The sequence below is a fragment of the Actinospica acidithermotolerans genome, from assembly GCF_018139625.1.
GTDB classification, from domain to species: Bacteria; Actinomycetota; Actinomycetes; order Streptomycetales; family Catenulisporaceae; genus Actinospica; species Actinospica acidithermotolerans.
In genome coordinates this window covers 1-43,285 of the sequence record NZ_JAGSOH010000061.1, presented here as the reverse complement: position 1 = coordinate 43,285, position 43,285 = coordinate 1, and the positions used below count along the sequence as shown (strand labels likewise).

At 69.9% G+C, this 43,285-nt stretch carries 44 protein-coding genes, 1 tRNA gene, 1 pseudogene and 1 riboswitch; of the genes and pseudogenes, 19 read left to right on the top strand and 27 right to left on the bottom strand.

The features are described 5' to 3' along the window. Positions 1-125, top strand: a 125-nt coding sequence (locus tag KDK95_RS20210) for an integrase core domain-containing protein (protein ID WP_212519783.1), incomplete at its 5' end; no start/stop codon positions are given. A 349-nt stretch (positions 126-474) separates the two neighbouring features. Here KDK95_RS20210 and KDK95_RS20205 read toward each other — a convergent pair. From KDK95_RS20205 to KDK95_RS20195, 3 genes are all read right to left on the bottom strand, one after another. Beyond that, entirely contained in the window at positions 475-645 is a 171-nt protein-coding gene (locus KDK95_RS20205; RefSeq protein WP_212519781.1) for a hypothetical protein, read from the bottom strand. A gap of 223 nt (positions 646-868) precedes the next feature. Further along, complete coding sequence (locus tag KDK95_RS20200; RefSeq protein WP_212519780.1) at positions 869-2,401, bottom strand: recombinase family protein; 1,533 nt, start codon at positions 2,399-2,401, stop codon at positions 869-871. Between the two features lie 239 nt (positions 2,402-2,640). Continuing rightward, on the bottom strand, positions 2,641-3,438 hold the full coding sequence (locus KDK95_RS20195) for a carbon-nitrogen family hydrolase (RefSeq protein ID WP_212519779.1): 798 nt from the start codon (positions 3,436-3,438) through the stop codon (positions 2,641-2,643). 17 nt (positions 3,439-3,455) lie between these two features. Here KDK95_RS20195 and KDK95_RS20190 point away from each other — a divergent pair, with 17 nt between their 5' ends. Beyond that, complete coding sequence (locus KDK95_RS20190; RefSeq protein WP_212519778.1) at positions 3,456-4,001, top strand: DinB family protein; 546 nt, start codon at positions 3,456-3,458, stop codon at positions 3,999-4,001. 57 nt (positions 4,002-4,058) lie between these two features. On the opposite strand, the gene KDK95_RS20185 is transcribed toward KDK95_RS20190, so the two are convergent. From KDK95_RS20185 to KDK95_RS20165, 5 genes are all read right to left on the bottom strand, one after another. Next, positions 4,059-5,456: a dihydrolipoamide acetyltransferase family protein gene (locus KDK95_RS20185; RefSeq protein WP_212519777.1), complete on the bottom strand. Its 1,398-nt coding sequence runs from the start codon at positions 5,454-5,456 to the stop codon at positions 4,059-4,061. 24 nt (positions 5,457-5,480) lie between these two features. Continuing rightward, entirely contained in the window at positions 5,481-6,458 is a 978-nt protein-coding gene (locus KDK95_RS20180; protein ID WP_212519776.1) for an alpha-ketoacid dehydrogenase subunit beta, read from the bottom strand. Continuing rightward, positions 6,458-7,636 carry a pyruvate dehydrogenase (acetyl-transferring) E1 component subunit alpha gene (pdhA, locus tag KDK95_RS20175; protein ID WP_212519775.1) on the bottom strand — a complete coding sequence of 393 codons (1,179 nt, stop codon included), beginning with the start codon at positions 7,634-7,636 and terminating at the stop codon, positions 6,458-6,460. The genes KDK95_RS20180 and pdhA overlap by 1 nt, the downstream gene beginning before the upstream one ends. 111 nt (positions 7,637-7,747) lie before the next feature. Next, entirely contained in the window at positions 7,748-8,851 is a 1,104-nt protein-coding gene (gene hisC, locus KDK95_RS20170) for a histidinol-phosphate transaminase (RefSeq protein WP_212519782.1), read from the bottom strand. Positions 8,852-8,931: 80 nt separating this feature from the next. Beyond that, entirely contained in the window at positions 8,932-9,708 is a 777-nt protein-coding gene (locus KDK95_RS20165) for a nuclease-related domain-containing protein (protein ID WP_212519774.1), read from the bottom strand. Between the two features lie 122 nt (positions 9,709-9,830). On the opposite strand from KDK95_RS20165, the gene KDK95_RS20160 reads away from it, so the two are divergent. Continuing rightward, on the top strand, positions 9,831-10,661 hold the full coding sequence (locus tag KDK95_RS20160; protein ID WP_212519773.1) for a metallophosphoesterase: 831 nt from the start codon (positions 9,831-9,833) through the stop codon (positions 10,659-10,661). 4 nt (positions 10,662-10,665) lie between these two features. Here KDK95_RS20160 and KDK95_RS20155 read toward each other — a convergent pair whose 3' ends face one another. Then, positions 10,666-12,549, bottom strand: a complete 1,884-nt coding sequence (locus KDK95_RS20155; protein WP_212519772.1) for a DUF262 domain-containing protein — start codon at positions 12,547-12,549, stop codon at positions 10,666-10,668. 170 nt (positions 12,550-12,719) lie between these two features. Further along, positions 12,720-15,311, bottom strand: coding sequence for an MGH1-like glycoside hydrolase domain-containing protein (locus tag KDK95_RS20150; RefSeq protein ID WP_212519771.1), 2,592 nt, complete (start codon positions 15,309-15,311; stop codon positions 12,720-12,722). A 482-nt stretch (positions 15,312-15,793) separates the two neighbouring features. On the opposite strand from KDK95_RS20150, the gene KDK95_RS20145 reads away from it, so the two are divergent. After that, on the top strand, positions 15,794-16,816 hold the full coding sequence (locus KDK95_RS20145; protein ID WP_212519770.1) for a helix-turn-helix transcriptional regulator: 1,023 nt from the start codon (positions 15,794-15,796) through the stop codon (positions 16,814-16,816). A 407-nt stretch (positions 16,817-17,223) separates the two neighbouring features. Here the strand turns inward: KDK95_RS20145 and thiC are convergent, their stop codons facing one another. The 3 genes from thiC to KDK95_RS20130 all read right to left on the bottom strand — a co-directional run bounded on the left by thiC (position 17,224) and on the right by KDK95_RS20130 (position 19,992). After that, on the bottom strand, positions 17,224-18,798 hold the full coding sequence (gene thiC / locus KDK95_RS20140) for a phosphomethylpyrimidine synthase ThiC (RefSeq protein ID WP_212519769.1): 1,575 nt from the start codon (positions 18,796-18,798) through the stop codon (positions 17,224-17,226). Next, positions 18,794-18,902: riboswitch (TPP riboswitch) on the bottom strand. Its footprint overlaps the gene before it by 5 nt. A gap of 59 nt (positions 18,903-18,961) precedes the next feature. Continuing rightward, positions 18,962-19,174: a hypothetical protein gene (locus tag KDK95_RS20135; protein ID WP_212519768.1), complete on the bottom strand. Its 213-nt coding sequence runs from the start codon at positions 19,172-19,174 to the stop codon at positions 18,962-18,964. Positions 19,175-19,428: 254 nt separating this feature from the next. Next, entirely contained in the window at positions 19,429-19,992 is a 564-nt protein-coding gene (locus KDK95_RS20130) for a MarR family winged helix-turn-helix transcriptional regulator (RefSeq protein WP_212519767.1), read from the bottom strand. A gap of 160 nt (positions 19,993-20,152) precedes the next feature. Between KDK95_RS20130 and KDK95_RS20125 the strand changes: the two genes are divergently transcribed. The 3 genes from KDK95_RS20125 to KDK95_RS20115 all read left to right on the top strand — a co-directional run bounded on the left by KDK95_RS20125 (position 20,153) and on the right by KDK95_RS20115 (position 22,941). Then, positions 20,153-20,542 (top strand): phage holin family protein, encoded by a 390-nt coding sequence (locus KDK95_RS20125; RefSeq protein ID WP_212519766.1) that lies wholly within the window; start codon positions 20,153-20,155, stop codon positions 20,540-20,542. Positions 20,543-20,775: 233 nt separating this feature from the next. After that, positions 20,776-21,624, top strand: coding sequence for a fructosamine kinase family protein (locus KDK95_RS20120; RefSeq protein ID WP_212519765.1), 849 nt, complete (start codon positions 20,776-20,778; stop codon positions 21,622-21,624). Positions 21,625-21,816: 192 nt separating this feature from the next. Next, positions 21,817-22,941 carry a peptidoglycan-binding domain-containing protein gene (locus KDK95_RS20115; protein ID WP_212519764.1) on the top strand — a complete coding sequence of 375 codons (1,125 nt, stop codon included), beginning with the start codon at positions 21,817-21,819 and terminating at the stop codon, positions 22,939-22,941. Between the two features lie 9 nt (positions 22,942-22,950). On the opposite strand, the gene KDK95_RS37775 is transcribed toward KDK95_RS20115, so the two are convergent. Then, positions 22,951-23,226: a TfoX/Sxy family DNA transformation protein gene (locus KDK95_RS37775; protein ID WP_212519763.1), complete on the bottom strand. Its 276-nt coding sequence runs from the start codon at positions 23,224-23,226 to the stop codon at positions 22,951-22,953. Positions 23,227-23,488: 262 nt separating this feature from the next. Between KDK95_RS37775 and KDK95_RS20105 the strand changes: the two genes are divergently transcribed. Beyond that, positions 23,489-24,316 (top strand): J domain-containing protein, encoded by an 828-nt coding sequence (locus KDK95_RS20105; protein ID WP_212519762.1) that lies wholly within the window; start codon positions 23,489-23,491, stop codon positions 24,314-24,316. 75 nt (positions 24,317-24,391) lie between these two features. Here KDK95_RS20105 and KDK95_RS20100 read toward each other — a convergent pair whose 3' ends face one another. From KDK95_RS20100 to KDK95_RS20090, 3 genes are all read right to left on the bottom strand, one after another. Further along, positions 24,392-25,180, bottom strand: coding sequence for a hypothetical protein (locus KDK95_RS20100; protein WP_212519761.1), 789 nt, complete (start codon positions 25,178-25,180; stop codon positions 24,392-24,394). Positions 25,181-25,361: 181 nt separating this feature from the next. Then, positions 25,362-26,297 carry a prephenate dehydratase gene (pheA, locus tag KDK95_RS20095; protein WP_212519760.1) on the bottom strand — a complete coding sequence of 312 codons (936 nt, stop codon included), beginning with the start codon at positions 26,295-26,297 and terminating at the stop codon, positions 25,362-25,364. 75 nt (positions 26,298-26,372) lie between these two features. Next, positions 26,373-27,041: an SCO family protein gene (locus tag KDK95_RS20090; RefSeq protein WP_212519759.1), complete on the bottom strand. Its 669-nt coding sequence runs from the start codon at positions 27,039-27,041 to the stop codon at positions 26,373-26,375. Positions 27,042-27,202: 161 nt separating this feature from the next. Between KDK95_RS20090 and KDK95_RS20085 the strand changes: the two genes are divergently transcribed. From KDK95_RS20085 to KDK95_RS20065, 5 genes are all read left to right on the top strand, one after another. Next, positions 27,203-27,682, top strand: coding sequence for an ATP-binding protein (locus KDK95_RS20085; RefSeq protein WP_212519758.1), 480 nt, complete (start codon positions 27,203-27,205; stop codon positions 27,680-27,682). Between the two features lie 98 nt (positions 27,683-27,780). Further along, positions 27,781-28,431, top strand: coding sequence for a molybdenum cofactor guanylyltransferase (gene mobA / locus KDK95_RS20080; protein ID WP_212519757.1), 651 nt, complete (start codon positions 27,781-27,783; stop codon positions 28,429-28,431). Then, positions 28,388-28,618 carry a DUF6457 domain-containing protein gene (locus tag KDK95_RS20075; protein ID WP_212519756.1) on the top strand — a complete coding sequence of 77 codons (231 nt, stop codon included), beginning with the start codon at positions 28,388-28,390 and terminating at the stop codon, positions 28,616-28,618. The genes mobA and KDK95_RS20075 overlap by 44 nt, the downstream gene beginning before the upstream one ends. 69 nt (positions 28,619-28,687) lie before the next feature. Next, positions 28,688-29,668 (top strand): NAD(P)H-quinone oxidoreductase, encoded by a 981-nt coding sequence (locus KDK95_RS20070; protein ID WP_212519755.1) that lies wholly within the window; start codon positions 28,688-28,690, stop codon positions 29,666-29,668. 25 nt (positions 29,669-29,693) lie between these two features. Further along, on the top strand, positions 29,694-30,263 hold the full coding sequence (locus tag KDK95_RS20065) for a bacterial proteasome activator family protein (protein WP_282971497.1): 570 nt from the start codon (positions 29,694-29,696) through the stop codon (positions 30,261-30,263). A gap of 85 nt (positions 30,264-30,348) precedes the next feature. Here KDK95_RS20065 and KDK95_RS20060 read toward each other — a convergent pair whose 3' ends face one another. Beyond that, positions 30,349-31,281: a phosphotransferase gene (locus KDK95_RS20060; RefSeq protein WP_212519754.1), complete on the bottom strand. Its 933-nt coding sequence runs from the start codon at positions 31,279-31,281 to the stop codon at positions 30,349-30,351. 204 nt (positions 31,282-31,485) lie between these two features. Next, positions 31,486-32,760 carry a serine--tRNA ligase gene (gene serS, locus KDK95_RS20055; protein ID WP_212519753.1) on the bottom strand — a complete coding sequence of 425 codons (1,275 nt, stop codon included), beginning with the start codon at positions 32,758-32,760 and terminating at the stop codon, positions 31,486-31,488. Positions 32,761-32,819: 59 nt separating this feature from the next. On the opposite strand from serS, the gene KDK95_RS20050 reads away from it, so the two are divergent. Further along, positions 32,820-33,158 carry a rhodanese-like domain-containing protein gene (locus tag KDK95_RS20050; RefSeq protein ID WP_212519752.1) on the top strand — a complete coding sequence of 113 codons (339 nt, stop codon included), beginning with the start codon at positions 32,820-32,822 and terminating at the stop codon, positions 33,156-33,158. Positions 33,159-33,183: 25 nt separating this feature from the next. On the opposite strand, the gene KDK95_RS20045 is transcribed toward KDK95_RS20050, so the two are convergent. Then, positions 33,184-33,933: a glycosyltransferase gene (locus KDK95_RS20045; protein WP_212519751.1), complete on the bottom strand. Its 750-nt coding sequence runs from the start codon at positions 33,931-33,933 to the stop codon at positions 33,184-33,186. Between the two features lie 194 nt (positions 33,934-34,127). Between KDK95_RS20045 and KDK95_RS20040 the strand changes: the two genes are divergently transcribed. Both KDK95_RS20040 and KDK95_RS20035 read left to right on the top strand, forming a co-directional pair. Continuing rightward, the gene (locus KDK95_RS20040; RefSeq protein WP_212519750.1) at positions 34,128-34,790 is read left to right on the top strand and encodes a hypothetical protein; all 663 of its coding nucleotides are present in this window, start codon (positions 34,128-34,130) and stop codon (positions 34,788-34,790) included. 63 nt (positions 34,791-34,853) lie between these two features. Continuing rightward, positions 34,854-35,486, top strand: a complete 633-nt coding sequence (locus tag KDK95_RS20035) for a TetR/AcrR family transcriptional regulator (RefSeq protein WP_212519749.1) — start codon at positions 34,854-34,856, stop codon at positions 35,484-35,486. Here the strand turns inward: KDK95_RS20035 and KDK95_RS20030 are convergent. The 3 genes from KDK95_RS20030 to KDK95_RS20020 all read right to left on the bottom strand — a co-directional run bounded on the left by KDK95_RS20030 (position 35,458) and on the right by KDK95_RS20020 (position 38,379). Next, the gene (locus KDK95_RS20030; RefSeq protein ID WP_212519748.1) at positions 35,458-36,414 is read right to left on the bottom strand and encodes a DUF5926 family protein; all 957 of its coding nucleotides are present in this window, start codon (positions 36,412-36,414) and stop codon (positions 35,458-35,460) included. The genes KDK95_RS20035 and KDK95_RS20030 overlap by 29 nt on opposite strands. Before the next feature lie 67 nt (positions 36,415-36,481). Then, entirely contained in the window at positions 36,482-37,105 is a 624-nt protein-coding gene (locus tag KDK95_RS20025; RefSeq protein WP_212519747.1) for an ATP-binding protein, read from the bottom strand. Positions 37,106-37,437: 332 nt separating this feature from the next. Beyond that, positions 37,438-38,379: a glycerophosphodiester phosphodiesterase family protein gene (locus KDK95_RS20020; RefSeq protein WP_212519746.1), complete on the bottom strand. Its 942-nt coding sequence runs from the start codon at positions 38,377-38,379 to the stop codon at positions 37,438-37,440. A gap of 105 nt (positions 38,380-38,484) precedes the next feature. Between KDK95_RS20020 and KDK95_RS20015 the strand changes: the two genes are divergently transcribed. Both KDK95_RS20015 and KDK95_RS20010 read left to right on the top strand, forming a co-directional pair. Then, positions 38,485-38,844 (top strand): YbjQ family protein, encoded by a 360-nt coding sequence (locus KDK95_RS20015; RefSeq protein ID WP_212519745.1) that lies wholly within the window; start codon positions 38,485-38,487, stop codon positions 38,842-38,844. A 254-nt stretch (positions 38,845-39,098) separates the two neighbouring features. Further along, positions 39,099-40,022, top strand: coding sequence for a hypothetical protein (locus KDK95_RS20010; protein WP_212519744.1), 924 nt, complete (start codon positions 39,099-39,101; stop codon positions 40,020-40,022). Between the two features lie 303 nt (positions 40,023-40,325). Here the strand turns inward: KDK95_RS20010 and KDK95_RS20005 are convergent. The 4 genes from KDK95_RS20005 to KDK95_RS19990 form a co-directional block, all read right to left on the bottom strand. Continuing rightward, a tRNA-Ser gene (locus tag KDK95_RS20005) sits at positions 40,326-40,413 on the bottom strand. A 154-nt stretch (positions 40,414-40,567) separates the two neighbouring features. Next, complete coding sequence (locus tag KDK95_RS20000) at positions 40,568-40,867, bottom strand: LppU/SCO3897 family protein (protein WP_212519743.1); 300 nt, start codon at positions 40,865-40,867, stop codon at positions 40,568-40,570. Between the two features lie 143 nt (positions 40,868-41,010). Continuing rightward, positions 41,011-42,090, bottom strand: a complete 1,080-nt coding sequence (locus KDK95_RS19995) for an inositol-3-phosphate synthase (RefSeq protein ID WP_212519742.1) — start codon at positions 42,088-42,090, stop codon at positions 41,011-41,013. A 118-nt stretch (positions 42,091-42,208) separates the two neighbouring features. Next, positions 42,209-42,784 carry a PadR family transcriptional regulator gene (locus KDK95_RS19990; protein WP_212519741.1) on the bottom strand — a complete coding sequence of 192 codons (576 nt, stop codon included), beginning with the start codon at positions 42,782-42,784 and terminating at the stop codon, positions 42,209-42,211. A gap of 292 nt (positions 42,785-43,076) precedes the next feature. Here KDK95_RS19990 and KDK95_RS19985 point away from each other — a divergent pair. Next, a pseudogene (locus tag KDK95_RS19985) lies at positions 43,077-43,285 on the top strand (hypothetical protein); the annotation flags it as partial.

Genomic DNA, 43,285 nt, shown 5'->3' with positions numbered 1-43,285 from the left:
AACAACAGCGCCGGGACGCACTGGCCGGATGGCTCCACACCTACAATCACCATCGCGCACACACCGCACTCGGAGGCAAACCACCCGCCAGCCGCGTCCCCAACCTCACGGGGCAGTACAGCTAGTCGGCGATCCGCGCTGTCTGCCTTGCTCGGTGTGCCCGCACTCGGCAAGCGCCGGAGCAGAATCGGGGATACCTGCCAGAGCCCGCGTATTCAAGGAGGTTTCCGCAGTTGGGAGCTTCGCAGGCTGGTCCGCGCTTGCTCTCCTCTATCGCTAACATGGCGTCAAGCAGCGTGCTTGATGCATTCAATATTGCGTCGGCGTCGGTAACTCCATGACGCGTCACCAGCTGTGCTCGCGCCTCACATATGTACGCCTCAAGGTTGGGTTTCAACATGACCCCTGTAATGAATGTAACGTAATAAGGCCATAAGTAAGCCGCCCAGCGCCAGCCGGACGGCTCACAGCGGCCTACGCAAGCGCAGCGTCACGCTCTACGTGGATGAGCAGCATTCCCATACGCTCAGTCTGTAGCTTGACATCGTTCAGATAGTTTGAATTGAACGCGCGAACGAGTCGCCCTCGATGGGAATCCTCATTCTTCCAAGATTGGATCTTGGCGAGCAGTTCATCAGCGGCCATGGTGTCTCTCCTCACCAGTTGGGGCCTACACCCTCTATCTAGCGAGCCGAACGCCGGGTAAGTGGTGCCTGATGGGGCGTCAGAGTCAACCTAACTGCATGTGAACAGGCCGGATGCCCTCGCCGGCCTCGCTCCCGCGCTGGTCAGCACTTGGTCCTTACGCGTGGGCATGAGAAATCCCCGTCCGCGCCGTGTGCGAACGGGGATTTCTCGCGCGTGAAGCCTACTCGTCGGCTGGCTCGGCCCACTCGATCGTGACGCGCTCATGCCCGTTGAACCGCTTGCCGCGCTGTCCCTTGCTGACGCTCACGCGGTCGATAGCGAGCCGCAGATACTCGCGCTTGCGGTCGAGGTCTGCGCCCTCCCAAGCCGGTACCAGCGTCTCAGAGTCGAGCAGCGGTCCCACGTTCACAGCAGGGGTCGGAAGTGCGCTGAGATCGGCCTCTAGTCCTGCCGTGCGGCGCATGATTCGGCTCACTGCCTTGTCATACCGCTCGCGTCCCCGCTGTCCTTGGAATTCGGGCCTCTCCCGATCCTCGATCAACCGATCCATTGCCGATTCCTGGGCGTCCAGTTCGGCCCTAATGGCGTCGCGCTTCGCGAACAGTTCGGGATCGGCCTTGCGGACCCACCTGTCAGCAACAGCGATAAGCAGCGGGTCGTCAGGCTCGCTCGCTGGCAGTCGAGTAAGGAACGCATCGGACACGTACGCGTCTATTGCGTCGGCCATGACGTTCGCCCCCGGGCACCGGTTACCGGCGCGTGTGGCCATACAGCGGTACGACCCGCCGACCCGATGCATTCGCCGCTCGCACACCCCGCAGTGAATCAGCGTGGTAAGCAGCGCACTCCCGTCATGCGTAGGCCGCTTGCGACCAAGGCTGTCCTCTCGGGTGCGCGACGCGATCAGCGTAAGGATCACCTCTCGCTCACCGTCGCTGATGATTCCCTCGCCGATCTCTACCGGCTCGTGCGTCGTGGGGTCGCTGTAGACGCGCACGCGATGCGAGTACTTGCGCGTTCCGTCCGGCGCTTCGCTGTAGTCGGTTTCTGGCATGAGGCCAGCGAACGCGGGTGCGCGGAGTAGCTGTGACAGCGTTCCGGCGTTCCACTCACCCCCGCGCGGAGCCTCGATTTCCTCGGCGTTCAGGAACCGAGCTATGCCGGTCAGCGATTCGCCCGACAGCGCCATATCGGCGATGAGCCGCGCGAACACGGCGGTATCGGGGTCCGGGGTGAGCCGCTTGGTTTCCGGGTCAACCATGAGCCCGTAGGGCGGTTGGCCGCCTATCCACTGGCCTCGGGTGCGCAGGTAGCGCTTTGCGTTCCCAACGCGGGTGCCAATGTTCTTGGACTCCTGACGCGCAAGCTCGGCGAGCAGGGCGATGGCGATTCGATCGCTCTCGTCCGACGTGTCCTTGCGGTCCATAACGCTGACGATGCGGGCGCCGACTCGGGAGAGGTCATCGAGGACCCTGCCGATCTCGCCGATTCCCTTGCGGCTGAGCCGGTCGAGCTTCCACACAATCAGGGTGCCGACCACACCCGCCGTCACAGCGGCAAGTGCGTCGTCAAATCCCTTGCGCGTCACGTACTTGTATCCGCTGCGGCCTCGGTCGATGTGGACCTTACGCACGGTCAGGCCGAGTCGGGCCGCTTCCGCTCGGCAGTCAGCCTCTTGACGCTCGATGCCCGTCTTACCCTCACGATCGAGAGAAAGCCGCAGGTAGAGGTCACATTCGTTGTGGTGATGCATCGCGCTGGATCGCCCTTCCGGAAGTTCGCTGCATGGTGCTATTCTTCCAGAAGTCGAGCAGGACGATCTTGCCGCTCAGATCAGGTGCGGCGTTCCCCGCGGTGTTGATCCAACCGCCCCGGCCGACGAGCTCGGGTGCGCGTACACGTGCATGAGGTGCCATGGATACATCTAACCTCACCCGGCCCGATGGTCATTCCCCGCGACGCCGAGGTCGAGCCGCCGGCGCCGGGTATCGGCTACAGGCGGCGGTCCCGCAGCACCGGGAAACGCTCCCGGGTCGTCGGCACGAACGCCGGGTCGATCTCCGCGTACAGCGTGGTCGCCTCGGCGCCCGCCTCCGCGATGACCTCGCCCCAGGGGTCGATCACCAGCGAGTGGCCGGTCATCTCGAGCCCGGCCTGCGTTCCGGCGCAGGCGCACGCGAGCATGTACACCTGGTTCTCGATCGCCCGCGCGCGGCACAGCGTGAGCCAGTGGCTCAGCCGCCGGGTCGGCCACGCGGCGACCTGCACGACGGTCTGCGCGCCGGCGTCGACGAGCTTGCGGTAGAGCTCGGGGAAGCGCACGTCGTAGCACGTGGCGAGGCCGATCTCGGTCAGTACGCTGTCATCGATGTCGCGCAGCGGGAAGGTCGTGATGTGCTCGCCGGGCGTCATCACGGCGGCCTCGCCCTGGTCGAAGCCGAAGGTGTGGATCTTGCGGTACCCCGCGAGCAGCTCGCCCTCGGCGTCGAAGACCAGCGAGGTGTTGTAGAGCTTGCCGTCCGGCGTCCGTTCGACGATGGATCCGCCGTGCAGCACGATGCCGCAGTCGATCGCGGCCTCGCGCAGGGCCTGCGCGGTCTCGCCGTGCAGGGGCTCCGCCGTCGCCGGCCACGGCACCGGGTCGAACGCGCCGTGCGCCCACAGTTCGGGCAGCACGACGAGCTCCGCTCCGTCCTCCGCGGCCTCGTGCACCTTGGCCACGGCGAGCTCCCGCGCCTTCGCCACGGGAAGGGTCAGATCCACGTCAAGCTGCACCAGTGCGACCTTCATGGGTCCATCCTAGTGAGATGACTAATCCCGTGACCCGAGACGTGCTGCGGACCTTCGAGGACGTGCGCTCGCGGCTGTTCGCGCGTCTCAACGGCCTCACCGACGCCGAATACCTCTGGGAACCCGTGCCGAACTGCCTGACGGTCCGTGCGGAGGGCGACGGCGTCTACCGCGCGGACCTGGGTCCGGAGCCCGATGTCCGGCCCGCGCCGTTCACCACGATCGCTTGGCGCATGTGGCACATCGGCGCTGACTGCCAGCGCGGATACGAGCGTTTCTTCACCGGCGAGGACCCGTCCGGCGACCGCCGCATCTGGCCGGGCAGCGCGAACGAGGGCATCGATCTGCTCGCCGCCGACTGGTCCCGGTTCCGGGCGCATGTCGAGTCGCTCGGCGACGAGCGCATGATGCAGCCGATGACCGAGTACGGCGGCTTCTACGCCAAGGAGACCTACCTGCTGCTGGCTCTGCACGCGCTCGACGAAGTCGCTCACCACGGCGGTGAGATCGGCACGCTGCGCGACCTCTACCAGCACGGATACCCGCCCCCGACGACGGCGTGAATGCACTCTGCCGGACCGACGACGTGCGTCGGCCCGGCAGAGTCGCGAATCGAGCGGTCAGAGCAGGACTGCCGCCGGGTCCTCAAGGGCACGGCCGACCTCGCGCAGGAACCGCGAGCCGAGTTCGCCGTCCACGAGGCGGTGGTCGAAGGACAGCGCGAGGGTGGTCACCCAGCGCGGCTTGACCTTGCCCTTGTGCACCCACGGCTGCTGCTTGATCGCGCCGAATGCGAGGATGGCGGCCTCGCCCGGGTTGAGGATCGGGGTGCCGGTGTCCACGCCGAACACGCCGACGTTGGTGATCGTGATAGTGCCGCCGGTCAGGTCCGCGAGGGGCGTCTTGCCCTCGCGCGCCGTCGCGGTCAGCTGGGCCAGGGCGTCGGCCAGCTGACGCAGGGTCAGCCGCTCGGCGCCCTTGATGTTCGGCACGACCAGCCCGCGCGGGGTGGCCGCGGCGATGCCGAGGTTCACCGAGCCGCGCAGCACGATCTCCTGCGCCGCCTCGTCCCAGGAGGCGTTGATCTCCGGGAACTTCCGGGTCGCGCTGATCAGGGCCTTGGCCGTGATCAGCAGCGGGGAGACCTTCACGTCCCGGTACTCGGGCTGCGCGCGCAGCCGCTCGACCAGCTTCACCGTGCGGCTCACGTCGAGCGTCAGGAACTCGGTGACGTGCGGCGCGGTGAAGGCCGAGGCCACCATCGCCGCCGCCGTGGCCTTGCGCACGCCCTTGATCGGCACGCGGCGGTCCTCGGCCAGCGCGGCGACCGCCGGAGCGGCGACCGGGCTCGCGGCGGGGGCCGCCGCGGCGCGCTCGACCTCCTCGCGGGTGATCACGCCGTCCTCGCGGGCCGGGGTGATCGTCGAGAGGTCCACGCCCAGGTCCTTGGCGAGCTTGCGCACCAGGGGCTTGGCCAGGACGTGCGTCGGGGCGACGGTCGGCGCCTGCGCCGCGGGGGCGGGCGCCGACGGGGCGACCGACGGAGCCGCGGCGACCGGAGCCGGGGGCGCCGATGCGGCCGAGGCGACCGCGGCCGGAGCCGGGGACGCGGCGGCCGGCGCGTTCTTCCGGGCGCGGCGGGTGGTGGCCGACTGGGCCACGCCGTATCCCACCAGCACCGGCTCCCGCTTCGGCGCCTCGGCCGCGGGCTTCGCGGCGGGTGCGGCGCCGGCCGCGGGCGCGGGCTTCGCGGCCGGCTTGGCGTCCGGCTCGGCCCCGGCGACCTCGATCTCGATGATCGGCGTGCCGACGTCGACGGTCTGGCCCGCCTCCACCAGCAGGGCGCCGACGGTGCCCGCGAAGGGCGAGGGGAGCTCGACGGCCGCCTTGGCCGTCTCGATCTCCACCAGGATCTGATTGACCTTCACCACGTCGCCGACCGCGACCGACCAGCCGAGGATCTCGGCCTCGGTCAGGCCCTCGCCGACGTCGGGGAGGCGGAACTGCTTCGTTGCCATGTCTCTTAACTCCCAGGTCGGCGGCTAGTAGGCGAACGCACGGTCCACGGCGTCGAGGACCCGGTCCAGGTCCGGCAGGTAGATCTCCTCCACCCGGGACGGCGGGTACGGGGCGTGGAAGCCGCCCACCCGCAGGACCGGCGCCTCGAGACGGTAGAAGCACCGCTCGGTCACCTTCGCCGCCAGCTCGGCACCCAGGCCGAAGAACACCGGGGCCTCGTGCACGACCACCAGACGCCCGGTCCGGTTCACCGACTCGGCAACCGTATCCACGTCAAGCGGAGAGATCGTGCGCAGGTCGATCACTTCGATGCTGCGGCCCTCGGACTCGGCCGCGGCGGCCGCGTCCAGGCAGGTGCGCACCATCGGGCCGTGCGCCGCGAGCGTCAGGTCGGTGCCCGGGCGCGCGATCGCCGCGCGGTCGAACGGACGCGGCGCCTCGGCGTCCACGTCCACCTCGGCCTTCTCCCAGTAGCGCCGCTTGGGCTCGAAGAAGATCACCGGGTCGTCGCTCTGGATCGCCTGCTGGATCATCCAGTAGCCGTCCACCGGGTTCGAGCAGGAGACCACGCGCAGGCCCGCGGTGTGCGCGAACAGCGCCTCCGGGGATTCGGAGTGGTGCTCGACCGCGCCGATGCCGCCGCCGGACGGGATGCGGATGACCATGGGCATCTTCACCGTGCCGAGCGAACGCGCGCGGAACTTCGCCACCTGCGTGGTGATCTGGTCGAAGGCCGGGAAGACGAAGCCGTCGAACTGGATCTCGCAGACCGGCCGGAAGCCGCGCAGCGCGAGGCCGAGCGCGGTGCCGATGATGCCGGATTCGGCCAGCGGGGTGTCGATGACGCGCGCCTCGCCGAAGTCCTTCTGCAGGCCGTCGGTCACCCGGAACACGCCGCCGAGCTTGCCGATGTCCTCGCCCATGAGCACGACCTTCGGGTCCTGCTCCATCGACCTTCGCAGGCCGGCGTTGATGGCCTTCGCCAGTGTGAGCTGAGTCATCAGTGCTCCTCCTCGGCGAAGCCGGCGAGATAGTCGGCCAGGAAGGCCCGCTCCTCCGCGACCTGCGCGTGCGGCGCGGCGTAGCTGTGCTCGAACATGCTCAGCGGGTCGGGGTCGGGCAGCGCCAGGCAGCCGGAGCGGATCTGCGCGGCGAGCTCGTCCGCCTCGTCGTCGACCGTCTTGTAGAAGGTCTCGTCGGCCAGGGCCTCGCGGTCCAGGTACGCCTTGAGCCGGACGATCGGGTCCTTGGCCCGCCAGGACTCGACCTCGTCGCTCGAGCGGTACCGCGTCGGGTCGTCCGAGGTGGTGTGCGCGCCCATCCGGTAGGTGAAGGCCTCGATCAGCATCGGGCCCTGCCCGGAGCGGGCGTGCTCCAGCGCCGCGCGGGTGACCGCGAGGCAGGCGAGCACGTCGTTGCCGTCCACCCGGACGCCGGGGAAGCCGAAGCCGGCCGCGCGCTGGTAGAGCGGCACCCGGAACTGACGGCTGGTCGGCTCCGAGATCGCCCACTGGTTGTTCTGGCAGAAGAACACCACCGGCGCGTTGTACGAGGCGCCGAAGACGAAGGACTCGAGCACGTCGCCCTGGGAGGAGGCGCCGTCGCCGAAGTAGGCGATCACCGCGCTGTCCCCGCCGTCGCGCTGCACGCCCATGGCGTAGCCGACGGCGTGCAGGGCCTGCGAGCCGATGACGATCGTGTAGAGGTTGAAGTTGTTCTCGTTCGGGTCCCAGCCGCCGTTGTTGACGCCGCGGAACATGCCGAGCAGGTTCACCGGCGGCACGCCCTTGCACCAGGCGACGCCGTGTTCGCGGTACGTCGGGAAGGCGAAGTCGTCCGGGCGCATGGCGCGGCCCGAGCCGATCTGGGCCGCCTCCTGGCCGAGCAGCGAGGCCCACAGGCCCAGCTCCCCCTGCCGCTGCAGCGCGGTACCCTCGGCGTCCACGCGGCGCACCAGGACCATGTCCCGGTACAGCGAGCGGGCCTCTTCGGGGCTCAGTTCGAGCGGGTAGTCCGGATGATCGATCCGCTCCCCGGTCGGCGTGAGCAGTTGGATGAACTCGGGCTCGTCCTTGAGCCCGGTGGTCCGGCGGGTACCGCGGCCCTGTGGGGCGCGCTTCGTACTCCCGGATGCGGGGTTGGGGGTGGTGGATTTTTCCACTGCCCTGCGCCCAGTCATGCGGTCTCCCTCATCGTTGGCGAGGACCACGGGGGTCATTCCGAGGTCACGTTACCCACCGGTCACCGCTCTATGAAGGGCGGGGACGGGCTCAGGAAGGCGCAAGGGGGCCTAGAAGCCGGATCTGAGCACGCCCAGCACCCGGTCATTGGCCTCTTGCTCGCCAATTGTCACACGGACACCGTCCGGCGGGTACGGTCGGACCGTGACACCGATCGCCTCGCAGGCTTGGGCGAACTCCACACTTCGCGCGCCCAGGCGCAGCCAGAAGAAGTTGGCCTGGCTGTCGTGCAACTCCACTCCGTAACGCCCCGCGAGGTCGATCTGACGCAGCGCGGCCATCACCCGTTCGCGCTCCGCGACCAGTTCGGAGACCCGTTCGGCGAGTGCGTCCTGCGAGCGCAGCGACTCGACGGCGGCGGCCTGGGCGACCAGGTTGATCCCGAAGGGCACCGCGCAGGCCCGCAGCGCCTGGGCGACCGGCTCCGCGGCGATCGCGTAGCCGATCCGCAGCCCGGCCAGGCCGTAGGCCTTGGAGAAGGTGCGCAGCACGCAGACGTTGCTCCGATCGAGCGAGATCGCCACGCCGTCGGGGTAGTCCTCAGCCCGGACGAACTCGACGTAGGCCTCGTCCAGCACGACCAGCACGTCCTTCGGGACGCGGTCGAGGAAGCGCTCGAGCTCGGCGCGGGGCACGATCGCGCCGGTCGGGTTGTTCGGGTTGCACACCAGGACCAGCCTGGTCCGCTCGGTGATCGCCTCGGCCATCGCGTCAAGGTCGTGCGTCTCGTCGCTGCGCAGCGAGACCGTGACGGCCGTCGCCCCGGCGATCTGCGTGATGATCGGGTAGGCCTCGAAGGAGCGCCAGGCGAACAGCACCTCGTCCCCCGGACCGGCCGTGGCCTGCACCAACTGCTGGAGCACGCCGACCGAGCCGGTGCCGACCGCGACCCGGTCGGCCGGCACGCCGGTGAACCGGGCGATCTCCTCGATCAGCGCGCCGGAGGCGAAGTCCGGGTACCGGTTGATCTCCTCGGCGGCGGCCACGGCGGCCTTGAGCACGCCGGGCAGCGGCGGGTACGGGTTCTCGTTCGAGGAGAGCTTGTAGGCCGTGCCCTCGAAGGGCACCGCGGGCGCCCCCGCCTTGTACGCCGGCAGCCCGGCGATCGCGGCGCGCAGCCTGACCCTCGGCTCCTCGGTCGATCCGGCGCTCAATTCGGCCACGTCCACTCCTTATGGTTCCGGCTGTACGAGCCACAGCGTACGTCGCGACACGCCCGAAGCAAACGCGGATCTCAGCGCGGCGGCAGCAGCGACTCGGCGGCGCCCGCGATGTGCGCCGTGGTCGCGGCGGACCAGCGCGGGTAGGCCGAGCGCAGCAGCTCGGGCAGCTGCTCCGGCCGCACCACGATCACCCCGTACACCACCCGCGGCGTGCCGGTGATGCCCTCCGCGTGCACGGCGAGCACGGAGGTCACGTCCACCACGCCGACCTCCTCGTTCCCGCCCGCGACCTGGGTCAGCGCCTCGCCGAGCTCGGTCGCGGCGGCCCGCATCGCGGCCATCGCCCCGTCCTGCTTCACGTGGTTGACGAACAGGTCGAGACCGAGCAGCCGCACGTCGAAGCCGTGCCACTCCTTCGAGTCGATCAGGAACACCCCGCGCGGGCTCACCACCAGGTGCTCGACCTCGAAGGAGGTGCCCGAGGTGGAGGCGTAGAAGCGGTCGTGCAGGTTGTGCGCGCCGCCGCGCAGCGCCAGCAGCCGCAGCTCCCTGGCCGTGCCCGCCTCGGCGTTCGCCCGGTCCCTGAGCCGGTCGAGCGACTGCGGGTGGCGGAATCCGACGTCGATCACGGCGGCCATCACCAGGGCGGTGATCAGCAGGCCGAACAGCGCGTACCTCGTGCCGATCCCGGCGAGCAGCCCGAACAGCACCGCGGCCGGGCCCCACCAGAGCGCTGAGAGCCACACGGAGCGGCGCTGCCTGGTCGCCCACTCCCGCCGGCCGTCCTCGTACTGCACCCGCAGGCTGGCGCCCGCCTGGTGCGGCTGCTCCGCCCCTCGCCTGGCCAACCGGGCCCGCCTCCGTCCATCCGTGTCCCGCGCCGCTCGGGGGCTCGGATTCACGGTATCGCGGTACCCGGATTCGGGGCGGGTATACCGTTGCACGGCCCCCTGCCGTTACCCTCGCATTCATGATTGACCAGTCGGCATACGCGGTGGGGGACGTCCACGGCTGTCTCGCCCCGCTGCGTGACGCGCTCGGGCGCGCGGGCTTCACCGACGGCGCGGGCCGCTGGATCGCCGGCGGGGCGAGACTGTGGTTCCTCGGGGACCTGACCGACCGCGGCCCGGACGGCGTGGGCGTGCTCGATCTCGTGATGGACCTGCAGCGGCAGGCCGCGGCGGCGGGCGGCGAGGTGGGCTGCCTGCTCGGCAACCACGAGCTGATGCTGCTGGCCGCGCACCTGCCGGAGGGCTCGACCCGGTACTCGCCGCAGGCCGAGGAGATGGCCCATCAGATGTTCAGGGAACGCTGGATGGGCAACGGCGGCAAGGAGGCCGACTCGGCGCGGCTGACCGCCGAGCACCTCGCCTGGGTCGCCGCGCTGCCCGCGATGGCGCTGCTCGGCGACCACCTGCTGATGCACGCGGACACGCTCGGCTACCGCAACTACGGCGGCAGCGTGCGGGAGATCAACGACACGATCCGCGGCATACTGTCCGATCCGGTCGACCTCGAGCAGCTCGACGAGCTCACCCACATGATGACCAAGCGCTTCGCCTTCGCCTCGGACGACGGCCAGGCAGCCTGCGCCTTCCTCGCCGAGTACGGGGCGCGGCAGATCGTGCACGGCCACTCCCCGGTCCCGCTGCTGCTCGGCAAGGACCCGCACGAGGTGACCGGGCCGCTGGTCTACGCGGGCGGGTACGCCGCCAACTTCGACACCGGCACCTTCCTCGGCGGTCCCTGCTTCGTCGCGCCGCTTCCGGAGACCCAGAAGGCGCTTCGCACTCAGCTCTAGCGTGCTACGGCACTGAGCCGACGGCGGGAACCGCCGGCGTCGGCTCGGTCTGAGTCGTGAAGCCCAGCCTCACGGGATCCCAGATCAGCTCGCACAGCGACCGGTAGAGCCGCTGCCGCTCGGTGATCGAGGTGATCCCGAAGGTGTGCGGGTACGGCCGGAACAGCTCGGTGAGCCCGTAGCGCAGCATGAACCTGCGGAAGGACGGGTTGCGCTCGTAGCAGAGCGGGTGCAGCGACTTGGCCAGCAGGTTCTGCGCCCGGTAGTGCTCCGCCTTGAGCGAGAACGGGTCGTCCCGGAAGGCCGCGTTGATCTCCTTGGGCAGCAGCAGCAGCGCGCCGAAGCGGTTGCGCACCGAGCGGAAGCGCTCCGGCGTGCCGACCTCCTCGGCGTAGGGGCCGAAGTGGTCGGCCCAGATGTGCTCGATCTCGTACGGCCGGCCGCTCGGTCCGAAGCCGAGGTAGTCGGCGATCAGGTCGGGCTGGCCGCAGCCGGTCTCCAGGAAGCCGGTCATCCGGGAGAGCAGGTAGCGCACCTGCTTGCGGTTGTCCGAGCGCAGCCCGAAGTTCTCCAGGCCGGCGAAGCCGTGCTCGATCTTGCCGATCTCCACGGACAGCAGGGTGCGCACGTCGTCCACCGTGGCCGCCTCGCGCAGCGGCATGATCAGCCCGTTGATGTAGAGGGCGAGGTCGTTCGCGGTGAGCGAAGCGTAGTTCGCCATCCGCCGGGCGAGCAGCAGGTCGCAGAACGCGGCGACCAGCCGGGACTTCTCCCGGAACGCGGCGTCCGTGTCGTTCGGGCCGATCGCCGCCATGATCAGCGTGAGCTGCTTGTCGAAGCCGTTGGCCGCGTTGTAGAACACCGGCTCGAAGCCGCGCACCGGCGCCGCACTGGCCTCCACCAGCGTCCGGTAGCGGTCGGCGAGCGGCCGGATGGTGTCCCGGATGAACACCCGGTAGTCGCGCGGCCTGGCCAGGCCCATCGCGTCCGGGTTCTGCCGCACCCACTCGTGGAAGGCCTTGTCGACCCGCTCCGCGGTGTCCTGGTCGGCGGGCGCGTAGCGGGCCCGCAGCACGGTCTTGACGAAGTCGCCGGGCGCCTGGTCGTCGGTGACCGCCAGGGCCGACATCGTCCGCCGCCATACGGCGTTGAGCGCGCTGTGGTCCTTGTCCGCGCGGGAGAGCACGAAGGACTTGAGCAGGTCCAGCGGCGTCAGCCGGGCCCCGCGGTCGTTCATCGACTCGAAGATCTCCCAGCCGTGGTCCCGGTCCCTGGCCGAGATCTCCACCAGGAAGACCCGCTCGAGCAGCCAGTCCACGAAGTACGGCAGCGCCGCGCCGCGCAGCCCGCTCGGCAGGTCCTCGACCAGGTCGCGGTAGCGCTGGCAGATGTTGCGCACGGCCAGCGGCGTCTGCTCGGTCACCGGGTACTCGCGGCCCGCGCGCAGCTGGCGCAGCGCCGGCTCGCGCTCGTCCACGTGCACGGTGAACGTCGGCACGCCGTACTGCACGGTGCAGATCATGTTGTCCAGCACCGCGGCGCCCGCGTGCTCGTCGGCCTCGGTCAGCAGGTGCCGCAGCCGGATCAGCAGCAGGAGCAGCGTGGTGAACCGCTGCTGGCCGTCCACCAGGAAGGACATTCCCGGCACCGGATAGGTCACGAAGGGACCGAGGAAATACGGTCGGTAGTCGGCGACGTCGGAGCGTTCGTGGTCTTCGTTCCACTGCTCCAGGAAGCGCCCGGCCAGGTCGTTCAGGAGGTCGGTGACGTGCGTGCGGGTCCAGTCGTATTCGCGCTGGTAGTGCTCGAGGCCGTAACGCCGGCCGGTGAACAGTTCGCGCACCGAGTGTCCGCGCCCGTCGATCCGCTCCTGAGTCTGCTTTGCCACCTCGAATCGCACCCCGAAAGGACGAATTGGAATTTCCGCGCGCACATTCGCGTCCGCGCGAGATCTTCACTCGCTCACAATGTCGCAGTGCGCCCCTTGTCCGCCCTGTCCAACCGGGAGATGCCCTGCTCATCTGACACGAAAACCCAACATCAAGCCACGATTTCGTGTCAACTGCGGATTAATTCGGCGACGAGCGCGGTCCATCCGGTCTGGTGGGCGGCGCCGAGCCCGCGCCCGGTGTCGCCGTGGAAGTACTCGTAGAACCACGGCCGCTCGCTCCAGCGCGGGTCGCCCTGGAACAGCGGCACCTCGCCGAGCACCGGCCGGATTCCCCTGTCGTCGGCCCGGAACAGCCCGATGAGCCCCTCGCGCAATTGCGTCGCGAGTTCGCGCCGGTCCACCTTCGTCGGCATGCCCTCCAGCGCGCCCAGGATCTTCTCGATGGTATGGACCATCAGAAAGTTCATCGGCATCCAGACCGGTCCGCGCCAGTTCGAGTTGCCGCCGAAGAGCCCGGAACGGGATTCTCCGGGTTCGTAGTCGACGGCGGCGTGCACGCCGTTATCGAGGTCTGCTTCGAAGGGCTTGTCGAGGTGCGCGCGGGAGAGCGAGCGCAGCCCGTACGGCGAGCGGAACTCGGCCGGATCGGCGATCCGCGTCATCACCCGCTCCGCCTGCTCCGGATTCACCAGCGAGAAGAGGATCCCGCCGCCGCTGTGCGGCCGGCAGATGGCGCGCACGTACTCGGGCCGGCGCGTGGTGAACTCCTCGAGGTGGCGCTTGAAGCGCGGCAGCCTCTCCAGGGTGGCCCGGTCGACCGGCAGCGAGGCGAGCAGCGGGATCACCCCGACCATCGAGCGCACCCGCAGCACGAGCGCCGAGCCGTCGCCGCGCCGCAGCCGGTCGTAGAAGAAGCCGTCCTGCTCGTCCCAGAGGCCGTGGTCGTTGATCGCCGCCGCGATGTACGCATAGTGCTCGGCGAACTTGCCGCACATCTCCTCGTAGATCGGGTCGTGCAGCGCGAGCTCGATCGAGATCTCCAGCATGGCCAGGCAGTAGAAGCCCATCCAGCCGGTCCCGTCGGACTGCTCGAGCACGCCGTCCACCGGCAGCTTGGAGCGGTCGAACGGCCCGATGTTGTCCAGGCCGAGGAATCCGCCCTCGAAGATGTTGTTCTCCTCAGCGTCCTTCCGGTTGACCCAGAAGGTGAAGTCGAGCAGCAGCTTGTGGAAGCAGGCCCGCAGGAACTCCAGGTCGTGCCCGTTCGCCCGGTAGACCAGCAGCGAAGCCCAGGCCAGCACCGGCGGGTTGACGTCGTCGAAGTCCCACTCGTACGCCGGGAACTTCCCGTTCGGGTGCTGATAGCGCTGGGAGAGGAACGTGAACAGCTGGTCCTTCGCGAAGCCCGGGTCGACGCCGGCCATCGCGACGCAGTGGAAGGCGAGGTCCCACGCGGCGAACCAGGGGTACTCCCAGGGGTCGGGCATGAGCAGGATGTCGCGCGCCCACAGATGCGACCACGAGTGGTTGCGGTCGTGCGCGCGGTGGGCGGGCGCAACCGGCTGCGCGGGGTCGCCCTCGGCCCACCGGTGCACGTCGTAGTGGTAGAACTGCTTGGCCCAGATCAGCCCCGAGTACGCCTGCCGCATGATCCGCGCGTCCTGCGCACTCGCGTCGGCCGGCGCCACCTCCGCGTAGAATGCGTCGGCCTCCTTCTTGCGCTCGACCAGCACCGCCTCGACCGCGTCCGCGTCCCCGTACGGCCCGTCCGCCTCCTCCGCCATGAGCGTCAGATGCAGCGTGCGCTCCTCGCCGGGCGCGAGCTCGAGCACGTAGTGCAGCGCGCCCTTGGTCCCCTCCATCGCCGGATTCACGCTCGCGGCCCCGTGCACGACGTGATCCCCGATGCCGTCCTTCGGGTAGTCCGACGCGTTCTCGCCGCCGAACAGCAGCGCGGCGTTCGTCTCGTTGTCGCAGAGCAGCGCCTCGGGGTTCAGGCCCGAGGCGTCGGCGAGGGTGACAGGCGAGAAGTGCGGATGCCGGGCGCTCAGCCGCCCCGGCGCCCCGCTGATGCCGACCAGCCCCGCGTCCACCGCGTCCTCGATGTCCGCGGCACGCCCCCAGGCCCACATGTTGCGCAGCCACAGGTGCGGCAGCACGTGCAACGTCGCCGCCTCCGGCCCCTGGTTGGCGACGGTCAGCCTGATGGCGTACGCCTGCGGCGAGGCCTTCGCGTAGTCGGCGGTGATGACGAAGTAGCGGTCCTCGTCGAACACCCCCGTGTCGACGAGCTCGAACTCCCCGAGCTCCTTGGAGCGCCCCGCGTTCTCGGCGCGCAGCCGCGCGTAGGGAAACTCCGCCTGCGGATAGTGGTAGCGCCAGGACAGCCAGGACCCGGTGGGAGTGGCGTCCTCGTACCACCAGTAGTCCTTGGCGTCCTCGCCGTGGTTGCCCTCGGCGTTCCCGAGCCCGAAGGCCCGCTCCTTCAGGATCGGATCGCGCCCGTTCCAGAACGCGAGCGCGAAGCACCAGTCCTGGTTCAGGTTCGAGAGCCCGGCGAGCCCGTCCTCGCTCCAGCGGTAGACGCGGGAGCGCGCGTGGTCGAACGGGAAGTACGACCACGCGTCGCCGTCCGCGCTGTAATCCTCGCGCACGGAGCCCCAGGCCCGCTCGGACAGGTAGGGCCCCCAGCCGCGCCAGGAACCCGCGCCCGCATCCGCTTGCGCCAACCGCCGCCGTTCAGGAGTCTGCTCAGCCACGGCTCCAGTCTGCCGTGTGCCGGGCGATTCCGCTCAGTCGGGGAACCCGATCAGACGTCGCCGACGCAGGTGTAGCACGCGATGCTGGCGTTGGACTCCGCCACAGCGGCCGTGACCGTGTGACCGGTCGACGAAGACGCGGTGAAGGTGAGAGTGGCACCAAGGGCGGCAATGAGGCCAACTGCTGCCAGACTGCCTACAACGGCTCGGAACTTGGACATTTCAACCTCGAATCAGCGCTATACGAAGGCTGCAGGCTAGTTGCGAGGACCAGCAACGTGTACCGTCCACCACGAGGTACACCCGCTAGTTTCCTGACAGCAGAATTCAGTGTGACGGACATCCGCGTACTCAGGCAGCCCTAACCCATGGCAGCTACTTGCCAGGGATAATAGTGCCAAGCCGCACAGAGCATCGAAGCGAGCCGACAAGCACAGCGGACAGAAGCGGGCGATCTCGATCATAAGGAGCCAAAGAGGCAGATGAGCGACGCATCGAGCACGATCGCCGAGCAGGTCCTGGGCGCGCTCGGCTTGGACAGCATCTGCGTGCAGGTCTACCTCATGATGCACTCGGCCCCGGAGGCGGACGCCGCCCAGATCGCCGAGGCGCTCGGCATCGACACGTCCGAGGCCGTCGACGCGGTCGACGAGCTCTCAGACCTCACCCTGCTGCGCCCCGGCCTGCAGCCGACGCAGAAGTTGCGTCCGGTCTCGATGGAACGGGCGATCCACACGCTCATCCGCCAGCAGTCCGAACTTCTCAAGATACAAAGCACCTCGCTTTCGATGCTTCAATCCGCGATGAACGAACTTCTCGAATCGCGACCGGCGCCTCAGGATGGCTTCGGTCACGCCGACGTGGAGACGCTGACGGGCCCGGAGCCGATCCAGTCGTGGATCGAGAGGCTCGTCTTCCGGGCGACGGAGAGCGTCTGGTCCACGATTCCGGGCAAGCCGATGCGGCCCGAGGTCCTGGATGCCGCACGGCCCTTCGACGAAGAGGTGGCGCAGCGCGGAGTGCCCGGCCGCAGCCTCTATCAGAACTCGGTCCTCGCCGACCGCCGCAACCTGGACTACGCCCGCTGGCTCAGCGGGCTGGGTGGAGAGATCCGCTCCGCGCCGGTCGTGCCGGTTCGGATGACCATCGTCGACCGTTCCGTGGCCGCGATCATCCATCGGCAGCCCCAGCTGCCCGTGGAGATGTTCGTCGTCCGCGAGCCCGCGTTGCTGATACCGCTGGTCGACCTGTTCGAGACCAGCTGGGCGGCGGCGACGCCGATAGACGAGCCGGCTCCGCATCCGGACGACGAACGGGAGCCCACGCAGCAGGAACTTGCGCTGCTCCGTTTTCTCGCGGCCGGCAACACGGACGACGTGGCGGCGCGGAAGTTGGGAGTATCCGTACGCACGGTGCGCCGCATCATGGCCGAGTTGATGGAGCATCTCGAGGCCTCGAGCCGCTTCGAGGCGGGACACAAGGCGACGCAGCGCGGGTGGCTCTGACGAGGATGGCCCGGTGGAGCACGGTGATTCGAGGGTGGATGCCGTGGTCTCCGTGGCTGCGGGTGGCTTCGGCGGCTCCGGGGAGAGTGGGAGCCTGCCGCCCTGGGCGGGGCCAGTGTGGGCCCGTGGCCCCGCCACAGGGGTTCAGGCAGCGGCTTCGCGAGGCCGCGGCCGAGGCCGGGAATCTGGTGGGGGATCCGGCTCGTGGAACTGAGTCTGCCGTATCCGGCATAGCTGACTGAAGGGTTCAGAAGTGGCACGAGCCTGCATGGCATGAAGCTGTCAGCCGAACGCCAACCCCTTCATGCACGTTGCAGGAAACGGGATCGGGGCCCCCGCGCTGACCAGCGCGAAGACCCCGATACTTCAAAAGTCGTTAACAAGCTTTACGAACTTGTTTCCGGAACTCAGGAGACCGCGGCCGAGCCGGCGGCCGCGGTGCCGTGCAGCGAGCGGATCTCGTGGGTGATCTTCATCGAGCAGAAGTGCGGGCCGCACATGGAGCAGAAGTGCGCCTGCTTGGCGGGGGCGGCGGGGAGCGTCTCGTCGTGGAAGGCGCGGGCGGTGGCGGGGTCCAGGGCGAGGTTGAACTGGTCCTCCCACCTGAACTCGAACCGTGCGTCGGACAGGGCGTCGTCCCACGCCTGCGCGCCCGGGTGGCCCTTGGCGAGGTCGGCGGCGTGGGCGGCGATCTTGTAGGCGATCATGCCCTGCTTGACGTCCTCGAGGTCGGGCAGGCCCAGGTGCTCCTTCGGAGTCACGTAGCAGAGCATCGCGGTGCCGTACCAGCCGATCATCGCGGCGCCGATGGCCGAGGTGATGTGGTCGTAGCCGGGCGCGATGTCCGTGGTGAGCGGGCCGAGCGTGTAGAAGGGGGCGTCGTCGCAGAGCCGCTTCTGCAGGTCCACGTTCTCCTTGATCTTGTTCATCGGGACGTGGCCGGGGCCTTCGATCATCACCTGGACGTCCATCTCGCGAGCCACCCGGCCGAGCTCGCCGAGCGTCTCGAGCTCGGCCAGCTGCGCCGCGTCGTTGGCGTCGTAGATGGATCCGGGGCGCAGGCCGTCGCCGAGCGAGTAGGTGACGTCGTACTCGCGCAGGATCTCGGTCAGCTCGGCGAAGCGCTCGTAGAGGAAGTTCTCCCGCTTGTGCGCGAGGCACCAGGCGGCCAGGATCGAGCCGCCGCGGGAGACGATGCCGGTCTTCCGGTTCGCGGTGAGCGGGACGTAGCCTGCGCGGACGCCGGCGTGCACGGTCATGTAGTCCACGCCCTGCTCGCACTGCTCGATCACAGTGTCCCGATACACCTCCCAGGACAGCTCCTCGGCCTTGCCGCCGACCTTCTCCAGCGCCTGGTAGATCGGCACGGTGCCGACCGGGACGGGGCTGTTGCGCAGGATCCACTCGCGGGTCTGGTGGATGTCCTTGCCGGTGGACAGGTCCATGATCGTGTCGGCGCCCCACCGGGTGGCCCACACCATCTTCTCCACCTCGTGCTCGATCGAGGAGGCGACGGCCGAGTTGCCGATGTTCGCGTTGACCTTCACCAGGAAGGCCTCGCCGATGACCATCGGCTCGATCTCCGGGTGCCGGACGTTCGCCGGGATCACGGCGCGGCCGGCGGCCACCTCGGCGCGCACCTTCTCCGGCTCCACACCCTCGCGCAGGGCGATGAACTCCATCTCGGCGGTGATCTCGCCGCGCCGCGCGTAGCCGAGCTGGGTCCTGGCGGCGGCGCGGGCTCCGTCGCCGGTCAGGGCCGCGGCGCGGGCCTCGATCCAGGGAGCCCGCAGCTTGGGAAGCCCGGCACGCACGTCCGTGCGCAGGTTCTCGTCCGTGTACGGGCCGGAGGTGTCGTACAGCAGAACGCTGTCACCGGTGGAGAGAATGACTTCGCGCATCGGCACCCGGAAGGTGCCGAGCGCATCGGTCAGATAGGTCTTGCGGAGCACATTGTCGTTTGACGGAGACAAAGCAGACATGGCTGCGTCACACTCCCTACGCCGGCATTATCCGGACAGGTTCATGCGGTCGGCGTGTTCGCCCTCTCAGCCCGGATCCGCCCCGAGCTCCCGCGGTTTATTGGTTTGTCTCCGCCACCCTAGCGCGCCTGTCGAGCCCCGTCAGCGGCCAGGGTGGATCCGATCAGTAATCGCGCTTCTTCTGCAGCTGCCGGCGACGGTAGGCCGGGATCGACATCATGAAGCGGTGGTAGCCGTAGTACAGCAGGCCGACCGCGGCCGCGCCGACGGCGATGAACAGCAACGAGTGCAGCGCCCAGCTGACGATCGATACCACGATCGCCCCGGCGACGAAGACTCCGGCGACCACGAGGAGCGCCTTCAACGCGAACGGCATTTCGCTTTCCCTACCCCTTCAGAGTCTGCTGACGGTTCCTACCGGGTCAACGAACGGGGCGAGCGCCGCGTTCCGGCCCACAACCACGATATATCGCGACTACCTCCCGCGCTACCAGGACGGACCCCGAATTCCCCCTAGGGGTCCCACCTGGGATGATGCCGGCTGCGTGCGCGAGGGGCCGAACGCCGCTTAGCCCGCCAGCTCGTCTGAACGACGATCCGGCGGGCTGGGCAGAGCGGTGTCGCTCGGGCCTACTTCTTCTTGGCCCGGGCGGCGGTCTTCTTGGTCGCGGCCTTCTTGGCCGGACGGGTGGCCGCCACCTTCTTCGCAGGGGCCTTACGCGCCGGGCGGGCGGCCGGAGCGGCCTCCGCCTCGGTGAAGGACCCCTTGCCGTCCGCGAACGCGGCGCGGCACTTCTCCAGCAGCTTACGCAGCTGGGCCTGGTCGGTCTTGGTCAGCTGCCCGGCGAGCAGCCCCTCGACCTCCTCGACCTTCTTGTCCGCGCGAGCCAGCAGGGTCTTGCCGGACCGGGTGATGGTCGTCTCCATCGCCCGCCCCTGGCCGGGCACCGTGCGGCGCTCGATCAGACCCTTCACGGTGAGGTTGCCGAGCACCGTGGTCATCGTCTGGGGGGTCACCAGGCACTGGCGGGCGAGTTCCGCCCCGCTGATGCCCGGAGTCTCAGCGATCACCAGCAGCGCCGAGTACTGCGGAACTGTCAGGCCCATCGGCCGCAGCACCGCGTCCTTAGCTCCGGAGAGCTCTTGCTCGAGGCTCTTGACCACGTGGCCGAGCCGGTCATCCATTGCTGTCATAGCGTCGATCATATCCTGTGTCGCACAAAATGCCCGTTTTTGCGTCGGGCCCTGACGCGTACGGGTGATACACAGCGCCCTGCGAGCGCCACCCGGGTTGTGTGCAACAGCTTGCCACAGGTTCTCGACCACAGGGTGCGGATTGCGGCAACATTCGCCCATGAAGAAATTCGCCATCAAGATCGCGGTCAACGCGGTGGCGCTGTGGGTGGCCTCCCTGGTCCTCAAATCAGGGATCACCTTCGAGCACTCCGGCGCCTCCACCGGCCAGCTGGTCGGAACCATCCTGATCGTCGCGCTCATCTTCGGGCTCGTCAACACGTTCATCCGACCCGTCGTCAAGCTCTTCAGCTTCGGCCTGATCATCCTGACGCTCGGCCTCATCACCTTTGTCATCAATGCTCTGATGCTGTGGCTGACCTCTGCGATCTGCGCCCACTTCGCCGTGCAGTTCCACGTCGAGAACTTCGTCTCCGCGCTGCTCGGATCGCTCGTCATCACGGTCGTCTCGCTGATTCTCAACGCGCTCCTGCCCGACGACGACAAGTGACCAAGCCCACAGGCGTCCGTGCACCGCGCGGGCGCTTCCGGCGCGTCCGCCCGCCCGTGAAGGGCGGTTTCCGTACTACCGTTGCCTGGCAGAATTCGTAGTGCGTGCCCGGCGTCGGCACCTGGCGACGCGACGGCCTGAAGCGAGGGAACAACGGTGAGATCCGCGGATGCGCAGCGGGTGTGTGCGCGTACGAACACTCCGGCCGCGGGCCGGAACCCTGGTCGCCGAGGATGATCGGGGACCAGGTCGGCGAGCTGCTCGGCGCGAAAGTCGCGGGGGTCACGGCGCTCGGCACCGGCTCCGGGGGGACCGGGGCCTACCGGGTCGCGCTGCTGTCCGGCGGGAACGTCTTCGCGAAGGCCTATCCGGGGCAGGCCCCGGGCTTCCTGGCCGCCGAGGCGCGCGGCCTGCGCTGGCTGCGCGAGGCGGACGGGGTGGCGGTGCCCGAGGTGCTCGGGGAGACCGCGGATCTGCTCGTCACCACGTGGATCACGCCGGGGCGCGCCACCCCGGCCGGCGCCGAGGAGTTCGGCCGCCAGCTCGCCACCGTGCACGCGCGCGGGGCGCAGAGCTTCGGCGCGCCCGAGGACGGGTATATCGGGGCCCTGCCGATGAGCAACGCCGAGTCCGACGACTGGCCCTCCTTCTACGCCGAACACCGGGTCCTGCCATACCTGCGCGCCGCGGTGGACAGAAAAGCCCTGGATTTGAGCCAGGCGGCTGACATCGAGCTGGTGTGCGCCCGGATCGGGGAGCTCGCCGGTCCGCCGGAGCTGCCCGCGCGGCTGCACGGGGACCTGTGGGCGGGCAACGTGCAGTGGGACGTGCGGGGACGCGCCTGGCTGATCGACCCGGCCGCGCACGGCGGCCACCGGGAGACCGACCTGGCCATGCTCGCGCTGTTCGCCCCGCCGCAGCTGGAGGCCATCCTCAGCGCGTACGACGAGGTGCACCCGCTGGCGGACGGCTGGCGCGAGCGGGTGGGCCTGCACCAGCTGCACCCGCTGCTGGTGCACGCGGCTCTGTTCGGGGGCTCCTACGGGGCGCAGGCGGTCGCCGCGGCGCGCGAATATCTCTGATTCCGCTCTGAGTCAGCACGCTGCGGAACCGCTTCTACGCGCGGGCAAACGGCAGGACACGATTCGGACGCGACCGGGCAAAAGCTGTGTCATACCCGGTACAGACGAATCTCATCCAGCTATTAGAGTGGCGGTTCGGTGGGGCTCATGAACCGGCCGCCTCGGCCGGGTGGATACAAGGAGCTTGGCCCTATGGAGTACTGCGGTAACTGCGGCGAGCCCGTCGAGGGCCGCTTCTGCCGGATGTGCGGCAGCCCCGTAGGCGGCGTGACTTCATTGGACACGCAGGCGATGGCGGCTGTCTCCGCAGGTCAGGGCGCGGAGTGGACCGAGGCGATGCCGGGCTTTCCGGCAGCGGCGTACGGTGCGCGGCCGACGCAGCTGTTCAACCTCTCCCACGAGGCGCTCACCCAGCCGCCGAGCGAGTTCGACAGCCTCTTCCGCACCCCGGACGGCGCTCCGGGCCTGCACGGCCAGACGCAGGTGCTTCCCCCCGTGGTCGAGACCGACTACCGGATGCAGCCGCCGGGCGGCAACCAGTCGCCGCCGAGCCCCTACGATGACGAGGACGAGCGCAGCGGCAGGCCGGTGGTGCTCGCCACGGTCGGCGCGGTCGTGGTCGCCGCGGCCGTGATCCTCGGACTGCTCTACCTGGGCAACCAGAGCGGCGGCAGCGGCTCGAACACCGCTAGCGGCAGCACGACGGCGCAGTCGGCCTCGGCGGCCGCGACCTCCATGCAGGCCGGCGGCGTGATCACCGTGCCGATGCAGAGCGCGCAGTCGACCTCGGCGGCCGCCTCGACCCCGGCGGCCCCGAGCACGAGTTCGGCCGCCGTCTCGTTCAGCGGCGACAGCCTTCCGCTCGGCCCCGGATCGCAGGGCAGCCTGGTGCGCTGGGTGCAGGAGCGGCTCTCGTCGCTCGGCTACTACCAGGGCGCCGTCACCGGGTCCTTCGACCAGGCGACGGCGCTGGCGGTGCAGCAGTTCCAGGCCGCCTCCGGCGTCACCGGCGACGCGGCGAGCACCGTCGGCGACCACACCAGGCTGGCGCTGGCCGCCGCGGGGCCCACCCCCTCGCTGCGGTACGGCGACCGGGACTCCGACGTGAGCCGGCTGAACCAGTCGCTCGACTACGCGGAGGGCGCGGGCCTGTCCGGCAACCGCTATACGATGACGACGGCCGAGGCCGTGGCGTTCTACCAGCAAGCGGTCGGCCTGCAGGTGACCGGTTCGATGAACTCGGACACCTGGAGCAAGCTGCAGACCGGGACGCTCGCCGGATCCGCCTTCAGCGGAGGCGGATCGCAGGGCAACTGAGCAGCGACGTCAGACGTCGAGCCCGGCGGCGGCGACCAGACGGTCCCGCTCACCCTGGTCGATCGCCGTCCAGCGGGTCGCCCGGATCGCCCCCTCCAGGGCGAGCAGCGTGTGCACGCACTCCTCGGGCGGTGTCTGGTCGGCGATCAGCTGCCAGACCTCGAGTGCACCCTGCCGCTTGAGCTCCTCCAGCGTTTCGACGCCGACCGAGCGAAGCCGGGCCGAGAGGACCGGGCCGATGTTGACGGCGCGGTCTATCGCCAGTCCGTGAATGATGGTTCCCACCGAGATCTCACCCTCCGCCTCAGCCGCGCACGATGCGCGCCCGAAGATCGAATCCGCTGACTGTGCCGGTGCCGGTGGTTCCACCTTCGCCCGGGTCCGCGCGCACGGCCACCCGAATCGCCCTTGCGGGTCACAGTCGGTGCAACTCCCGGCACGCCGGGCTTCTACTTTCATATCGATCGCATGTCGGTACCCCCGGGCGGACCTCCCGTCCATCCCGGGCCGGATACCGTGAACAGTGCAAACCCAGAATGGAGGGGTCATGGACGTCGCCAACATCGGCGTGACGACCGCGACGGCGCCCGCAACACTCGAGGACTCGGTCGCGGCCGTCGAGGCCGAACTGACCCAGGCCCAGATAGACCTGGAGCACAGCCGTGCCCAGCTCGACCACCTCACCCGGCAGCAGCACAGCCAGCTCGGGCCGCTGTACGACAAGCTGGACCAGCTGGACCTGGACATCGCCGGGCTGCGCGCGACGATCACCGGAGATCCGGAGGACCTGCGCCGGCTGCAGCAGCTCTACGGCACGGGCGAGCACGCGGCGGATCCGCTGACCGACCCGCTGCCGCAGCCCGCGCCGCCCGCGATCGACCCCGAGTACGCCAGCTCGCTGCGCTTCACCGAGCCGGAGGGCGCGCCCGAGCAGGAGCAGCCGAGCCCGGCCAAGGTCGCCCAGCGGCTCTACCGCGACCTCGCCCGGCGCGCGCACCCGGACCTGGTGCAGGACCCGGTGGAGAAGGAGCGGCGCAGCGCCTTCATCGCCCGGGTCAACGACGCCTACCGCCGCCAGGACCTCTACGAGCTGCAGCGGCTGGCCGAGGAGTGGGCGGTGCTCAACAACGCCGGCCCGGAGGATCCGACGGTGCGGCAGCTGTGGCTGCGGCAGCGGCTGATCTGGCTCAAGGCGCGGATCGCCGAGGCCCGGGTGGAGCGCGAGACGCTGCTCTCCAGCCCGATCGGGCAGCTGCTGCTCGAGGTCGGCGCGGCCCTGGTGCTCGACGTCCTGAGCTCGCGGCTCTACGAGCAGATCAACGTGAAGGAGCAGGAGCTCAGCCTGCTCAGGCAGCAGCTGCTGATGCCGCGCTAGGAAGCGGCGGACGGCCCGCGGCGGGGAGCGAAGGCGCGGGCAGTCGGCACGGGGAGCAGTCGGCGCGGGGCCGGCTCAGCGGTACTCGGTGGCCAGTCCGGTGGCCACCGCGAGCCCGGTGGATCGATCGAGCAGATAGCCGTTCAGGCTCTCGGTCACCGCATGCGGCTCGATCACCAGGTCGTCGATCCCGGGCCCGAAGCGGGCGGTCAGCCGGGACTCGGACAGCGCCGTGAGATCGGTGTGCGCGACGATGTTGGACCAGTGGCGCACGGACGCCGGCCATTCCCCCTGGTTGCTGCGCGGGGCCGGGTCGAGCAGGTCGAAGACCACCGAGGGGCCGCACAGCGCCGGCCCGAGGGTCACCAGGCTGACGGCCGCCTGGTCGCTCACCGCGCACAGCGCCTCGTACGCGATCAGCCCGCCGAGCGCGTGGCCGATCACGACCTGCGTCTCCGGGCCGATGCACGCCTGGGCGCGGTCGCGCAGCTCGTGCCGGAACTTCCGATCCGTCAGGTAGCGCCGCAGCTCGCGGGCGGTGTCCTCGGGCGGCCGGGGCTGGTGCGCGAAGTGCGCGGTCTCGCCGAGCGCGCGCGGCAGGTCGGCCGGCTCGCCGCGGCCCTGGCCGGTGCGCACGGCCGCTCCCCACCACCCCTCCAGCAGCTGCCGCTCGATCCGCTCGGACTCGGTCGCCGGGGCCGGCGGCTCCGGGAGCGAGCGCAGGTCGGCGAACTCGACCACCTTGATCCGGTCGGCGCCGGGCACCTGGCCGCGTACGGCGCGCAGCGAGGAGAGCAGGGCGGCCGCGATGCGCTGCGGACCCGTCTCGGTATCCGGGTTCGGCACCACGACTATGACCGCCATACGTGGCCCCCCTCGGGGTGTGCTGCTTCGCTGCCCGGGCGCGCCGCCACCGCCCGTCGACGGCGTGGCGGCATACCCTGTTGACTGCGCGTCAGATCATCTTATAGCGCCAGCGTAACCGAAGCACGACCCCTGGTGAGCGCCGGGGAGGCCCCGCGCGGCGAAACGTGCGAGTTGTTACCTAGCGGTTACCGTCGCGGACGGCCGCGAGCCAGTTCCTGGCCGCGGCGAACTCCTCGTCGGTGTTGCCGGGGCGGATCGTCGGGGCCTGCCGGTCGGCACGCGGGTAGGAGCCGAGGAAGCGCAGGTGGGCGCTGTTGCGGCGCAGGCCGAGCAGCGCCTCGCCGACCCGCTCGTCGGCGATGTGGCCCTCGCAGTCGATGCAGAAGTAGTACTTGCCCATCGCCTCGCCGGTGGGCCGGGACTCGATCCGGCACAGGTTGACGCCGCGGCGTGCGAACTCCTCGAGGATCTCCATCAGCTCGCCGGGGTGGTTGTCGCGCAGTCCGACGGTGATCGAGGTCTTATCCAGCCCGCTCGGCTCGGTCGGGGTGCCCGGCCGGGTCACGACGACGAAGCGGGTCTGCGCGCCGACGTTGTCGTGGACGTCGTCGGCGAGCACCTCGAGCCCGTAGCGCGCGGCGGTGAAGGCGCCGGCGAGCGCCGCGTCGAAGACGCCGTCGCGGACCTGCCGCGCGGCCTCCGCGTTGGACGCGGCCGTCTCCCAGCGCACGTCCGGCAGTTCCTGGCCGAGCCAGCGGCGGCACTGCGGCATCGCGACCGGGTGGCTGGCGACGGTCTTCACCGAGTCCAGGTCGGTGCCCGGGCGCACCAGCAGGGCGAAGGAGATCGGCAGCAGCAGTTCGCGCACGATCATCAGCGGCTCGCCGGAGGCCAGTTCGTCGATCGTCGCGGTGACCGCGCCCTCGACAGAGCTCTCGATGGCGGCGACGGCCGCCTCGCACTCGCCGCCGCGCACCGCGTCGAAGGCCGCGGGCACCGAGGGGTAGGCGACACCCTCGATCTGCTCGGCTTCGGGCAGGCTCAGCAACGCGGCCTCGGTGAAGGTGCCAGACGGCCCGAGGTACGCGTAACGGCGGCGTGACGCATGCGACATGATGACTAACCTACCGCGCCCGCCGACGCCGGATGGACCGGTCTCAGGCAAGCGCTCACTCGCGCCACCTCGGCGCTACTCGATCGCGGCGCCGGACAGCACCCGCTCCAGGTCCGCGCGCAACTGCGGAACGGTGATCTGCTCGACCAGCCACTCGATGTGCGCCTTGCCGTCCGAGGTGTATCCGAGCACCTGCAGCCCGTGCGTCACCTGGTAGTCGCCCTCGAAGCTGGTCGGCTTCTCCACGTCGACGCCGACGGTCGAGCCGGAGTCGTGGATGACGTTCCACGACGCGGTCAGACCCTGCGAGCTCGGCAGGTCGTAGCGGTCGAGCCAGGTCTTCATCACGCTCGTCGTGTCCCGCCACGGGTCGGTCGTGATCAGGTCGAAGGTGATCCGCTTCTGATCCGCCGCGGGCAGGCCGCGCCAGGCCGCGCTGACGTCGGCGACCGTGGTCGGGCAGTCGTCGGTGCAGTGCGTGAAGCCGTAGAAGACCAGCGTCAGATCGCCCTTCGCGGGCGCGGTGACGCTCGCGGTCCCGCCGGCGGTGGAGCTGAAAGTCCCGGACGGCAGGCTGTACGCCTTGGTGAGCACAAAGCCGTTGTACGCCGACGTCGGGCCGATCCGGCTCGCCTGCGCCCCAGCCGAGCCGGCGGTGGACGCACTGGAGCCGCAGCCGGCCAGCGCGCCCGCGCCGAGGATGCCGGCGGCGCCGATCAGGAGGGCCTTGCGCAGCTTTTTCACGGCTTCGATGGTGCCACGGGTTCCCCGGCGAGCTCGCACTGGGGCCATTCGAGCGAATTTCTCGCACCGGTTGGGCAGTTTCCGGTCGCATTGATGGCGTAGTGATCCTAGAAGTCGGTAATACCTATCCACGTGTCCTTAAGACGCGGGAGGTAGAGCTCGTGGTGGACGTGAACTGGACCCTGCTGCTGCCGCGCGAGGCGCAGAGCGTGGGCAAGGCGCGGCGCATGCTGAGGGACACCGCCGACCTGGTCGGCATGGATCCCGATATCACCTTCGACCTCGGCGTGGCCCTGACCGAGGCGTGCGCCAACGTGATCGAGCATTCCGGACCCGACGACGGCGTCGGCCCGCGCGCGCCGGAGGGCTACTGGGTGGCCGCCGGCATCAGCGCGGACCGCTGCTGGGTGGACGTGATCGACAACGGCGTCGGCTTCGCCCCGCGCCGGCTCGTCGAGGTCCGCGGTCAGCGGATGAGGCCCGCGGCGGTGCAGAACACCGCGGACATGGCCGAGAGCGGGCGCGGCCTGATGCTGATCGAGGCCCTGTGCGACCGCGTCGACATCCGCAACCACCCGGCCCGCGGCGCGATGATCCACTTCGAGCGGGACCTCAAGCCGCGCGAGTCGCTGGCCGCTTGAGAACGCTCGGCCCCCGGCGCGGTGATCCGCCCCGAACGGGATGAGTGATCTCACGCCGCGCGAGTCGCCGAGTGCCCGAGGGCTGTAAGAATCGGGGTATGGCGGAACGTGGCGTGGGGCCGGGCGGGTTCGATGCGATCGTGCTCGCCGGAGGTCTGGCGCGGCGCCTCGAGGGCGCGGACAAGCCCGCGCTGGAGATCGGCGGGGTGAGCCTGCTGGACCGAGTCGTCGCGGCGTGCGCCGATGCCGGTGAGGTCGTCTGCGTCGGCCCGCGGCGGCCGACCCGCCGCCCCGTGCGCTGGACCCGCGAGGATCCCCCGGGCTCCGGCCCGGTGGCCGCGCTCGCGGCCGCGCTCGATTCCACGGACCGTGCTCCCGCCGCGCACGTCGTCGTGCTCGCCGCCGATCTCCCCTTCCTGACCGCGGACGTCGTGCACAGCCTGTGGACGGCCGCCGCCGGCCGCGACGGCGCCGTGCTGGCGGACCGGGCGGGCAAGGACCAGTGGCTGGCCGCCTGCTACCGCCGCAGCTCCCTGACAGCCGCGCTGGACCGGCTCGCGGGCGAGCGCGGCGGCGGCGCCGGGGCCTCGCTCAAGCGGCTGCTGGCAGGCTTCGATCTCGCCCGCGTGCCCGACGTGGCGGGCGGGGCGTTCGACTGCGACACCTGGGAGGATGTGGCCCATGTTCGAAGACTGGTTGACGGAGGTGGCGGCGACCACCGGCCGCCCCGAGCTGAATCTGAGCACTGACCAGCAGAAGCTGGTGCTGGACCTGGCCCGCGAGGCGGCGCACGGCGTGGCCCGCCCGGCCGCGCCGCTCACGACGTTCCTGGCCGGCTACGCGCTCGGCGCCGAGGGCGGTCTCGACCGCCTCGCCGCCCTCGTGGAGGACCTCGGCGCGGCGGCCCGGGCGCGGGCGCCGAAGGACGAGCAGTAGGCCGGCCCCGCCGCCGGGGGCGCCGGGCCCCGGCCGCCCCGGCACGGCGGCGGGGCTTAGGCTGGAGCGATGAAGGCGATCGAAATCAGTGAGCCGGGCGGCCCCGACGTGCTCACCTGGTCCGAGGTACCGGATCCGCAGGTCAGGGACGGCGAGGTGCTGATCGAGGTGGCCGCTGCGGCGGTCAACCGGGCCGACCTGATGCAGCGGCAGGGCTTCTACGCCCCGCCGGCCGGCGCCAGCGAGATCCCCGGCCTGGAGTGCTCGGGCCGGATCGCGGCGCTCGGCGCCGGCGTCTCCGGCTGGGCCGTGGGCGACGAGGTGTGCGCGCTGCTGACCGGCGGCGGATACGCGCAGAAGGTCGCGGCGCCGGCCGGGCAGCTGCTGCCGGTGCCCAAGGGCGTGGACCTGGTCGAGGCGGCAGGGCTGCCGGAGACCGTGTGCACCGTCTGGTCGAACGTGTTCCTGACCGCGAACCTGCAGCCCGGCGAGACGCTGCTGGTGCACGGCGGCGCGAGCGGCATCGGCACCACGGCGATCCAGCTGGCCAAGTCCGTCGGCGCGAAGGTGCTGGTCACCGTCGGGTCGAAGAAGAAGGCGGAGCGCTGCGTCGAGCTCGGCGCGGACGCGGCGATCGACTACAAGGACGAGGACTTCGTCGAGCGGGTCCGCGAGCTGACCGACGGCCGCGGCGCGGACGTGATCCTGGACAACATCGGCGCGAAGTACCTGGCGCGCAACGTCGACGCGCTCGCCGACAGCGGCCGCCTGGTCATCATCGGCCTGCAGGGCGGCGCCCGCGCCGAGCTGGACCTCGCCCAGCTGATGTACAAGCGCGGAGCGGTGATCGGGACCGCGCTGCGCAGCCGGCCGCTCGCGCAGAAGGCGGCGATCGTGGCCTCGGTGCGCGAGCACGTGTGGCCGCTGGTCGCCTCGGGAGCGTTCCGGGTCGTCGTGGACCGGAGGGTGCCGATGCCGCAGGCAGCCGACGCGCATCGCGCGGTCGAGGCCTCGGAGCACGTCGGCAAGGTCATTCTGGTCGCGCAGTGACCCTCAAGTGGGAAAGGATGGTGCCATGCCCGAACTGAATGCGAACACGCAACCCCCGTCGCCTTATCGGGGCGAGAACGTCATCGTCGTCGGTCCGGACGGGCGGCCGGACGACCAGGAGCTCGAGCACGAGCCGCAGATCGAGGGCGAGGACCCGACCAGCGTCGCCGAGATGGTCGAGCAGCCCGCGAAGGTGATGCGGATCGGCTCGATGATCAAGCAGCTGCTCGAGGAGGTGCGCGCGGCGCCGCTGGACGAGGCGAGCCGGGCCCGGCTCGCCGAGATCCACCGCTCGTCGATCGCCGAGCTGGAGAAGGGCCTCGCGCCCGAGCTGATCAGCGAGCTGGAGCGGCTCTCGCTGCCCTTCGCCGAGGACGAGGTGCCGAGCGAGGCCGAGCTGCGGATCGCGCAGGCGCAGCTGGTGGGCTGGCTCGAGGGCCTGTTCCACGGCATCCAGACCGCGCTGTTCGCGCAGCAGATGGCCGCGCGGGCGCAGCTGGAGCAGATCCGCCGCGCGCTGCCGCCGGGCGTCGGCGACCAGGGGCTCGAGCAGCATTACCCGGGCCAGCCGCCCTCGGCCGGGCAGTACCTGTAGCCGCGGGGAGAAATCGTGCGGGGACGCGACCGTCGTGCACGGTCGCGTCCCCGCTGGGTTTTCACCGAGGTGGGGCGGCTCACGCTCAGGTGAGCACGTGGAGGACCTTGTCGTAGTGGTGGGTCCACCAGACGATCAGCGCCGACTGGTCGGCGAACTGGACGCTGGGCCGCCGGTCGAGCAGCTCGTAGCGCCAGGTGAGCATCCAGAAATCGGTCAGCCGCTCCCACCACAGCCGGTGCAGCGCGGCGGGCAGTTCGGCGACGAGCCAGGGCCGCTCGTCCAGGTACCCGTGCACGTATTCGCGCACCAGTTCCAGGTCGAGGCGGCCGAACTCGACGAATATGATCAGCGCAGAACGGATCAGCTCCTCCAGGCAGGGCGCGAGCTCGAGGCGGTCCCAGTCGACCACCGAGCACAACCCGCGCTCGTCGTACATGATGTTCAGGTCGTGGAAGTCGCCGTGCACCGGGCCGACGGTGAGCGTCACCTCGGGTCCGGGGCGGCGCTCGGCGAGATCGCGCAGCAGTCCCAGCCGTTCGTGGAGTCGGAACTCGGCGAGTTCGTCCACGCCCTCGCGCTCCGACTCGTCGAGTTGCCCGATGGCGTCCAGCAGGCGGTGCGCCGTGCCGGCCGCCTTCGCGACGGAGTCGCAGGGCAGGAACAGCGGTTGCGGGATTGCTCTGTAGAGCCGGTCCAGCGCGGTGTGCAGCCTGCCCAGGGTTGCGCCGAGTTCGCGGCAGTCCTCGGGATCGAGCTGCGATCCGCGCCTGTGGTGGCCTTCCACCCAGGGGTAGAGGGCGAGCAGGTGCTCGCCTTGCTGATGGAGGGTCAGGCCCTCCCCGTCGGCGAGCGGCGCGGAGACCGGCAATCCGGCCGCGTGCAGCTCGCGGGTGACGGTGTGCTGGGTCCGGATCAGGTCCGGCGTCTGGTTGAGGTAGTCCTTCAGGAAGAACTTCCCGGTCGGGGTTTCGATGACATAGGCCCGGTTGAGCAGGCCTTCCGTGAGAGGCCGCATAGCGTTTACTTCAGTGATCGAATACCGCTGAAGCAGCGCGGCCATAGCAGAGGGGCGCGCCATGGGGCTGAGGGTACGCGCCCGCGTACGCCACCGACCCCACTCGCGCGCCCCTGGACCGGACCTGGAACGGACTTTTCGCGGACTTCCTCTTGACCTGATCCATGCGCTGGTCAGAGCCGCTAGGGTCCTTCCCGGGCGGTACTACCTCGCGACCGGCTCCAACACGTCCTTGCCGAGGAACGGCCGGAGTGCTTCCGGCACCCGGACCGAGCCGTCGGCCTGCTGGTGGTTCTCCAGCACGGCCACGATGTTCCTGGTCATCGCGCAGAGCGTGCCGTTGAGCGTGGCCAGGGGGCGCACGCCGTCCGCGTCGCGCAGCCGGACCGAGAGCCGCCGGGCCTGGAACTCGGTGCAGTTGGAGGTCGAGGTCAGCTCGCGGTACTTGCCCTGGGTCGGGATCCAGGCCTCGCAGTCGAACTTGCGCGCCGCCGAGGAGCCGAGGTCGCCGGAGGCCACGTCGATCACCCGGAACGGCAGCTCGAGCGCGGTCAGGAACTCCTTCTCCCAGGCCAGCAGGCGCTGGTGCTCGGCGGCCGCGTCCTCCGGGGCGCAGAAGGAGAACATCTCGACCTTCTCGAACTGGTGCACCCGGATGATGCCGCGGGTGTCCTTGCCGTACGAGCCGGCCTCGCGCCGGTAGCAGGAGGAGTAGCCCGCGTACCGCAGCGGAAGCTTCTCGGCCGGCAGAATCTCGTCCATGTGGTACGCGGCGAGCGGCACCTCGGAGGTGCCCACCAGGTAGAGGTCGTCGTCGGCGAGGTGGTAGACGTTCTCGGCGGCCTGGGCCAGGAAGCCGGTGCCCTGCATGGCCTCGGGCTTCACCAGGGACGGCGTGATCATCGGCGTGAAGCCGTAGCGCACGGCCTGGGCCATCGCCATGTTCGCCAGCGCCAGCTCCAGCAGCGCTCCGACGCCGGTGAGGTAGTACTGCCGGGCGCCGCCGACCTTCGCGCCGCGCTCCAGGTCGATCGCGCCGAGGATCTTGCCGATCTCCACGTGGTCGCGCGGCTCGAAGCCCTCGGCCGCGAAGTCGCGCGGGGTCCCGTGCGTCTCCAGCAGCACGAAGTCGTCCTCGCCGCCCTCGGGAACGCCCGGTTCGAGCAGGTTGGACAGCTGCAGCAGCAGCGCCCTGGCCCGTTCCGCGGCCTCGCTCTGCGCCGCGTCGGCCGCCTTCACCTCGTCGGCCAGCTCCTTGGTCCGCGCGAGCAGCTGCTGCTTCTCCTCGCCGCTCGCCTTGGCCACGAGCTTGCCGAGGCCCTTCTGCTCGGAGCGCAGCTCGTCGAAGCGGGTCGCGGACGATCGACGCAGCTCGTCCGCGGCCAGCACCTGGTCAACCAGGCCGGGGTCTTCGCCGCGGGCGCGCTGGGAGGCGCGGGCACGGTCCGGGTCTTCGCGCAGTACACGGAGGTCGATCACAGGGCAAAACTTACCCGGTAGGGTGGGTAGATCGGTAATGCATTCGAAGGAGCGCCCGAATGTTCAATCGCGGTCCGGCCATTCCGACGGTCGAGGTGGAGCAGCTTCCGGCCGACGGCTACCTGCTCGACGTGCGCGAGGCTGACGAGTGGGAGTGCGGGCACGCGCCGGAGGCGGTGCACCTGCCGATGAGCGAGCTGATGGCCCGGCTCGACGAGGTTCCGGCGGATCGCGAGGTCTACGTGATCTGCAAGGTGGGCGGTCGTTCCGCGCAGGTCGTCGGCTACCTGAACGCGCAGGGCCGGGAGACGGTGAACGTGGCCGGCGGCATGCTCGCCTGGGCCGCCGCGGGCCGGCCGATGATCAACCCGAGCGGCACGGACGCCTTCGTGGCGTGAGTCTCTGACGGGATTCCCGCGCCGGCTACCTGCCGCGCCAGGTCTGCGGCCGCAGGTTCGCCGGAACGCTGCGCAGCCCGAGCGCCAGCGCCACGTCGCGGTACTGCCTGCCCCGGTGCACCTGCGCCGCGAAGTCGGTGCCGGTGACCCGGTGCTGGAAGTCGGCCTCGACCTCGCGCACCCGGACGCCGTTGCGCAGCACGTCGATGGTCAGCCCGGTCTCCGCGCCGAAGCCGTGCGCCAGCGGGAGCGCCGCGTCGAACACCTCCCGGCTCAGGCAGCGCTGCCCGGAAAGCGGTTGGGTGGCCTCGAATCCGACGGCCCGCCGGATGCCGTCCTTCGCCAGCCTCACCACGAAGCCGTGCCCGCCCCCGGCCGAGCGCTGCGGCGGCAGGATCGCGATCGTCATCCCGGCCTCGCCGGACCGAACCGGCTCGATCAGCGGCGCCGCGTTCGCCGCCGTCCGCTCGAGGTCCGCGTCGAGGAAAAGCAGCATTCTGGGACGCTCGGCGCGCTCCCTGGCCTCGATCGCCGCGACCGCCGCGGCGCCGGTCTCCATCGCCGCGCCCTTGCCGCGGTTGCGCCCGTGGCCGACCACGATCGCCCCGTGCTCCCTGGCGATCCGGGCCGTGCGCCCCTCGTCCGCCGAGCCGTCGTCGACCACGACGACGAGGTCCACCCCGGGCAGCGAGCGGGCGCCGTCGACCGTCGCGCCGATCCGCTCCGCCTCGCGGTACGCCGGGATGATTACTGCCGTCTCTGCTGCGTTAGTCATGGTGCGGCAAGTCTAAGGTCATAGTCTTGTCGCGATTCGGTGAACGACGCGCCCAAACGAATGAACCGGGTATCGCTTCACCGTTCGATAGGACTAGCATGCTCCCGACATCGAGTAGCGAACCGCCCATCCCAGGGTGTTGATCCACTCGGCGTCCTCAGACTCACCCCACGGCCGCCGGGAGGGCCACCCTGATGCAGGGCACGAACGACAACCGCACCTCGACCACCTCCCTGCGCCCCGGCCACGTGCGTACCGTCGCGCTCGCCGCGACGATCGTGGGCGTCGTCGTCCTTCCGATCGCGGCCGCCCAGGCGACCCCGTCGCATACCTCGAAGTCGCCGAGCGTCACCGGCACCCCGGCCACCGGCTCGCCGGCGACCGCGACCGCCCTGCTGCCCGAGTACTGCGGCAGCACGCAGACCGGCTTCAGCGGCCAGGTCACCGCCCAGGTCTGCGTCGACGACAACGCCGGCAGCGTCACCGGCACGGTCTTCGTGGACAACTCGAGCGCCAAGCCGCTGACCGTCGCGGTCAACCTCACCCGCGCCGACGGCACGCCGACGGACATGACCTGCACCGTGGTCGCGCACGACGCGAGCGGCTCCTGCACCACCGACGCGCTGACGCTGTCCGCGGGCAAGGGCTCGTTCGACGCGATCGCCGAGGTCGTCCCGGTGAACGCGCCGGTCGCCGACGGCGTGCTGCGCGCGGACTCCGGCTCGGTCACCCCGACCGCTGGCTCCGCCGGAACCTCCTCCGGCAGCTCCGCGACGCCGAGCCCGTCGGCCGGCGACAGCGGCGCGAGTACGACCGGTGCGACCGGGGTCAACTCCAGCGGTACACCGTCCAGCTGAGGCGCACCGATACTTCACCCCAAGGTAGTTACCAAGCAGTAGCTTCTTGCGTACATTGGTCCGGTGAGCACTGTAGGCGACCGGCAGATCCTGAACGCGGCACGCGCCTGCGTGCTCGCGGCGGGCGTGCACGAGACCACCTTCAACGACATCGCCAGGCGCGCCGGCGTGAGCCGGATGACCCTCTACCGGCGCTACAGCGACGTCGGCTCCCTGATCAGCGAGCTGCTCGGGCGTGAGTTCGCCCGCATCCTGCGCGAGCACACGCAGGTCCCCCCGGGCGCTGCGCCGGACCCGCGCCCGGCGCGGCAGCGGCTCGTCGAGACGGTGGTCGCCTGCGTCGAGGCGTTCCAGGAGGACCCGCTGATGACGCAGGTCCTCGACGCCGAGCCGGAGATCCTCACGCCGTACCTGTTCAACAAGTTCGGCTCGACCCAGCAGATCGCCATCGACCTGCTCGCGCACCGGCTCAACGCCGGGCACCAGGACGGCTCGATCCGGCGCGGCTCGGTCGCCGTGCAGGCGCACGCGATCGTGCTGACGGTCCAGTCCTTCATCGTCTCCGCCTCCGCAAGCGGCCCGGTTCCCCGGGACCGCCTGCGGTCGGAGCTCGTGCTGATCCTCGACGGCTACCTGCGTCCCACCTGCGGCGACGAGGACACGCCGGCTAGCGCAGGGTCAACTGGCGGTTGGTGAGTCCGGAGCGGGAGCGGCGCTCCGCGGAGGAGAGCGGCGCGGCCGCGGCCAGCGCGTTGCCGAGCCGGTCGGCGAGCAGCGCGGCGGGCTGCTCCCAGTGCTCGCCCGGCAGGTCCACCGCGAGGTCCCACACCACGATCAGCCGGCCGCAGGCGCGCAGCGAGCCCGCGTACTTGCTGCCCTCGCCGAGCCGCAGCGCGTCGGCCGCGTGCAGCCGGGCCAGCGCGTCGAGCAGCGGGTCCTCGTCCTGCGGCATCACCCAGCGCAGGTGGCAGCGGTCCGTGGAACGGCGCACCCAGTAAGCGGACTCGACCGAGCCGAGCCTGATCGTCGGCTCGATCGCCGCGTTGGCCCGCTCCAGCGAGATCGCCTGGTCCGCCGCGCCCTGGCCGTCAGGCCCGAACCAGTATTCGAAGGTGTCGTGCAGGGTGAGGTCGAGTGCCGCCTTGGGATCGACGAGCTCGGAAAGCGGCGTCGTGTCGGCCGTCGGCTCGTCGTACGCCAGGGTCTCGCCGGGCTCGGCCCGCAGCGCGCGCTCCAGCGAGTGCGCGAGATCGCGGCTCGGGTCGCCCGAACTGTTGAGGGTCTGCGCCGCGACGATCACCTCGCCACTCGTCCGGCGCAGCGCCGGCGCAGCGAGCGGAAGCACGGTGGCGAGCGTCGCCGACGCGCTCTGGTCGCCCAGGAGCGTGAGCGGCGCGGTGGCCGAGGGCACGAACGTGTGCAGCGCGATCAGATCGAGTTCGGCGGTGAAATCCGCGAACGGGCGCGGGTTGAGCGGCACCACGTCGGCCTGGTCACGGCCGTGGCACGCCTTGTAGCGGCGGCCCGAGCCGCAGGGGCACGGTTCGCGGCCGCCGACCACGGGGATGGACTCGCCGTCCGCGAGTTGCCGCGGACGCGTTGCCGAACGCTGCTTCCTGCCCATGTGTCCACCTGGTCCCGAGTCGCCGTGCTGATTGACTCGGCCAAGGATAGTGGGCTTCGCGCGCGGCTCAGGCGTGGTTGGGGAAGCTGGGCAGAAACGGAATGACCTGGGCCGAAGGCCCGCGCGAGCTGTTCGGCCCGGAACCCGGCCGCTCGCCGCCCGACTGCTGCGACTGCGGATGCGCGGGCAGCGCCGTGACGGTGGCGCCGCCGGACTGGCCGGTCCGCGCGCTGTTCCTGGTACGGCCGCGACGGCCGGCGTGCCGGGCGCGGACCGCGAGCTCGGCCCACACCGTGTACTCGTCGCCGCTCTCCTCGCGCTGCGAACCCCAGCGGTCGGCCAGCCGGTCGACGATCTCAAGTCCGCGCCCGGCCTGCGCCGAGACGGACATCGCGTAGGGCTTGGTCACCGGGCGCGTGGTGCCGCCGCCGTCGGTGACCTCGATGCGCAGCACGCCTTCCCCCGAGAGGCTCCAGGACACCCTGATCGTGTCGCTGTTGAGTGCACGCGCGTGGCGTAGCGAGTTGGTGACGAATTCGGACAGTATCAAGACGGCGTCGTCGACCACCGTGCCCAGCACGTCGCGCTCGCTCAGATCCTGAGCGAGCCTCGCCCGCGCCTGGCGGACGCTGACGGACGAGTGCGGCAGGTTGGCCTCGTATGTGGTGGGCGCGACTCTGACCGCGGGCATGATCACCCCCATCGACCCCTCTTCCGTATTCGGATGCTGATGATTTCGCCGGCGGTTCGCAAGACCGCCGAGGCGTTCACAAGGGAATCGATGCCCCCGTCCCCGGAGCCGGAAACGGCGGCGCGGCCCGCGCGGGCGGGGCACGCGGGGCGCACGCTTGACCGCTCGCGCCCCTTTCGCCGGAAATCTTCGTCTGCTAAGCGGGATCGGCGCAGGTGATATGACGAATCATCGGGGTCAGCCTCCGAATGTCCGATCGTCGGCCGAGCGGACACCTCGTCCCGAATAACGGAATCTCGTTATTCGGCTGATACACGGTCGTGACACAGGCCCTACTCGGAGGGTGACTCGGCGAACGCGGACAGTGCCGAACGCATCGCCCGCGGACGGTTGGTGATCACCGCGTCCACCCCGAGCGAGAGGCAGAGCTCGAAATCGTCCGGTTCGTCCACGGTCCACACGTGCACCTCGCAGCCGGCCTTGTGCCAGCGCGCGACCGAGTCCGGCCGGGTCCGCAGGATCTCGATGGACGGCCCGGCGATCCGCACCCCGGCCGGCAGCCCGCCGCCGCGCGCCCGGTAGACGAACGGCTCCATCAGGAACACGGTCCGCACCCCCGGCGCCAGCCGGTTGGCGCGGCGCACCGCGGAGCTGGAGAAGCTCATGATCCGCACCGGCGACTCCTCCCCGGCCTTCCGCGACGCCCACCCGTACTCGTCCAGCACCGACACCAGGCTGCGTTCCACCTGCCCCGCGTACCGGCTCGGATGCTTCACCTCGATCGCCAGCTCGACCCGCCGGTTCTGCGCCGCCACCAGATCCAGCAGGCGGCGCAAGGTCAGCACCCGGCTGGCGTCCCGATCCGGGGCTTCAGTGTCGGTGTCGGCTGCGGCGGGGGCCGGGACCGGGGCTGCGGCCGAGGCCGGGGCTGCGGCCGACACCGAGGCCCCACCGTCGAGAGCACCTTCGACCGCCGGGTTCGCGCCGCTGTCCGTCTCGGTCCCCCTATCCCTCTCCGTCGCCGTGTGCCATGAGCCGAAGTCCAGCTCCTCGAGCCGCGCCAGCTCCAGCGAGGAGACGCGCCCCGACCCGTTCGAGACCCGGTCCACCGAGCGATCGTGCACACAGACCAGATGCCCGTCGGCCGTCAGCCGCACGTCGCACTCGAGCCCGTCCGCATCCGCCGCCAGGGCCGCCACGTACGCGGCGTAGGTGTGCTCCGGAGCCTCGGTCGAGGCGCCGCGGTGCGCGATGATGCGGGGCAGGTGATCCACACCTCCATGCTCTCAAGTCACCCGCCGATAACCGTGCGCGGGAGCGGACCCGGGTGGAAAATGCTTGCGAACTTCAGTCGACAATCTCGAGAGCGGGGATGTTTCATGACCCACGATGCCTCCGGCTGGACCGGCCCCCAGTTCCTGGTCGTCACGACGAACGACGTGCCGGGATACCGGATCGACCAGGTGTTCGGCGAGGTCTTCGGCCTCACGGTGCGCTCGCGCAACGCCTTCAGCCAGATGGGAGCCGGCCTGAAGTCGATGTTCGGCGGCGAGCTCAAGGGCATGACCAAGGCCCTGGTGGACAGCCGCAACGAGGTGATGGGCCGGATGATCGGCGAGGCCCAGTCGCGGGGCGCCAACGCCGTCGTCGCGATGCGCTTCGACACCTCCGAGATGGGCGACGTCTGGACCGAGATCTGCGCCTACGGCACGGCGGTCCGGATCAGCCCGCTGCAGTAACGCTCTCCACGGAGGACGAGCGGCCGGGCGGAAGCGAATCCGCCCGGCCCGTCCGTCGCCTCGTCGCCTCGTCGCCCCCGCACTCGCACCGCACCCGCACCCGCACCCGCGACAACGGCTGCGGCTGCGGCTGCGGCTGCGGCTGCGGCAGTAGCACTAGCAGGAGCACTAGCACTAGCAAGGTAATCCGCACTATTGCCGCGTAACCGGCCCGCCGCATGCGCAATCACCGCCCCATGCCCGATGATTGTCCGGTGGACGACGCGTCACGCAGGGCACTGAGAGACCTGGCACGCCGAGCCGAGTGGCGCGGCAGGGCCGGTGCGGCCGGAGCGGCGCAGGACGCCGACACGCTCCGTCAGTTGGGCGGCGACCTCCGGGCCGCACTCGCCCGCGACGACGAGCAGGACGCCGCAAGCTGGGGCTTCCAGTCGGTCGTCAGCCTCGCCGCGTACTGCCTCAAGGCCCGCGCCGACTGGACCCCGGAGCAGATCGCCGAACTAGCCCGCCTGCGCGAGGACGCGGTGATCGCGCTAGCCCCCGGCCCCGGCGAATCCGACGCACTACCGCAGCGCGACGCCCGCGCATCCCTGGCGAGCCTAGGCTCCAGGCAAGCCCGCCTAGTGGCCTTCGCCATCGGCGGCTGCGCCGTACTCATCGCCCTCGTAGTCCTAGTCCCTCACGTCTTCAGCAACAGCGGCGGCGCCCAACCGGTAGCCGCCGCCTCCACCACCGCAGCCCCCGCCGACACGGCGACAACCCCCGCCTCGTCACCCACCACTTCGTCATCCAACTCAGCAACCCCCACGACAACAGCCGACCCGGCCACCGCCACGTCGTCCCCAAGCGCCACCGCCACAACGGCGCCAAGCACCGCCCGCGTAACCGCGATCCAGCTCACGAACACCGACTACCAAGCCGGCAGCCCGCCCGAGGTCTACCTCACCTACTCCGTCACCGCGACGAGCACCGAAGACGTCTACATCGAAATCACCGTCGACGGCACCGTGCCAACGGAACTGGCGTCCCAAGAGCCGATCGACGAATCCGGCCTGACCACGTACCCGGACCTGACCCAGCGCATCGACCTCAGCGCGTGGTGCGGCAAGACGGTGAAGATCGCCATCTCCTCCGGCTCCGCAGTCCAGACCGCCTCAGTAGCCGTCACGGGTTGCTAGCCCACCGCCGCCTGCGGCTCGGCGGCCTGCGCCTTCATATGATCAAAGCGGAGGGCGGGGGATTCGAAACCAAGGGGCCTGGGCGATGGTCGCCGAGACCGCCGACTCTAAGTCGGCCGGATCTCAGGATGACGCCAACTAAGCATAAGCGAACGTACATGGCTTGATGCGCCGAAATTCTGGGTCGCGCATGGGTCGCGATCAACGGGCAACCATGCGCCAGCATGTCTACACATGAGACAACCACGGCCGGTCCCGGACTCACCGGAACCAGCCGTGGCCTGGTCTTTTTCAAGCTGGGAGCGGAGGGCGTGGGATTCGAACCCACGAACAGGGGTTACCTGTTAGCGGTTTTCAAGACCGCCGCCATCGGCCACTAGGCGAGCCCTCCTGGCTGCGGCAAGTCTCTCACGAGATGCAGGCCGCCGGGCAAACCACTTCCGTTCCGTGACCTCTGCGTCGGCTAACGGGTATCTGCTCACGGCCCCCACCTGACGACCAACGGGTATCTGCGCACAGCCCGAACTGGTGACCCGCTTCGCGCGCTACTTCACCGCGCCTGCGCACAGGACTAGGCCGTTGGTGCTGGGCTGGTCGAGGACGAAGGACTTCTCGGTGCCGGCGACGGTGTCGCACTGGTTCGAGTCGCTGCCCTGGAACTTGGCGAGCACCTGGTAGACGCCGGCGGCTGAGGAGCACTTGACCGGGGCGATCTGGTTGGCGGAGCTGACCGCGACGCAGTCGCCGACGGCGAGGTTGGTCTGCTTGCCGTCGTTTACCCAGTACAGGTAGCCGGCGACGAGCAGCGCCCCGGCCACGATCCCCCACAACACCTTGCGTGACATGGGGGCCAGCGTAACCGGGGCGCGATGCTCGATACCAGCGGGTGCGGGCTTACTCGGAACCTGCCCGGGTGCGGGCTCAGGTACCACCCGCGGCCGGGCTCAGGAACCACCCGCGGGCGGGCTTGGGAACCTGCCCGGGGCGACTAGCGCTCGACCTCGCCCTTGATGAAGCTCTCGACGGCGTCGCGGGCCTCGTCGTCGAAGTACTGGACCGGCGGGGACTTCATGAAGTAGGAGGACGCCGACAGGATCGGGCCGCCGATGCCGCGGTCGAGCGCGATCTTGGCGCAGCGGACGGCGTCGATGATGACGCCTGCGGAGTTCGGGGAGTCCCACACCTCGAGCTTGTACTCCAGGTTCAGCGGGACGTCGCCGAACGCGCGGCCCTCGAGGCGCACGTAGGCCCACTTGCGGTCGTCCAGCCAGGACACGTAGTCCGACGGGCCGATGTGCACGTTGCCCTTGCCGAGGTCGTGCTGCAGCTGCGAGGTCACGGCCTGCGTCTTGGAGATCTTCTTGGACTCCAGGCGCTCGCGCTCGAGCATGTTCATGAAGTCCATGTTGCCGCCGACGTTCAGCTGCATCGTGCGGTCCAGGACGACGCCGCGGTCCTCGAACAGCTTGGCCAGCACGCGGTGCGTGATGGTCGCGCCGACCTGGCTCTTGATGTCGTCGCCGACGATCGGGACGCCCGCCTCGGTGAACTTGTCGGCCCACTCCTTGGTGCCGGCGATGAAGACCGGGAGCGCGTTGACGAACGCGACCTTGGCGTCGATGGCGCACTGGGCGTAGAACTTGGCGGCCTGCTCGGAACCGACCGGGAGGTAGCACACCAGCACGTCGGCCTTGGTGTCCTTCAGCGTCTGCACGACGTCGACGGCGACCTCGGTCGACTCCTCGATGGTCTGCTGGTAGTACTTGCCGAGGCCGTCGAGGGTGTGGCCGCGCTGCACGGTCACGCCGGTCGGGGCGACGTCGGCGATCTTGATGGTGTTGTTCTCGGACGCGTTGATGGCGTGCGCGAGATCCTGGCCGACCTTCTTGGCGTCGACGTCGAACGCGGCGACGAACTCGAGGTCGCGGACGTGGTACTCGCCGAACTGGACGTGCATCAGACCCGGGACCCGGGTGGACGGGTCGGCATCCTTGTAGTACTCGACGCCCTGCACGAGAGACGAGGCGCAGTTACCCACGCCCACGATGGCTACGCGAACCGAACCCATGCGGTGAATGCTCCTTCAAATCAGTCGATCTTCGCGCAGGCGGTCTGCTTCGCGCCCGCGGATCGTCAGGGGACAGGGAATGGATGGATCGGACTACTGGCGCGGTCCAATCGACCGGTCAGGACGCAGGCGGACCCACCTGCTGCTGGTCGTGCTCGGTCTGGATGAGCTCGTTGAGCCATCGCACCTCGCGTTCGACCGATTCCAGACCATGGCGCTGAAGCTCCAGCGTGTATCCGTCGATCCGCTCCCTGGTCTTGGTGACCTGCTGGCGGATCAAATCCAGCCTCTCTTCCAGGCGCGAGCGGCGGCCCTCCAGAATGCGGAGCCGGATGGCCGCGTCGGTGCGCCCGAAGAAGGCGAAGTGCACCCCGAAGTTCTCGTCCTCCCAGGCCGAGGGTCCCGCGTCGGCGAGCAGGCTGCGAAAGCGCGCCTCGCCGGCGGGGGTCAGCTTGTAGACGATCTTCGAGCGGCGATTGGTCTCCGTCCCGCGCGGCTCGACCACCGGCCGGTCCTCGACGATCCAGCCGCAGGCGACCAGACCCTTCAGACAGGGGTAGAGCGTGCCGTACGAGAAGGCACGGAACGATCCCAGCACCAGGTTGAGCCGCTTGCGCAGCTCGTAGCCGTGCATGGGAGCCTCGTGCAGAAGACCGAGTACGGCGAACTCGAGCACCCCGGAGCGCTTCGCCACCGTACCCTCCTTCCGGAAACCTCATCGACGATGTATCGCTTCGATACATCCTCACGATAGATCGGACTGGAGCACGCTGACAAGTCCCCCGTTCCGGCCGGTGCGGATTCTCCGCCATTTCCGGACACTTCCGGGCGTATCTGCGCCAAGAAACGCCAATCCGGGCAGAAGCCGACCCTGAATCCCCTACGCAACGGAAGCCGCGTACCCTGCTGGCAACCGCGAGCCTGCGGATAGCCGTCTTCTGGTGACGGCAAAGGAGTGTCCGAGCGCCGAGGGAGCAGACACGACGATGGGCGGATACCAGTACGGGCGAGGCGACTCATCCGGCGACGATCCACGCTCCTCGGGGCAGGGCGGCGGCGGACGGGGCTACGGCGCGGCCGGCGCAGGCGGCGGCTCGCGCGGCTACGGCCAGCAGCCCCAACAGCCCCAGCAACCCCCGAGCGGCTACGGATCGCCCGGGGGTTATGGCGCGCCCCCGAACCCGCAGCCCGCGCC

What these genes read in the sequence shown, in the direction of transcription:
- KDK95_RS20205 (WP_212519781.1), bottom strand. Translation starts at nt 645, where the DNA reads ATGGCCGCTGATGAACTGCTCGCCAAGATCCAATCTTGGAAGAATGAG.
- KDK95_RS20200 (WP_212519780.1), bottom strand. Translation starts at nt 2,401, where the DNA reads ATGCATCACCACAACGAATGTGACCTCTACCTGCGGCTTTCTCTCGAT.
- KDK95_RS20195 (WP_212519779.1), bottom strand. Translation starts at nt 3,438, where the DNA reads ATGAAGGTCGCACTGGTGCAGCTTGACGTGGATCTGACCCTTCCCGTG.
- KDK95_RS20190 (WP_212519778.1), top strand. Translation starts at nt 3,456, where the DNA reads ATGACTAATCCCGTGACCCGAGACGTGCTGCGGACCTTCGAGGACGTG.
- KDK95_RS20185 (WP_212519777.1), bottom strand. Translation starts at nt 5,456, where the DNA reads ATGGCAACGAAGCAGTTCCGCCTCCCCGACGTCGGCGAGGGCCTGACC.
- KDK95_RS20180 (WP_212519776.1), bottom strand. Translation starts at nt 6,458, where the DNA reads ATGACTCAGCTCACACTGGCGAAGGCCATCAACGCCGGCCTGCGAAGG.
- pdhA (WP_212519775.1), bottom strand. Translation starts at nt 7,636, where the DNA reads ATGACTGGGCGCAGGGCAGTGGAAAAATCCACCACCCCCAACCCCGCA.
- KDK95_RS20160 (WP_212519773.1), top strand. Translation starts at nt 9,831, where the DNA reads ATGATTGACCAGTCGGCATACGCGGTGGGGGACGTCCACGGCTGTCTC.
- KDK95_RS20145 (WP_212519770.1), top strand. Translation starts at nt 15,794, where the DNA reads ATGAGCGACGCATCGAGCACGATCGCCGAGCAGGTCCTGGGCGCGCTC.
- thiC (WP_212519769.1), bottom strand. Translation starts at nt 18,798, where the DNA reads ATGTCTGCTTTGTCTCCGTCAAACGACAATGTGCTCCGCAAGACCTAT.
- KDK95_RS20135 (WP_212519768.1), bottom strand. Translation starts at nt 19,174, where the DNA reads ATGCCGTTCGCGTTGAAGGCGCTCCTCGTGGTCGCCGGAGTCTTCGTC.
- KDK95_RS20130 (WP_212519767.1), bottom strand. Translation starts at nt 19,992, where the DNA reads ATGACAGCAATGGATGACCGGCTCGGCCACGTGGTCAAGAGCCTCGAG.
- KDK95_RS20125 (WP_212519766.1), top strand. Translation starts at nt 20,153, where the DNA reads ATGAAGAAATTCGCCATCAAGATCGCGGTCAACGCGGTGGCGCTGTGG.
- KDK95_RS20120 (WP_212519765.1), top strand. Translation starts at nt 20,776, where the DNA reads ATGATCGGGGACCAGGTCGGCGAGCTGCTCGGCGCGAAAGTCGCGGGG.
- KDK95_RS20115 (WP_212519764.1), top strand. Translation starts at nt 21,817, where the DNA reads ATGGAGTACTGCGGTAACTGCGGCGAGCCCGTCGAGGGCCGCTTCTGC.
- KDK95_RS20105 (WP_212519762.1), top strand. Translation starts at nt 23,489, where the DNA reads ATGGACGTCGCCAACATCGGCGTGACGACCGCGACGGCGCCCGCAACA.
- KDK95_RS20100 (WP_212519761.1), bottom strand. Translation starts at nt 25,180, where the DNA reads ATGGCGGTCATAGTCGTGGTGCCGAACCCGGATACCGAGACGGGTCCG.
- pheA (WP_212519760.1), bottom strand. Translation starts at nt 26,297, where the DNA reads ATGTCGCATGCGTCACGCCGCCGTTACGCGTACCTCGGGCCGTCTGGC.
- mobA (WP_212519757.1), top strand. Translation starts at nt 27,781, where the DNA reads ATGGCGGAACGTGGCGTGGGGCCGGGCGGGTTCGATGCGATCGTGCTC.
- KDK95_RS20070 (WP_212519755.1), top strand. Translation starts at nt 28,688, where the DNA reads ATGAAGGCGATCGAAATCAGTGAGCCGGGCGGCCCCGACGTGCTCACC.
- KDK95_RS20065 (WP_282971497.1), top strand. Translation starts at nt 29,694, where the DNA reads ATGCCCGAACTGAATGCGAACACGCAACCCCCGTCGCCTTATCGGGGC.
- KDK95_RS20060 (WP_212519754.1), bottom strand. Translation starts at nt 31,281, where the DNA reads ATGCGGCCTCTCACGGAAGGCCTGCTCAACCGGGCCTATGTCATCGAA.
- KDK95_RS20050 (WP_212519752.1), top strand. Translation starts at nt 32,820, where the DNA reads ATGTTCAATCGCGGTCCGGCCATTCCGACGGTCGAGGTGGAGCAGCTT.
- KDK95_RS20045 (WP_212519751.1), bottom strand. Translation starts at nt 33,933, where the DNA reads ATGACTAACGCAGCAGAGACGGCAGTAATCATCCCGGCGTACCGCGAG.
- KDK95_RS20040 (WP_212519750.1), top strand. Translation starts at nt 34,128, where the DNA reads ATGCAGGGCACGAACGACAACCGCACCTCGACCACCTCCCTGCGCCCC.
- KDK95_RS20030 (WP_212519748.1), bottom strand. Translation starts at nt 36,414, where the DNA reads ATGGGCAGGAAGCAGCGTTCGGCAACGCGTCCGCGGCAACTCGCGGAC.
- KDK95_RS20025 (WP_212519747.1), bottom strand. Translation starts at nt 37,105, where the DNA reads ATGCCCGCGGTCAGAGTCGCGCCCACCACATACGAGGCCAACCTGCCG.
- KDK95_RS20015 (WP_212519745.1), top strand. Translation starts at nt 38,485, where the DNA reads ATGACCCACGATGCCTCCGGCTGGACCGGCCCCCAGTTCCTGGTCGTC.
- KDK95_RS20000 (WP_212519743.1), bottom strand. Translation starts at nt 40,867, where the DNA reads ATGTCACGCAAGGTGTTGTGGGGGATCGTGGCCGGGGCGCTGCTCGTC.
- KDK95_RS19995 (WP_212519742.1), bottom strand. Translation starts at nt 42,090, where the DNA reads ATGGGTTCGGTTCGCGTAGCCATCGTGGGCGTGGGTAACTGCGCCTCG.